Raw genomic sequence first — 56990 nt, forward strand, 5'->3', positions numbered from 1 at the left:
GAACTGGCGCACGGCGAGCGCGAGGCCGTCGGGGAGCCGCGCGACGTCGGCGCCCCGCGCCCAGCCGGCGAGCCACGGCGGCATCTGCACGGGTGCGCGCCGCGTCCCGCCGCGGACCCGGACGGCGTACGTGCCGGCGAGGATGTCGCCCACCCGCTTGCTGCGCGGGTGCACGAGCGAGCAGAGGAACGCGACCGACCCGAACGTCGCCCACAGCTCGATCACCCCGACGAGCGCGCGGACCAGCGCCTGCCGGAACACGAGCGGGCCGCCGTCGTCACGCACGATCCGGATGCCCAGCGCGAGCTTGCCGAGCGACCGGCCGCGGCTGAGCGTCTCCATCGTCGTCGGGTAGATCACCGTGACCGTCGCGAGCAGCACGATCGTCATGATCCGGCCCGCCTCGTCCGACATCACGGCGGGCATGGTGGTGCTCAGCACGATCATGAGCACGATCAGCGCCACCGCGAGCGCCGCGAGGTCGATGAGCGCCGCCACGAGGCGCGTCAGCGCCGACGCCGCGCGGGTGTCGAGCAGCACGCCCTCGCCGATGAGGATCTCGTCCTCGACCATCGATGTCCCTCCTCCGCCGAGGGAACACTAACCGGAGACGGGCCCCGGAGATGGCAGGCTGTGGGCCGTGGACCTCGACGCCTTCCAGGTGGCCCGCGACGAGTCGTGGCAGCGGCTCGACGCGCTCGCGCGCAAGCGGCGCCGCACCGGTGCGGAGTCGGACGAGCTCGTCCGGCTGTACCAGTCGGCCGCGACCGACCTGTCCGTCATCCGGTCGGCCGCCCCCGACCCGGACGCCGTGAGCAAGCTCTCGCAGCTCGTCGCGCGCGCGCGGTCCGCGATCGTCGGCGCGCACGAGCCGAGCTGGCGCGACGTCGCGGTGTTCGTGGGGGAGTCGCTGCCCGCGGCTCTCTACCGGATCCGCTGGTGGACGGTCGGCGTCATGGTCGGCTTCCTGGCCCTCGCGATCGCCGCGGGCTGGTGGGTGGCCACGCAGCCCGACGCGCTCGCCGCGATGGGGACGCCCGCCGAGCGGCAGGAGTACGTCGACCACGCGTTCGCCGAGTACTACGACCCCGGCGCCGGGTTCGCCGCGATGGTGTGGACGAACAACGCGTGGATCACCGCCGTGTGCGTCGCGTCGGGCATCACCGGGGTGATCCCCGCCTGGCTCATGATCCAGAACGCCGTGAGCGTCGGGGCCGTCGGCGGGATGATGGCCGCGCACGGCGAGCTCGCGCTGTTCCTGCAGCTCATCGCGCCGCACGGGCTGCTCGAGCTGACCGCGGTTTTCGTGGCCGGCGGCGCCGGGCTGCGGATCTTCTGGACGTGGATCGACCCCGGCCCGCGCACCCGCGGGCGCGCGCTCGCGGAGGAGGGACGCGCGTTGTTCACGGTCGCGCTCGGGCTCGTCGGGGTGCTCGCCGTGTCGGGGGTCGTCGAGGGGTTCGTCACGGGCTCCGGGATGGCGTGGTGGCTCAAGATCGTCGTCGGAGCCGTCGTGCTCGCCGCGTTCTGGGTCTACACGCTCGTGCTCGGCGGCCGTGCCGCCCGGGCGGGTGCGACGGGCGACCTGGAGCCCGACAGGGCCGGCTACGCGGTGCCGCTCGCGGGCTGAGCGGATCGCCGCGGGGTCAGCGGACCTCGACGTCGTGACGGGCCGCGTCGTCGGCGAAGAAGGCCACGAAGCGCTCCGCCTCCACGACGACGTCGCGCCGGACGCGCGCCGGGAGGTCCCGGAACGGTTCCACGACGAGCGTCGCGCGCTCACGCCGTCGCCGGTCGCCGGTGCCGTCCAGACGCGCGCGCTCGACGCGCCAGGTCGCCGAGACGACCCCGTCGACGAGCACGGTGCCCGGCACGACGCCGTTCGGCCGCTGCAGCGCCCGGCGGTGCTCCTCCGCGACGACGCGCGTGCGGTCGGCGTGGCTCAGGAGCACGTTGTCGAGGTCGGGCAGGAACCGCACCGGCGCGGGGACGTCCGCGGGCGGGCGGGGCGCGTCGGGCAGGTCCAGCACCTCGCGCGGGCGGACGCGGCCCGGTGACGGCTCCGCGGTGAAGCGCACGAGCCGGTCGCCCAGGCGGTCGACCACCGCGCCCAGCCCCGTGAGGCCCGACCACGTCTGCACGTCGGCGACGCTCGCGGGCCCGAACGCCGCGAGGTACCGCTCGACGAGCCGCTCCTGCGCGGCGGCCAGGACGTCGGGGTCCGTCAGGTCCGGTGCCGCGGCGGCCGCCTCGGCGCCGAACCACGCGGTCGTCGTGGTCCACGTCGTCGCGCCCGACCGCCCCCAGACGCCGCGCGGCGGGACCTGCACGAGCGGGAGCGTGCCGCGCGCGGCGTGCGCGAGCGTGGCCGGGGGGACGTGCGGCCACCGCTCCGTGAGGAGCTTCCCGAGCGTCGTGCTCGGGCGGGGCTCCGACTCGACGAGCTCGCGTGCGTACGCCGTGACGGCGGCGAGGTCGACCGTGCGCAGCGGCGCCGCGTGCAGTGTGTTCACCTCGAGGTCCCGCGCGTAGAGCGGTGCGACCAGGCCCGGCAGCAGGAGCGCGTCGGGCGCGGCGACCAGATGGATCGTGCCCCGCATGACGGCGATCCGCGCCAGTCGGCGGTCCACCAGCGCGTCGCCCAGGTCGGCGTGCGTGAAGCCGTCCACGCGGCTCCACAGCCCCACGTACGGCGACCACGCGTTCTGCGCCTGCATGCCCACGAGGTGCCCGACGACGTCGACGGCCGGCGCGTCCGTCCGCGCGAGGAGGTGCTGGCGCGCCAGGAGCGCCCGGTTGAGCGCGCGACGGGTCAGCAGGGGCGGCTCGGCCATGCCCCGGACGCTATCGAAGGGCACCGACGGGCGGGCCGACGTCCGGCGCGCACCGTCGGGGGCGGGTCAGAGCCGGCCGGCCGCCTTGAGCGCGAGGTAGGTGTCCGCGAGGCGGGGGGCCAGGTCGTCGGGCAGCGCGTCGACGACCTCGACGCCTCGCCGCCGCAGCCGCACGGCGACCGCGGAGCGCTCCAGGGCGGCGCGCTCGGCCGCGGCGGCGTCGAACACCTCGCGCGCGTCCGCGCGGCCGGTGCGCAACGCGTCCGTCTCCGGGTCGGCGACCGACGCCAGCACGACCTGGTGCCGCGACGTGAGCTGCTGCGCGACCCCGAGGAGTCCGCGCTCGACCGCGGACGCGTCGAGGGCCGTGAGGAGCACGACGAGCGCGCGCTGGCTGAGCCGCTCCCGCACCTGCGTGACGACGCCCGGCCAGTCCGTCTCGACGAGCTGCGACGACGTCGTGGCGAGCGCGTCGGCGAGCGCGGGCATGAGCCGCGGACCGGCCGTGCCCGCGACGCGGGCGCGCACGCGGCGGTCGAACGCGAGCAGCTCCACGCGGTCGCCCGCATGCGTCGCGAGCGCCCCGAGCAGCAGCGCCGCCTCGATCGACGCGTCGAGCCGCGGGGCGTCCTGCACGCGGACCGCGGACGTGCGGCCCGTGTCGAGGACGATCAGCACGCGACGGTCCCGCTCCGGGCGCCACGTGCGCACGACGACGTCGGCCCGGCGGGCGCTCGCGCGCCAGTCGATCGCCCGCACGTCGTCGCCGATCACGTACTCGCGCAGCGAGTCGAACTCGGTACCCGGACCGCGCACCTGCACCGCCGCCCGCCCGTCCATCTCGCGCAGCCGCGCGAGCCGGCTCGGCAGGTGCCGCCGCGACGCGAACTCCGGCAGGACGCGCAGCCGGCCCGGGACCGTGAGCGACGCCTGCCGCCCCGCGAGGCCCAGCGGGCCCGCCGCGCGGATCGTCACCCGGTCCGCGACCGCGTCCCCGCGGCGCGTCGGGTGCAGCACCGTCCGCACGCGCGCGCCGTCACCCGGCGCGACGACGACCGTGTGCCGGTCCTGCTCGGCGGACGCCGACGGCGGCCACGCGTCGCGCACCAGGCCGCGCAGGCGCCGGTTGCCGACGTGGGTGAGCGTCAGCGTCGACGTCGCGGGCTCCGTGAGACGCACCGACGGCGGCAGGTCCCGCTGGACCGCGACCTGCCGCGGCGACGCCGCGAGCGACGCGTCGAGCACGCACAGCGCCACGCACACCAGCGCCCAGACCAGCACCGTCCCGGTCGACGGGAGCAGCAGCACGAGGGGCACGCCGACGGCCGCGAGGACCACCGCCCGCCACGTGAGCGTCATGCCGGTCTCAGCGGGGGACCGGCACGGACGCGAGCACCGTGTCGAGCACGCTTTCCGTGGTGACGCCCTCGAGCTCGGCCTCCGCGCGCAGCTGCACGCGGTGCCGCAGCGTCGGGTGGGCGAGCGCCTTGACGTCGTCGGGCGTGACGTAGCCGCGGCCGGACAGCCACGCCCACGCGCGTGCCGTCGCGAGCAGCGCGGTCGCCCCACGCGGCGAGACGCCGAGCGCGAGCGACGGCGACCGCCGGGTCGCCCGGCACACGTCGACGACGTACCCGAGCACCTCGCGCGCGACCTGCACGCGCGCGACCTCCGCACGGGCGGCCGCGAGCAGCGCGGTGTCCGCGACCGGGCGCACGCCCGCCGCCCTCAGGTCCCGCGGGTCGAAGCCGCCCGCGTGCCGGGCGAGCACCTCGACCTCGTCCTCGCGCTCGGGCAGCGGCAGCGTCAGCTTGAGCAGGAACCGGTCCAGCTGGGCCTCGGGCAGGGGGTACGTGCCCTCGTACTCGACGGGGTTCTGCGTCGCGATGACGAGGAACGGGTCCGGCAGCGGGCGCGGCGTGCCGTCGACCGACACCTGACGCTCCTCCATGGCCTCCAGGAGCGACGCCTGCGTCTTCGGCGGCGTGCGGTTGATCTCGTCCGCGAGCAGCAGGTTCGTGAAGACGGGTCCCTCGCGGAACGAGAACTCGGCGGTCCGCGCGTCGTAGACCAGCGAGCCGGTCACGTCACCGGGCATGAGGTCCGGCGTGAACTGCACGCGCTTCGTCGACAGGTCGAGCGCCGCCGACAGCGAGCGGACGAGCAGCGTCTTCGCGACACCGGGCACGCCCTCGAGCAGCACGTGGCCGCGGCACAGCAGCGCGATCACGAGGCCGCTGACGGCCGCGTCCTGCCCGACGACCGCCTTGGCGACCTCGAGCCGCACGTCGGCCAGCGCGGACCGCAGCGCGACGCTCGGGGCGGGCGGCGCCGACGCGGTCGCGGGCGGGGCGACGGGCGCCTGGGGGGCGACCGGAGCGGCCTGGGGGGCGGTCGGAGCGGGCGGCTCGGACTTCGCCCAGCTCGGAGGGCCGTCGGACGCCGCAGGCGCCGGGGGACCGGCGTGTGCCGCGGGCGCGGCGTACGCCGGTGCGGCGGCAGCCGGCGGAGCGGCAGCCGGTGGTGCCGCGTGCGCGGGTGCGGCCGGCGCGGGCGGAGCGGCGAACGCCGGTGTCGCGGGAGCGGGCGGGTCCTCGTGCACGGGCGGCGCGGGCGGAGCCGCGTACGCCGGGGGCGCGCTCGGCGCCGGGGCCGGCGCCGGGGCCGGGGGCGCGTCGTGCGCGGGCGGGCCGGCGTAGGGCGCCGCCTGCTCGGGGGCGGGCGGCGTGGGCGCGCGATGCGCCGGGTCCGGGCCGCCCGCGGGGGTCGGCGCCTGCGGCGGCTGCGCTGCGCCGGTCGTCTCGTCGGTCACGGTCGGTGAACCTCGCTCTCCAGGTGGTCCAGCGCCTGCGCGAGCCGCGCCAGGCCGTGGTCGTCGTGCGGTGGTGGTCCGTACAGGAGCGCCTCGACGGTCGCCGCGGGGCGTCCGGTCGCCCGGGCGACGGCGTCGACGAGCGCGTGGGGCTCCGCGGAGCGCGGCAGCCCGAGCCGGGCCGCGCAGCGGGAGGCGGTCCCGGCCCGCAGCGCGGCGGCGGCGTGGCCGTGCGACCGCGACCGACGGTAGAGGCGTCCGCGACCGCGTGTGGTCTCCGCGGCGGGGACGACGACGGGCAGCGGCTCGGCGACGACGCGTCCGAGCCGGCGGCCGCGCCAGATCGCGGCGGCGAGCACGACGAGCAGGAGCTGGAGCCCCAGCACGGGCACCCACGGCGGCAGGATGTCGCCCGTCCCGGGTCCGCTCGCCTCGCCGTACGTCTCGAACGCCGACGGCAGGTACCAGACGAGCCGCTCGTGCCGGCCCAGGGCGCGCAGCACGAGCGCGGCGTTGCCCTGCTCCGCGAGGTGCTCGTTCGCGAGCACGCGACCGTCGGAGAGCGCGGTCACACGGCGCTCGCCGTCCACCACGGCGTACGCGCCGACGGTCGGGTCGTCGGCGGCGGTGAAGCACACCACCGCGTCGTCGTCCAGGGCGCGCAGGCCCGGCGCGGCGGTGATCGTGCCGGCGGCCGTGGCGTCGGGGTCGTCGCACGCGGCGGGCAGGTCGCCCTCGGGCCACCAGCCGGCGCCGCCCGTGACGGCGTCCGTCGCGGACTCGAGCAGCCACGGCGAGTCGACGAGCACGAGGTCGGCCTCGGTCCCGACGACCGCGTCGACGGCGGTCTGGTCGAGCAGCAGGTCGCCGTTGACGACCAGCAGCGTCGTGCCCTCCTCGGCCTGCGCGACGGCGTCCGCGAGCCGCGTCACGTACCGGATCTCGACGCCCTGACGCTGCAGGATCTGGGCCGCGGCGCGCGCGCCGCTCGGCGCGGGGTTGTCGGGCGCGAACGGGTCGTTCGACGTGCGGGGCGTCGGCAGGGCGGCGAGCAGGCCCACGAGGACCAGCAGCCCGAGGATGCCGAGCGGCAGCCGCCAGCGCCGCCAGCGGCTCGTGGCGCGCGAGCGGGCGGTCGTACCGTCGCCGAGGACGGCGGCGGGCGCGGTCACGACGGGACCACGAGACGGTCGGCGGCGGCCGCCGCGGCGGTCGTCGGCCGCGTGCCCCGGACGCGCTGGTCGAGCTCGCGCAGGCGGCGGTCGTCGTCGGCGCCGGCCCGCACGTCCCCGTACGCGACGTCGTCGAACAGGTCGCCGGCGGTACGCAGGTCGGCACCCAGCCCGGGGAGCCGCAGCGCGGCGGCACCGACGGCCTCGTGCGCGGTGCGGCCGGGGCGCTCGTCGAGGACGGTCCGTTCCTCCAGGCCGCGCACGATCGCGCGGAAGCGCTCGAGGACCGCGAGGTGCCAGTCGCCGGCGGCGGCCGCGGCGTCGGCCGCGGCGCGGAGCTGGTCGGCCGTGCGTCGGTCGTCCGCGGCCAGCACGACCGTGCCCGACCGCGACCGCGCCCGGGAACGCCGCACGGGACCGACGAACCACAGGATGCCGAGCACCAGGGCCACGCCCGCGACCACCGCGATCAGCAGCGCGACACCGTCCGGCAGCCCGAGCGACGGCACCGAGCCGAGCTGCTCCTGCAGCCACTCGAGGACCCGCTGCAGGAGCGACGGCTGCCGGTGGTACTCGGGGCGTGCGAGCTCGTCGCGCGCCCACTCGCGGGCGGTCTCCGCGTCCGGCTGGACGGGCACGTCGCGCGCGAGCGCGGCGACGAGCGACGTCAGCGCGGTCATCCGGCCTGCGCGGCCCGGGCGAGCTCGAGGTCGAGCCCCTCCCGGCGCATCCGGACGTCGATGTAGAGCAGCGCGTAGATGGCGGCGGTGAAGGCGGTGGTCAGCGTGTAGGCGATGACGTTGCCGACGGCTGTGAGCACGATCGAGACGAACGACGTGCCGGTCGGGTCCTGCGTGACGAGCGTCCCGACGAGCTCGAACGGGAACATCACGAAGTAGCTCGCGACGCTCACCATGATCTGGACGAGCACGTAGTAGCCGAGCAGGCGCCAGAAGCTCCCGCGCGTGAGCCGCCAGGCCCGCGCGACCGTCGGCCAGAAGCCCTTGCCCTCGAGCATGAGCGCGGCCGGTGCGAGCAGCGTCCGGATCGTGAACCAGACGCCGCCGACCACGAGCGCCAGCCACCCGAGGATGCCGAGCCCGACGGCGAAGCCGGTCTGGTCCGCGACGGCGAGCGCGACGACCCCGCCCACGAGCGCCGCGGCGACCAGCAGCACGACGGCACCGGCGAGCAGCGTGAACCCGACGACCCACCAGACGCGGCCCGAGCGCAGCACCTCGCCGATCGTGATCGTGCGGCCCAGCACCGACCTGCTGACGGACACGATGAGCAGACCCGTGAGGACGGTCGTGGCGAGCCAGATGATCGGCGCGGTCAGGAGCGTGCCGACGGCCCAGCCCAGCATCGCGTCGAGGCCGCTGGCGCCGGAGGGGTCGAGCTCGAGCAGCGCGTCGCTGATCGCGCCCGAGACCAGGCCCTGGACGTACCAGGTGAGGATCGTCGACAGGAGGACGGCCGCGCCGACGACGAGCGCGGACAGCCCGAACATGACGCGCGGGTTGGCGCGGATCGCCTTGAACGCGCCGTCGAGGACCTCGCCGAGGCCGAGCGGCCGCAGCGGCACGATCCCCGGCTGCAGGGCGGGCGGCTTCCACGCGGACCCGGGCGGGGGCGGCGGCGGCACCGGTGCGCCCCAGCCGCCCTGGCCCGCGCCCCACTGCGACGGCGGTGCGGGCGGTGCGGGCGGTGCGGGCGGGGGGACGCCGGGGCCGGGGCTCGGCTGACCGCCGCCCGGTGCGGCCCACGCCGGCGGGCGGGGCGCGTCGTCCTGCGGGCTCGTCATGCGGAGCGCAGCCTCCTCGGGCTCGTGGTGCGGCTCGAGGCGGTGGCCGTCCTCGCGCGACGCCCATCGTGCCACGTCGCCGTCGGAGGTCGGTGGACGTCCGGGTGATCTGTGGGCCGTCCGGGCGGTCCCGTCCTGGATCGACAGGTGACGGTGCCACAATGGCGCGCATGAAGGGACGTGTGCTGGTGGTCGACGACGACACCGCGCTCGCCGAGATGATCGGCATCGTGCTGCGCTCCGAGGGCTTCGAGCCCGTCTTCTGCGAGGACGGGGACGAGGCGCTCGCGACGTTCCGGGCGACCCAGCCCGACCTCGTGCTGCTCGACCTCATGCTGCCCGGGCGCGACGGCAACGAGGTGTGCCGCCAGATCCGCGGCGAGTCGGGCGTACCGATCGTCATGCTCACCGCCAAGAGCGACACGGTCGACGTCGTGCTGGGCCTGGAGTCCGGCGCCGACGACTACATCTCCAAGCCGTTCAAGCCGAAGGAGCTCGTCGCGCGCGTGCGCGCCCGGCTGCGCCGCAGCGACGAGCCCGCGCCCGAGCACCTGTCGATCGGCGACGTCACCATCGACGTCCCGGGTCACCGGGTCGCGCGCGCGGGCCGCCCGATCTCGCTGACGCCGCTCGAGTTCGACCTGCTCGTCGCGCTCGCGCGCAAGCCGTGGCAGGTGTTCACCCGGGAGGTCCTGCTCGAGAAGGTGTGGGGCTACCGGCACGCCGCGGACACGCGGCTCGTCAACGTCCACGTGCAGCGGCTGCGCTCCAAGATCGAGAACGACCCCGAGCAGCCCGAGATCGTCGTGACCGTGCGGGGCGTCGGGTACAAGGCGGGCGTGACTCCCACGTGACGTCGGGCAGGGCCGCGCCGTGCCGCGCGTGAACAGCGTCTGGCGCCTCACGAGGGCCCGGGCGATGCGACGGGTGCGAGCCTGGCCGCGGGCGTGGCGCGGGTCGCTGCAGTTCCGGGTCATCGCCTCGACGCTCGTGATCGGCCTGGTCGCGCTCGCGTGCGTGGGCCTGTACGTCGGCGAGCGCATGCGGGACGGGCTGTTCGACGCGCGCCGCGACCAGGTCCTCGACGAGAGCGCGCGCAGCACCCAGCAGGCGCAGGACACCTTCGAGTCGTCCAACGCGACGCTCGGCCCGGACGTCCGGCGGCTCCTGCGCGACGTCGTCGCCGCGCAGCGGACCGGCACGTCGGGGGAGCGCGAGGTCCTGCTGCTGCGGGCACCGGGGCAGACGTCGCCCGTGACCGGCGGCGCCGCGGCGTCCGACGCGTCGCTCATCGCGATCGTCAGCGACGAGCTGCAGCTCGCGGTCGCCGAGGGCGGCCAGCACTGGCAGTCCGTGGGCATGGAGACCGACGAGGGCCGGGTCGTGCCCGCGATCATCGTGGGTCAGGAGGTCGTGGTCCCGGTCGTCGGCCGCTACCAGCTGTTCTTCCTCTACAGCCTGCAGGCGGAGCAGGACCGGCTGGACTTCCTGCAGCGCACGCTCGCGCTCGCGGGCGTCGTGCTCGTGCTGCTGCTCGGCTCGATGACGTGGCTCGTCACGCGGCAGACGGTGCACCCCGTGCGGCGGGCGGCCCGGGTGGCGGAGCGGCTCGCGGACGGGCACCTGTCGGAGCGCCTGCCCGAGCGCGGCGAGGACGAGATGGCGACGCTCGCGCACTCGTTCAACGAGATGGCCGAGAGCCTGCAGGACCAGATCCACCGGATGGAGGAGCTGTCCGCGGTGCAGCGGCGCTTCGTCTCCGACGTCTCGCACGAGCTGCGCACGCCGCTCACGACGATCCGCATGGCCGGCGAGGTCATCCACGCCTCGCGCGACGACTTCGACCCCGCGACGAAGCGCTCCGCGGAGCTCCTGCAGACGCAGCTCGACCGGTTCGAGGACCTCCTGGCCGACCTGCTCGAGATCAGCCGGTTCGACGCGGGCGCCGCGGTCCTGGACGTCGAGGGCCGCGACGTGCGGGACGTCGTCGTGCGCGCGGTCGACCTGGCCGGCCCGCTCGCCGAGCGGCGGGGCTCGTGGCTGCGCGTCGTGGTGCCCGAGGACCGGTGCGTCGCCGACATCGACCCCCGCCGCGTCGAGCGCGTCCTGCGCAACCTGCTGGTGAACGCGATCGAGCACGCCGAGGGCTCGCAGGTCGAGGTGACCGTCGCGGCCGACGCGCACGCGGTCGCGGTGACGGTCCGCGACCACGGCGTCGGCATGACCGCGGACGAGGCGGAGCACGTGTTCGACCGGTTCTGGCGCGCCGACCCCGCGCGTGCCCGCACGACGGGCGGCACCGGGCTGGGCCTGGCGATCTCGCTGGAGGACGCGCACCTGCACGGCGGGTGGCTCGAGGCGTGGGGGCGGCCCGGCCGGGGTGCGTCCTTCCGCCTCACGCTCCCGCGCCGCGCGGGGATCCGCCTCGCCTCGTCGCCGCTGCCGCTCGTGCCGGACGACGCCGTCGCACCCGACCCCGTGCTCGACGCCGGGTCGCGGCCGCGGACCGACCCCGCCGCGCTGCCCGACCTCGACGGCCCGGTCGGCACCGCGACGTCGCCCTCGGGCATCCGGGCCGTGAGCGTGCCCGTCGCCGCCGGCGACGCCGACCGGCAGGAGGTGGCCCCGTGACGCGCGCGCTCCGCCGCCGCATCGGTGCGGGCGTCGCGGCCGTCGTCACGCTGCTGCTGGCCGCCTGCACCGCGATGCCGACGTCCGGGCCCGTCCAGCAGGGCGGCGACGGGCGCATCGACGAGCCGTCGAGCATCGACGTGCTCGCGGAGGGTCCGCGTCCCGACGCCGCTCCGCTCGAGATCGTCGAGAGCTTCCTCGTCGCGGGCTCGGCGGGCTTCCGCGACGACTTCGTCGTCGCACGCCAGTACCTCGCGGGGCAGGCGCGCGCGGAGTGGCAGCCGCTCGCGGGCGTCGTCGTGTCCGGCGCGCTCGAGTTCGGCGACATGGGCAACGGGCAGGTGCAGGTCGACGTCCCGGTCGTCGCCCGCGTCGACCGCGAGGGCCGGTACGCCGAGGCGCCCACGGGCGCGGAGTCGTCCGTCACGTTCGGGCTCGTGCAGGACGACGACGACCAGTGGCGCATCTCCGAGGCCCCCGACGGCCTGGTCGTGCCGACCGACGACTTCGAGGTGTTCTTCCGGCAGACGTCGATCTACTTCCTGTCGCCCGACGAGACGTTCCTCGTGCCCGAGCAGCGCTGGCTCCCCGTCAAGAGCCGCGAGACGTCCGTCGTGAGCGCGCTGCTCGCCGGCCCGTCGCCGTGGCTGCGCGACGCGGTGCACACCGCGCTGCCCGACGGTGTCCAGCTCAAGCCCGAGGCGGTGCGCGTGGACCCCGAGGGGGTCGCGCACGTCGGGCTGTTCTCCACCCGGACGTCCGAGCTGCTGGACGCCGACCGGCCGCTGCTGCTCGCCCAGATCGAGCAGTCGCTGCTCGCGCTGCCCGGGGTCACCGCGGTCGACGTGACGGCGGGCGGCGTGAGCCTCACCGGGGCGGCGTCCCTGCGCTCGGGCGAGGGGCCGGCGGCCGCACCCGAGGTGCTGCAGGACGGTGCGCTCCTCCAGGTGGGCACGGACGGGCTCGCGCCGGTCGACGGCGTCGGGCCGCTCACCGTGCCCGACCCGCACCACCCGGCGCGCGACGAGACCGGCACCGTCCGCGTCGTGCTGTCCGGCGACCGCTCGCTGGTGACGGTGCCCACCGAGGACGACCCCGGGACGACGCTGTACGAGGGCACCGCGCTGTCGGCGCCGTCGGTCGACCGTTTCGGCTACGCGTGGACGACCGACGTCGGCGTGGGCGTCGTCGCGGCGCTCGCGGCCGGCGCGACCGGGGAGCCGCCCGCGCAGGCGGTGCACGTCGCCGCGCCGGAGCTCGACGGGCGGACCGTCCGGGCCGTGCGGGTCTCGCGGGACGGGGTCCGCGTCGCGGTCGTCTCGACCGGCGACGACGGTGTGGCCGTCGCGCTCGGCGCCATCCTCCGCGACTCGCACGGCGTCCCGCAGGCGATCGGTGAGCTCGTCCGCGTCGGCACCCCGCTCACCGTCGCGTCGGCCGTCGTGTGGCTCGACGAGGCCACGCTCGGGGTGCTCGCGACCGAGAACGGCGACAGCGTCGTGCACGTCGTGCCGCTCGCGGGGGAGACCACGGAGCTGCCGCGCGCGTCGGGCCTCGTGTCCCTGTCGGGCGGACGGACGCCGTACGCGGCGACGGCGGACGGCTCCTTGCTGCGCCTCGTCGGGACGACGTGGGTGCGGATCGCCGACGTCGCGGGCGTGCGGGACCCGTCGGTCGCCGGCTGACGCCCGCGTCGAGCCGTCCACAGACCCGGTCGGCGCGGCGGGTGTCCACCGGCGCGCGGCCGCGGCCCGCCGCGACACCGCCGGCTCGGCTGTGCTGTCGGCATGTCCCCGCTCACCGCGTCCCCGTCCCGCATCCTGCCCGGCCGCGCGCCGCTGGACGTGGCCGCCGCCCTGCACGCGCCACGGTCCGCGACGTCCCCGGCCCGCGTCACGGAGGCCCTCGGCGACCACGCCCGCCGCGTCGCCCACGACCTGCTGACGCTGGTGCTGCCCGTGACGTGCGCGGGTTGCGGGACGGTCGACGAGCGGTGGTGCCCGCCCTGCCGTGCGGCGCTCGCGGGTCCGCCGTGGCGGTGCGAGGAGCGGGCGGGCCGGCTCGACGCGCTCGACGGGCGGCCGCTGCTGCCCGTGTGGACCCTCGCGGACAACACCGGCCCGGTGCGGCACGCCGTCGTCGCGTGGAAGGACGAGGGCCGCACGGATCTCACGCGTGCGCTCGCCGCGGCGCTCGGCCGCGCCGCCGGGACCGTCGCCCCCGACGTGCCGGGGACCCGGGCGGGCCCGCTGCTCGTGGCCGCCGTCCCCTCCACCGCCGCCGCGCGGCGACGACGCGGCGGGTGGCTCGTCGACGACGTCGCGCACGGCGCCGTCACCGGGCTGCGGTCGGCGGGGGTCGACGCGCGTCGGGCGCCCGTGCTGCGTCGTCGCGGCGGGCGGGACCAGGCCGGGCTCGGCGCCCGCGCGCGGGCGCGCAACCTCGACGGCCAGGTCCACGTGGCCCGGCACGCGCGGGAACGGCTCGCGGGGCTCGATGTCCTCCTCGTCGACGACGTCCTCACCACCGGCGCGAGCGTCGCCGCGTCGGTCGCCGCGGTGCGCGCCGCGGGCGGCCGCGTGGTCGGCTGCGTCACGGTCGCCTCGACGCCGTCACCGGGGCCGCAGGACCGTGCCGCGCCGCCGAGCGCGTGACCGCAGCGCAGCGCCGCGACCCCGTCGTCAGGACCGCGGCGTCGCGTCGGGGCGCCCGGTTCGCCCCGGACGCCCGGTTCGTCGTCCGCCGGTCGGGCGGCGATTGGTCCGACGACCGACCGCGGGGTTAGCGTGGGTGCCTGAGCCGACGGCGCAGCGGAGCCCCGACCTCGAAGCAGTCGAGGTCGACCCGCAGCGCGGGAGGAGGTGACGCCGCCGGACTGTCCCCCGGGGCAGGAAGAAGCATGTCGCCGGGCGGCGCGAGCCGCCCCAGACCTCGCAGGAGGCTCACATGGAGATCGTGGTTGCAGGCCGGCACACCGAGGTGCTCCCGAAGTACCGGGCGCATCTCGAGCAGAAGCTCGCGAAGGTCGAGCAGCTGGCCCCCCGCGCACAGCGGATCGACGTCCTCGTCTCGCACGAGGCCAACCCTCGTCAGGCCGGCAGCTGTGAGCGCGTCGAGCTCACCGTCGTCGACAAGGGTCCCGTCATCCGTGCCGAGGCGTGCGCAGACGACCGTTACGCGGCCCTGGACCTGGCGCTCGGGAAGCTCCTCGAACGCCTCCGCCGCACGCGCGACCGTCGCAAGGACCACCGCAACCACACTCCGCTGACCCCCGTCGACGTCCGCCCCCTCGAGCAGGTCCCCGAGCCCGCCGAGGCACCCGCCCCCGTCGACGGCGCGGTGGAGACGACGCTCGGCGACTCGCCGGTCGTCATCCGCGAGAAGGTCCACGAGGCGCTGCCGATGACCGTCGACGACGCGCTCTACGAGATGGAGCTCGTCGGCCACGACTTCTACCTCTTCATCGACGCCGAGACCGCCCAGCCGGCCGTCGCCTACCGTCGCCGCGGCTGGAGCTACGGCGTCATCAAGCTCGACACCGCCGTCCGCAACGACGCCCCCGCGTCCGCCGCCGTCAGCGGCTGACCCACCCGTCCGACGACGCCCGGCCCTCCCCGTGGGGGCCGGGCGTCGTCGCGTGCGTGCGGGTCAGCCACGGGCGTCGGTGGTCGCCGCCATGATGGGGCGGTGCCTCCCGCCGGTCTGCCCGCCCCCACCGAGTCGCTCTCGCTCGCGCAGGCGCGCCGCGTCGCGCTGCGCGCCCAGGGTCTCGACGTCCCGCGCCCCGCACGGACCGGTCCCGCGACGGCGCGCCACCTCCAGCAGGTCGTCGACCGGCTCGGCCTCCTGCAGATCGACTCCGTGAACGTGCTGGCGCGCGCGCACCTCATGCCGACGTTCACGCGGGTCGGCCCGTACGACCCGGCGCTGCTCGACCGCGCGTCCGGCCGGGCGCCCCGGCGTCTCGTCGAGGCGTGGGCGCACCAGGCGTCGTACGTCCCGCCCGAGACGTTCCGGCGGCTCGGCTGGCGGCAGCGCGCGTACGCGACGCAGGCGTGGGGGACGATCGCGCAGGTGCCGTTGCAGCACGCGCCCGCGCTCGCCGAGGTCCGCGCGCTGCTCGCAGCGTCCGGGCCGATGACCGCGAGCGAGGTCCAGGTCCACTTCGAGGCCGACCACCCGACGTCGCGTGACGAGTGGGGGTGGAACTGGTCGGTCGCGAAGCGCGTGCTGGAGTTCCTGTTCTTCACCGGCGAGGTGACGTCGGCCGGGCGCAACGCGGCCTTCGAGCGGCGGTACGACCTCACCGAGAGGGTGCTGCCGCCGGACGTGCTCGCCCGGCCCGAGCCCGACGACGCGACCGCGGTCCGCGAGCTCGTCGAGATCTCCGCCCGTGCGCACGGCGTCGCGACCCTCGGCTGCCTCGCCGACTACTTCCGCATCGGGCAGCGCCAGGCCGCGACCGCCGCTGCCGAGCTCGTCGAGGACGGCGTCCTCGTGCCCGTGCGCGTCGCCGGCTGGGACGCGCGGCCGGTCTACCGCCACCGCGACGCGACGCTGCCGCGCACGGCCCGCGGCGCGGCGCTGCTCAGCCCGTTCGACCCGCTGGTGTTCGAGCGACGTCGCCTCGAGGAGCTGTTCGGGCTGCGGTACCGGATCGAGATCTACGTCCCGGAGCCGAAGCGCGTGTGGGGGTACTACGTGCTGCCGTTCCTGCTGGGCGACCAGCTGCCCGCGCTCGTCGACCTCAAGGCGGACCGCGCCGCGCGCGCGTTGCGGGTGGTCGCGGCCCACGTCAGCCCCGGGACCGGGCGGCTCCCGGCGGACACGGTCGAGGCGCTCGCGGCGGAGCTCCGCCTCGTCGCGACGTGGCTCGGGCTCGACGACGTGGTCGTCGGCGCCCCGGACGGCACGCTGCGCGGCGACCTCGCGGACCCGCTGCGGCACGCGACGGCCGACGCGGCGTGATGCGCCGGTCGGACTTCGCGCTCGTCGCGCTCGCGGGGCTGCTGTGGGGCACCGGCGGGCTCGCGGGCGTCGCGGCGGGGGACGTCGGCCACCTGGAGTCGGTCGCCGTCGCCGCGTACCGGCTGCTGGGCGGCGGGCTCGTGCTGCTCGTCGGCGCAGTCCTCGTCGGGGCGTTCCGCGGCGTCCGGGCCGGCCGCGCGCTCGTCGGGCACGTCGTCGCGACCGCGGTGCTCGCGGCGACGTACCAGGCCGCGTACTTCGCGGCGGTCGAGCGCGCGGGGGTCGCCACGTCGACGCTCGTCGCCCTCGGCGCCGCCCCCGTGATCGTCGCGGTCGGCACGGCCGTCGTGACCCGCCGCGCGCCGTCACGGACGACGGTCGTCGCGACCGTCCTGGCGCTCACCGGGCTGGTCGCGCTCGTCGGGACGAGCGGCGGCACCGGGAGCGCGCCGCTCGCGGGTGTCGCGCTCGCGCTCGTGTCGGCGACGTCGTTCGCCGCGATGACGGGGCTGGGGCGTCGCGCGGTGCCCGACGCCGGCCCCGTGCCGACGACGGCGCTCGCGTTCACGCTCGGCGGAATCCTCCTCGCGGTCGTCGCACCGGTCCTCGGCGACGCCGTCGACGTGCCCGACGCGGCGACCGGCTGGTGGCTGCTCGCGTTCCTCGCGGTCGTGCCCACGGCCACCGCCTACGGCGCCTACTTCTCCGGCCTGCGCACCGTCCCGGCGACCACGGCGAGCCTCCTGGCCCTGCTCGAGCCGCTGACCGCGACGGTGGGCGCCGTGCTGCTGCTCGACGAGCGGCTGGGTGTCGGCGGGATCGTCGGCGCGGTGCTCCTGGCGAGCGCGGTCGTCGTCCTTCGGCCCCGGACCGCGACAGGGCCGACTAGCATGGTCGGGCCCGGCCACGCGGCCGGTCAGCCAGCCGCTCCGACGCCGCGCGTGCCAGGGGCGAGAACACGTCGGGAGTAGTGCGCGTGCCCACGATCGTCGACAAGGTCCTCCGGCTCGGTGAGGGCCGCGTCCTCAAGAAGCTGTCCGGCATCGCCCAGCAGGTCAACGCCCTGGAGGACAGCTTCACGTCGCTGTCCGACGCGGAGCTCCGCGAGGAGACCGACCGCTTCCGCGCCCGTCTCGCCGACGGCGAGTCGCTCGACGACCTCCTCGCCGAGGCGTTCGCAGCGGTGCGCGAGGCCGCCCGTCGCACGCTGGGGCAGCGCCACTTCGACGTCCAGCTCATGGGCGGCGCGGCGCTGCACCTCGGCAACATCGCCGAGATGAAGACCGGTGAGGGCAAGACGCTCGTCGCGACCGCGCCCGCGTACCTCAACGCGCTGTCCGGCAAGGGCGTGCACGTCGTCACCGTCAACGACTACCTCGCCGAGTACCAGTCCGAGCTCATGGGGCGCGTCTACCGGTTCCTCGGCCTGACGACCGGCGTCATCCTGTCGTCGCAGCAGCCCGCGCAGCGTCGCGAGCAGTACGCCGCCGACATCACCTACGGCACGAACAACGAGTTCGGCTTCGACTACCTGCGCGACAACATGGCGTGGAGCGTCGACGAGCTCGTGCAGCGCGGCCACAACTTCGCGATCGTCGACGAGGTCGACTCGATCCTCATCGACGAGGCCCGCACGCCGCTCATCATCTCCGGCCCCGCGTCGGGCGACGCGAACCGCTGGTACGGCGAGTTCGCCAAGGTCGTGCGTCGCCTGCAGCCCGAGCGTGACTACGAGGTCGACGAGAAGAAGCGCACCGTCGGCGTCCTCGAGCCCGGCATCGCACGCGTCGAGGACTACCTCGGCATCGACAACCTCTACGAGTCGCTCAACACCCCGCTCATCGGCTTCCTCAACAACGCCATCAAGGCGAAGGAGCTGTTCAAGCGCGACAAGGACTACGTCGTGATGAACGGCGAGGTCCTCATCGTCGACGAGCACACGGGCCGCATCCTCCCGGGCCGCCGCTACAACGAGGGCATGCACCAGGCCATCGAGGCCAAGGAGGGCGTGACGATCAAGGCGGAGAACCAGACGCTCGCCACGATCACGCTGCAGAACTACTTCCGCCTGTACGCCAAGCTCTCGGGCATGACCGGTACGGCCGAGACCGAGGCCGCCGAGTTCCAGGGCACGTACAAGCTCGGCGTCGTGCCGATCCCGACGAACCGTCCGATGCAGCGCATCGACCAGAAGGACTTCGTCTACAAGAGCGAGGACGGCAAGTTCGACGCCGTCGTCGCGGACATCGTCGAGCGGCACGCGAAGGGCCAGCCGGTCCTCGTCGGCACGACGAGCGTCGAGAAGAGCGAGCTGCTGTCGTCCAAGCTGCGCAAGCAGGGCGTCCCGCACGAGGTCCTCAACGCCAAGCAGCACGCGCGCGAGGCCGCGATCGTCGCGCAGGCGGGCCGCAAGGGCGCCGTGACGGTCGCGACCAACATGGCCGGCCGAGGCACCGACATCATGCTCGGCGGCAACGCGGAGTTCATGGCCGTCGCCGACCTCGCCGCGCGCGGGCTCGACCCCGCAGAGAACGCGGAGGAGTACGAGGCCGCGTGGCCGGGCGCGCTCGAGAAGGCGAAGAGCGCGGTCGCGGCGGAGCACGACGAGGTCGTCGAGCTCGGCGGCCTGTACGTGCTCGGCACCGAGCGCCACGAGTCGCGCCGCATCGACAACCAGCTGCGCGGACGTTCCGGCCGGCAGGGCGACCCGGGGGAGTCCCGGTTCTACCTGTCGATGCAGGACGACCTCATGCGCCTGTTCAACTCGGGCCTCGCCGAGTCGATGATGACGCGCGCCGGCTTCCCCGAGGACATGCCGCTCGAGTCGAAGATGGTCACGCGCGGCATCCAGTCCGCGCAGGCCCAGGTCGAGTCGCGCAACTTCGAGATCCGCAAGAACGTCCTCAAGTACGACGACGTCATGTCCCGCCAGCGCGAGGTCATCTACGACCAGCGTCGCCGCGTGCTCGAGGGCGAGGACCTGCACGAGCAGGTCAAGCACTTCCGCAACGACGTGCTGTCGGCGTACATCGGCGGTGCGACCGCCGAGGGGCGCCCGGAGGACTGGGACCTCGAGGCGCTGTGGACCGCGCTCAAGGCGGTCTACCCGGTCACGATCACGCCCGAGGAGGTCGTCGAGGAGGCCGGCGGTGCCCAGCGCCTCACGCGGGAGCTCGTCGAGCGCGAGATCCTCTCGGACGCGGAGCACGCGTACGCCGACCGGGAGGCCACGATCGGGTCGGAGAACATGCGCCAGCTCGAGCGGCGCGTCACGCTCTCCGTCCTCGACCGCAAGTGGCGCGAGCACCTCTACGAGATGGACTACCTCAAGGAGGGCATCGGTCTGCGGGCGATGGCGCAGCGCGACCCGCTGGTCGAGTACCAGCGCGAGGGCTACCAGCTCTTCAACGCGATGACCGACGCCATCAAGGAGGAGACCGTCGGGTACCTCTTCAACCTCGAGGTGCAGGTCGCTCCCACCGAGGACGCGCCCGTCGTCACGGCGGACTCCGCCGCGCAGACCGCAGCCGCCGCCGGACCCGCGCCTGCGGTTGCTGACGGCCCGCGGAGCGTGGCCGACGGTCCGACCCCCGGCCGGCTCGTCGCGAAGGGCCTCGACGGCCCCGACCGTCGGGTCCCGCTGCAGTACTCGGCCCCGTCCGTCGACGGCGACGCCGGCACGACGACGCGCCGGGACGGAGGCTCGCCCGCCGCGGGCCGGTCCGGCGACGCGCCCGCCGCGGGGACGAACCGCGAGGCGCGCCGCAAGGCGCAGCGCCAGCAGCGCAAGGGCTGACGCACGACCGACGGGACCGGCTGACCCCCACGGGGTCGGCCGGTCCCGTCGTCTGCGGGGGCTCGACGTCGCGCCGCCGCGGCGTCAGCCGATCTCCAGCACGGTCGCGCGCCAGGCGCCCCGATGCGTCTCCAGCCGCAGGGCAACGGCCCGCACGACGGGCCCGTCCTCGACCACGACGGCCGCCTCGAGCGTGTGCTCGTCGACCGCGCACGCGCGCACGCGGCGCACCTGCGGCGCCCGGCTCGACGTCCCGCGGACCCGCAGCGTCAGCGCGGCGCGGACCTGCACCGCCTGGAGCACGCCCGGGGTCAGCCACCGCGCGAGCTGTGCGAGCGGACGACGCCCTCCGAGCGCCTCGACCGCGGCGAGCGCGATGCGGCCCGCGAGCACGCCCGGATCGTGGTCCGGGACCGCCCCGCGGTCCTCGTCGGCCGCGTCGAGGACGGGCGTGCGGTCCTGGGCCCGCAGCACGTCGAGCCGGAGCGCGAGCGTCGGGGGTGCGACGTGGTGCGGCCCTGCGGCACGGGCGGCCGCGAGGGTCTCGGCCGCACGCACGAGCCGTGCCCGCGGCCCCGCCTCCCGCGCCGGTGCGTCGGCGTCGAGCCCCGCCGTGCCCGCGGGGGTGCCGCGGCCGCCGGGCTGTGGGCGCGCCGTGCGGGGTCGGGTCGTGGCGCGCGCCCGCGCCGCCGCCGGGTCCGGCTCGGCGCGTGCGAACACACGCTCGGCGGCGGTGCCGTCCATCAGCACCGCGCTCACGGGGCCACCGTCCCGTCGGTCGGGACGACGAGCACCTGGCCGGGGACGAGCACGTCGGGGTCGTCGCCGACCACCGCCATGTTGGCCGCGTACCAGCGCGGCCACGTCCGGGCGATCGTCGCGTCGTCCGCGCCCGCGGGCAGGTGGCGCTCGGCGATGCTCCACAGGGTGTCGCCGGGCTGCACGGTCACCGTGCCGGCCCTGGCGTCCGTCGCAGCCGGAGCCGTCCCGGGGCCGTGCGCCGTCGTCGTGGACCCCGGCGAGGTGCCGCTGGCCCCCGTTCCGCCGGGGGAGGGTGACGCGGCCAGGTCGGCAGCCGGGGCGGTGCGCGCGGGCGAGGACGACCACGTCGCGGACGTGGCGCCCGTCGACGGGGCCGCCGACGGGCCGGGCGACGCCGTTCCCGCGGTCGTGCTGGCGGATCCTGCGCCAGGTGCGGCCGTGCCGGGCGACGGCTGGGCACCCGCCGAGGCGGGCGCGCCCGCCGCGGGGGTCGGGCCGACGGGCGCTGCCTCGCCCGGTCCGCGGGCTGCTCCCGACGTGGTCGCGGCGGCGTCGGGGGCGGTCGGTCCGGAGGGGACCGTGACGTCCGTTCCCGGAGCGACGGTGGTCCCCGCTCGTGCGGCCGCCCCAGGCGTCGTGGCCGGGGCGGCGGTGGCGGTCCCAGGTGCGCTGGCGGTCCCAGCCGCGGTGGTCGTCCCAGGTGCGCTGGCGGTCCCGGCCGCGGTGGTCGTCCGGGGGGCGGTGACCGGACCGGCCACGGCAGTCGGCGAGGCGACCGACGTCCCCGTGGCCGCGGGAGTCGTGGGCGCCCAGCCGAGGTCCGACGGCGCGCTGCGCACCGCGACCGGCCCGTCGGGGGCGACCGGTGCGGCAGCCGTCGCACCCGTGGCGCCCGCCAGGCCGACACCCGCGCCGATCGCGAGGACGAGCACGCGGCGGACCGCGGCGGGTGCCCAGCGCTGCACGAGATGCTCGCCGGTCCGCCAGGTGGCGCCGGCGAGCCTGGCGGTCGAGCACACGAGCGCGACGCCCGCCGACGCGGCGAGCCACGCGGCGACCAGGGCGCCGACCGCGGTGACCCCCAGCTCGACGGCGGCGTCGACGCGCCACGTCCCCGCGTGGGCGAGCTCGGTGGTGCGGAGCGCGAGCAGGGTCGCCGTCGCGCCGGCCACGACGCTCGCCACGGCGAGCCCGAGGAGCGCCACGACGGCCGCTCCGTGCCGACGCCGGGCGACCTCCGTGCCGCGCTCCGTTGCTGTCCGTGCGCTCTTGACCACGCTGAGCCCCCTGGATGTCGTTTGATGCGGTTTGATGACGACTGATGGCTGAAGGTGTAGCCGAGTGGCGCGTGCTTCGTCCAGCTCTGTCCGCGATGCGGTCCCCGGACCCGACGGCCGCCCGCGTCGGCCCTACCGTGGTCGCCGTGCGGTGGGAGGCGCTGTTCGACGACATGGAGGCGCAGCTCGCCGCCGTGCACGGCGCCGCGACGCGGCTCGACGTCGCCGAGCTCACGCGCGCCGAGCGTGCGACCGTCGGCCTCGTCGACCGGCTCCGTGCGGCACGCGACACGACCGTCACCGTGCGGACGGCCCACGGGGAGCCTCTGCGCGGGCCGCTCGTCGACTCGGCACCCGAGTGGCTGCTGCTCGCGCTCGGCCCGGTGCAGCGCGCCCTCGTCCCGACCGCGGCCGTCGTCGTGGTCGGCGACCTCACGCTCCACGCCGCACCGGCGCCCGGCGTCGTCGAGCGGCGGCTGGGGCTCGGGCACGCGCTCCGTGCGCTCGCGCGCGACCGTGCCGTCGTCCGCGTGCGGTCAGCGGGCGTCGAGCTGGTCGGTCGGGTCGACCGCGTCGGTGCCGATCACCTCGACCTCACCGAGACCGTCCGCCCGGCGGTCGACGCCACGACGTGGGCCGTCCCGTTCGCCACGCTCGAGGTCGTCCGCTCGGGCTGATCCGCGACGCGCGGGAGCGGGCCCGCGAGCCGCGGTGGTCGAGGTGAGCGGCGGGGTGGGGGGCGGCGTCAGCCGGCGGTGTCGGCCGCCGCCTCGGCGGCGTTGCGCGCGCGGGTCTGCTCGTACATGCGCTGGATGTAGCCCTCGAGCTCGGTCGCCTCGACACGCCAGACGCCCCGCCCACCGATCTGGATCGCGGGCAGCTCGCCGGACCGCACCAGCGCGTAGGCCTGCGGGGCGGAGATGTTGAGGATCTCCGTGACGTCGGCGAGCGTGAGGAACCTCGAGGCCATGCTCGCAGTCTGGCACGCGCTGGCGCTCCGACCGGTTTGTCCACAACCATGCCTCCGCGTCTCCGGCCGTCTCGGCAGGATGGGGCGCCTGCTGGACCGACGACGACCGGGGAGTGCCATGGAGACGACCGTGCTGGACCTGCCTGCGCCGGTGGCGCCACGACTGCGCAGGCCGGGCTGGCGGGACCCGCGGCTGCTCGCGGGCGTCGCGATGGTGGCCGGCTCCGTCGCGCTCGGGTCGTGGGCCGTGCGGTCCGCGCAGTCGACCGTGCCCGTGTACGTCGCGCGCACGGCGCTCGTCCCCGGCGACCGGGTGGAGCCCGGCGCGCTCCTGGTCCAGGACGTGCAGCTCGGTGCCGTGGACCTCGGTGGGTACCTGCGGGCCGACCGCGCGCTGCCCGAGGAGGTCACGGTGCTCCGCGTCGTGGGCGCGGGTGAGCTCGTGCCCCGCGCGGCGCTCGGCGACGCCACCGAGGCCGACGTCCGGCCGGTCGCGGTGCCGCTGGAGCACGCGCCCTCCCGCGCGCTCGTCGTGGGCGCGCGGGTCGACCTCTGGTTCGTGCCCGAGCCGACCGGCGACGCGTCGTCGGACGGGTCCGCCGGTACGGGCGACGCTGCGGCGTCGGCAGGGCCGCGCCCGCTCGCGGTCGGCCTCACGGTCGCGGAGGTCGACACGCCCGACGGGGCGTTCAGCGTCGGCGGTGCGAGCACGGTCCAGGTGCTCGTGCCGTCGGACGCGCTGGCCGACGTGCTCGGCGCGCTCGCGGGCCCCGGGTCCGTGGACGTCGTGCCCGTGCCGGGCTCGGGGGGCTGAGACGTGTCGGTCGGTGTGCTGTGCGCGGTCCGGGGGACCGCGGAGTCGATCATCGTCCAGGCCGTCGAGGGGACCGGCGGGCGCCTCAGCGTGACGCGCCGGTGCGCCGACCTGACCGAGCTGCTCGCGGCGGCGGAGGCCGGTCTGGGCCGGATCGCCGTCGTGTCGGTCGACCTCGACCTGCTCGACCGGGAGTCGGTCGACGTGCTGCACCGCGCGGGCGTGACGGTCGTGGGTGTCGGCGACCCGTCGAGGCCGTGGCTCGCGGACCGCATGCGCGCGTACGGCGTGGACGTGCTCACCGACGCCCCGGCCGACGAGGCCGGTGCGGACGAGCTCGTCCTCGGGGCGCTGGCCGCGCTCGAGCGCCCCGCGTCGACCGGTCCCCGACCGGAGGGGCCCGCGCCCGAGCAGCCGGTCGTCGCACCGCGGGAGGTCGACGGTGCCGTGGTCGCGGTCTGGGGACCGACGGGCGCGCCGGGTCGCACCACGGTGGCCGTCAACCTCGCGGCCGAGCTCGCCGCGGCCAGCGGCACGACGCTGCTGGTGGACGCGGACACCTACGGCGGCAGCGTCGCGCAGGTCGTCGGGCTGCTCGACGAGGCTCCGGGTCTCGCGGCGGCCGCGCGCGCCGCGGCGCAGGGCACGCTGGACCTGCACCACCTCGCGCGGCTGGCTCCCGTCCTCGCGCCCGACCTGCGCGTCCTGTCGGGCGTCTCGCGCGCGGACCGCTGGCCCGAGCTGCCGGCGTCGTCGCTCGACGCTGTCTGGTCGGTCGCGCGTGGCCTCGCCCGGTGGACGGTCGTGGACTGCGGGTTCTGCCTCGAGTCCGACGAGGTGCTGACGTTCGACACGCGCGCCCCGCAGCGCAACGGCGCGACGATCAGCGCGCTCGAGGCCGCCGACGTCGTCGTGGTCGTGGGGGCCGCCGACCCCGTCGGGATCCAGCGCCTGGTGCGCGGGCTCGGTGAGCTCACGGACCTCGGGCTCGGCACGACGCGCGTCGTCGTCGTCAACCGCGTCCGTGCGTCGGTCGCGGGGCCGCGACCGGGGGAGGCCGTGGCCGGCGCGCTCGCGCGGTACGCGGGCGTGACGGACGCCCACCTCGTGCCGGACGACCGTCCCGCGCTCGACGCGGCGCTGCTGGACGCCCGGACGCTGCGCGAGGCCGTGCCCGGTTCACCCGCGCGGCGGGCGCTGGCGGGGGTGGCCGCCCGCGTCGACGCGATCGTCCGGTCGGCCGTCGACGTCGCGGCGCTCGCCGCGCGGTGAGCGGGGCGTCGGCGGACGCCGCCGTGGAGCCTCGGGCAGACTGACCCCGTGCGCGTCTACGTCCCCGCGACCCTCGACGAGATCCCCGGCCCGCTGACGGCGAGGCCGGCCCACGCCGTGACCCGCGAGCTGCGGGCCGCGCTGCCCGACGAGGACGACGAGACGGTCGAGTTCGTCGCGCAGCTCACCGCGGCCGACGACGCGCTCGAGCTCCTCGCCGCGCACCCGGGCGCCCCGCGCCTGCGGCTCGTCGTGTCGGTCGACGTCCCCGACGCCGCGGTCGCGCCCGTCGCCGACGACGGCGCGTCGCCGAGCGCCGTCCGGCTCGTCGCGGACGTCGAGGTCGCCGACGTCGCGTGCGTCCACGTCGACGAGCCCGAGGCGCGTGCGGACGTCGTGGCGGCCCTCGCCGGAGACGCCGATGCCCGTGAGCGGCTCGAGGAGCGCGACCTGCTCTGGTACGACGCGTCCGAGCTCGGCGAGATCCCGCGCTGACGGCTCCGCCCCGCCCACGTGGTGTTCGTCACGAACGCCGCCCCGAGCAGGGGCCGGTTGGACCGGCACGCCAGGGCTCGGGTAGTGTTCACCGCCGGTACGACGTCCGGAAGACGCCGTGGCGGCCTACGGGCGGCCCGTGCGGAAGCCCGGAGGTTATACCCCATGGGGTATGGTGTAATTGGCAGCACGACTGATTCTGGTTCAGTTAGTCTAGGTTCGAGTCCTGGTACCCCAGCGCGAGCACCGCTGATCCGGTGGTCCGAGTCCCTCGGATGATCGGGTAAAGTGTTCACTCGGTAAGCGAGGCCCACGGGTCTCGTGCGCTGATAGGCCCCCGTTGTGTAGCGGCCTAGCACGCCGCCCTCTCACGGCGGTAGCGCCGGTTCGAATCCGGTCGGGGGTACGTCAAGGCCCGGTCACCTCGGTGGCCGGGCCTTCGTCGTCCCCGGTGTCGCGCATGTCCGTGGCCGCCCACGCACCCCCCTGTCGCGCGTCCCCGTCGTGACCGGCCCGCGCCCGCAGACGCGAGGACCCCCTCGCGGCCGGCTCGCGAGGGGGTCCGTGGACGGGGGAGCGGGTGTCACTCGGCGGTGCGGCGCAGGACCTCGGTGAGGCGGTTCGCGGCGGAGACGACGGCGGCGGCGTGCAGCCGTCCGGGCTGGCGCGAGAGGCGCTCGAGCGGCCCGGAGACGGACACCGCGGCGACGACGCGGCCCGACGGCCCGCGCACGGGGGCGGACACGGACGCGACGCCGACCTCGCGCTCGGACACCGACTGCGCCCAGCCGCGGCGGCGGACGCCGGACAGGATCGTCGCGGTGAACTTGGCGCCCTGCAGGCCGCGGTGGAGCCGGTCGGGCTCCTCCCACGCGAGCAGGATCTGCGCGGCAGAGCCGGCCTGCATCGTCAGGGTCGCGCCGACCGGGATGGAGTCGCGCAGGCCGATCGGGCGCTCGGCCGCGGCGACGCAGATCCGCATGTCGCCCTGGCGGCGGTAGAGCTGCGCGGACTCGCCCGTGTGGTCGCGCAGCGCGGCCAGCACGGGGCTGGCGGCGGCCAGCAGGCGGTCCTCGCCGGCCGCGGTCGCGAGCTCGGACAGGCGCGGTCCGAGCACGAAGCGGCCCTGCATGTCGCGCGCGACGAGCCGGTGGTGCTCGAGGGCGACGGCCAGGCGGTGTGCCGTGGGGCGGGCAAGATGGGTGGCGGTCACGAGCTGTGCGAGGGTCGCCGGACCCGCCTCGAGAGCGCTGAGAACCGACGCGGCCTTGTCCAGGACGCCGACTCCGCTAGAGTTGTCCATAGGTCGATATTGGCGTCTCGGAGGCTGAGACGCAAGCAGGCAGGCAACAGGAACCGGGAACACCCCCCACCCGGACGAACTAGAAGAGGACCGAGAACATGGCCGGCACGTTGGCGGAGAAGGTCTGGGACGCGCACGTCGTGCGACGTGGCACGGAAGGCGCGCCCGACCTGCTCTACATCGACCTGCACCTGGTGCACGAGGTCACCAGCCCGCAGGCGTTCGAGGGGCTGCGGCTGGCCGGGCGCCAGGTCCGCCGCCCCGACCTCACGCTCGCGACGGAGGACCACAACACCCCGACGCTCGACATCGACCGGCCGATCGCCGACACGACGAGCCGCACCCAGATCGAGACGCTGCGCCGCAACGCCGCGGAGTTCGGCGTCCGCATCCACTCGCTCGGCGACGCCGACCAGGGCATCGTCCACCAGGTCGGTCCGCAGCTCGGGCTCACCCAGCCCGGCCTGACCGTCGTCTGCGGCGACTCGCACACGTCCACGCACGGCGCGTTCGGCGCGCTCGCGTTCGGCATCGGCACGAGCGAGGTCGAGCACGTGCTCGCGACCCAGACCCTCCCGCTCGCGCCGTTCAAGACCATGGCGATCACGGTCAACGGTCAGCTGCCGCCCGGCGCGACCAGCAAGGACATCATCCTCGCGATCATCGCCAAGATCGGGACCGGCGGCGGCCAGGGCTACGTCCTGGAGTACCGCGGCGAGGCGATCCGGTCGCTGTCGATGGAAGCCCGCATGACGATCTGCAACATGTCGATCGAGGCGGGCGCGCGCGCGGGCATGATCGCGCCCGACGAGACCACGTTCGAGTACCTCAAGGGCCGCCCGCACGCGCCCGAGGGCGCCGACTGGGACGCGGCCGTGGAGTACTGGCGCACGCTGCGCACCGACGACGACGCGACCTTCGACGAGGAGGTCGTGCTCGAGGCGGCCGACCTCGAGCCGTTCGTCACGTGGGGCACCAACCCGGGCCAGGGCCTGCCGCTGTCGGCGGCCGTCCCGGTGCCCGAGGAGATCGCCGACGCCAACGAGCGCGTCGCCGCCGAGCGCGCGATCGAGTACATGGGCCTCACGCCCGGTCAGCCGCTGCGCGAGATCAAGGTCGACACGGTCTTCATCGGCTCGTGCACCAACGGCCGCATCGAGGACCTGCGCTCGGTCGCCAAGGTCGTCCAGGGCAAGCACAAGGCCGACGACGTGCGTGTCCTCGTCGTCCCGGCGTCTGCCCGCGTCCGGCTCCAGGCCGAGGCCGAGGGGCTCGACAAGATCTTCCTCGACTTCGGTGCGGAGTGGCGCAACGCCGGCTGCTCGATGTGCCTGGGCATGAACCCCGACCAGCTCGCCCCGGGGGAGCGCTCGGCGTCCACGTCGAACCGCAACTTCGAGGGCCGGCAGGGCAAGGGCGGGCGCACGCACCTCGTGTCGCCGCTCGTCGCCGCCGCCACCGCCATCCGCGGCACGCTGTCGTCGATCTCGGACCTCGGCGAGGACCCGAGGGCCTTCGACGGCAGCCCGCTCACGGACCTCCAGTCGGTCTGACCCGACCCGCGATCGCAGAAGGAAGCACCGTCATGGAGAAGTTCACCCAGCACACCGGCGTCGGGGTCCCGCTGCGCCGCAGCAACGTCGACACCGACCAGATCATCCCGGCCGTCTACCTCAAGCGCGTGACGCGCACGGGCTTCGAGGACGCGCTGTTCGCCGCCTGGCGGGGCGACCCGGAGTTCCTGCTCAACCAGGACGCGTACAAGAACGGCTCGGTCCTCGTGGCCGGTCCGGACTTCGGCACCGGATCGTCGCGCGAGCACGCCGTGTGGGCGCTCAAGGACTACGGGTTCCGGGTCGTCATCTCGGCGCGGTTCGCCGACATCTTCCGCGGCAACTCGGGCAAGCAGGGGCTCCTCGCCGCGCAGGTCGCGCAGGAGGACATCGAGCTCATCTGGAAGATCCTCGAGACCCGCCCGGGCACCGAGGTGACCGTGGACCTCGAGTCGCGCACCGTCACGTGCGACGACGTCGTGGTGCCGTTCCAGGTCGACGACTACACCCGCTGGCGCCTGCTGGAGGGCCTCGACGACATCGGCCTGACCCTGCAGCACGCCGACGAGATCAGCGCCTTCGAGGAGACCCGCGAGCCGTGGCGCCCGCGCACGCTCCCGGCGAAGCACCTGCCGCCCGTCGAGATCAAGGCCGCGCGCCCCGTGCCGGTCACGATCGGCCGGCCGGACTGACCCGGACTGACCCGACCCGGAGGCCGGTGGGACCCGTCGACGACGGCCCACCGGCCTCTGCGCATCCCCGGGCCGGACCGTCGCGGGACCCGTGGCGGGGACGGCCGGGCGCCACCCGTCCGTGCGGCGAGGACCCGGCATCCGGGGGCGAACGGGACGAACGTCACGCATCCTCGCCCTGGGGTGGCTACCGTGAGCCTCAGGCCTCGGGAAGAAGGGGCGCACCGCCGCGGTTCTCCCCTCGGGCCGGGTCCACCCTGTGCTCGCGGGCGTCGCCCGCGCGCGGTGGGCCGGTTGTGAAGGTTTGGGGCCGGGAGGCGCGACGCGCCCGCGTCCGGTCAGGAGCACGCCTCGGCGTGGGAGACGATGAGGACCATGAGCGATCTGCTGTACGTCAACGGGGGCAACCCCCTGTCGGGCGAGATCACCGTCCGCGGTGCGAAGAACTTCGTCTCCAAGGCGATGGTGGCGGCGCTGCTGGGCGAGACGCCGAGCGTGCTGCGCAACGTCCCGCAGATCCGCGACGTCGCGGTGGTGACCGGCCTGCTCGAGCTGCACGGCGTGAAGGTCGACGCCGACGCCGACGCGGGCGTCCTGCACCTCGACCCGACCGACGTCGAGAGCGCCCACGTCGCCGACATCGACGCGCACGCCGGCTCGAGCCGCATCCCGATCCTGTTCTGCGGCCCGCTGCTGCACCGCCTGGGGGAGGCGTTCATCCCCGACCTGGGCGGCTGCCGCATCGGCGACCGGCCCATCAACTTCCACCTCGACATCCTGCGGCAGTTCGGCGCGGTCGTGGACAAGCAGGACAACGGCATCCACATCCGTGCACCGCGCCGCCTGCAGGGCACCAAGATCGCGCTCCCGTACCCGAGCGTGGGCGCGACCGAGCAGCTGCTGCTGACGGCGGTGCGCGCCGAGGGCATCACCGAGCTGTCGGGCGCGGCGATCGAGCCCGAGATCATGGACCTCATCAACGTCCTGCAGAAGATGGGCGCGATCATCTCGGTCGACACCGACCGCGTGATCCGCATCGAGGGCGTCGACCGGCTCGTCGGCTTCCAGCACACCGCGCTCGCGGACCGCATCGAGGCGGCGTCGTGGGCGTCGGCCGCGCTCGCGACGGGCGGCGACGTGTACGTCCGCGGCGCGACGCAGCCCGAGATGACGACGTTCCTCAACACGTTCCGCAAGGTCGGCGGCGAGTTCCACGTCGACGACGACGGCATCCGGTTCTTCCATCCGGGCGGCGACCTGCGGTCGATCACGCTCGAGACGGACGTCCACCCCGGCTTCATGACGGACTGGCAGCAGCCGCTCGTGGTCGCGCTCACGCAGGCGAAGGGCCTGTCGATCGTGCACGAGACGGTGTACGAGAACCGGTTCGGCTTCGTCGACGCGCTCGTCGGCATGGGTGCGACGATCCAGGTCTACAAGGAGTGCCTGGGCGGCCGGCCGTGCCGGTTCGGTCAGCGCAACTTCTTCCACTCGGCGGTCATCAGCGGCCCGACGCCGCTCGCCGCGGCCGACATCGAGGTGCCGGACCTCCGCGGCGGGTTCAGCCACCTCATCGCGGCGCTCACCGCGAAGGGCACGTCGGCCGTCCGGGGCATCAGCCTCATCGACCGCGGCTACGAGCGCTTCACGCAGAAGCTCGAGGCGCTGGGCGCCGAGTTCAGCCGCGACTGAGTCCCGGTAGCATCCCCTCCCGTGCCGCCGCCGCCGAACTCGCCCCGCGCCTTCCGCGTCGTCGCCTTCATCCTGCGCCCGCCGCTGCTCGCGATGACGAAGCGCGACTGGCGCGGTGTGGAGCACATGCCGCGTGACCGCGGGTTCATCGTCGCGTCGAACCACATGACGAACATCGACCCGCTGACGTTCGCGCACTTCCTGTGGGACAACGGCTTCGTCCCGAAGATCCTCGCGAAGGCGTCGCTGTTCCGGGTCCCGGTCGTCGGCAAGGTGCTGCTCGCGACGGGCCAGATCCCGGTGCACCGCAACACCGCCGCGGCGGGGGAGTCGCTGCAGTCGGCGATCACGGCCATCGACGACGGCGCGTGCGTCGCGGTCTTCCCGGAGGGGACGCTCACGCGCGACCCCGAGCTCTGGCCGATGGTCGGCAAGACGGGCGTGGCCCGCCTGGCGCTGACGACGCGCGCACCCGTGATCCCCGTCGCGCAGTGGGGTCCGCAGGACCTGCTCGGCCGGTACAAGAAGCTGCTCAAGCCGATCCCGCCGAAGAAGGTCACGATCGTCGCGGGTCCGCCCGTCGACCTCGACGACCTCTACGACCGGCCGCAGGACAACGCCACGCTGCGCGAGGCCACCGAGCGGGTCATGGCCGCCATCACAGCGCTCCTGGAGGACGTGCGCGGCGAGCAGGCGCCCGCCGTGCGGTACGACATGCGGCGCCCGAACGCGCAGCGTGACGCCGCCGCGTCCGGCGACACGACGACGCCGGAGGCCCCGTGACGGCCGACCTGCTGCCGCCGGACGAGCCCGCCGCCCCCCGGCTGCGCGCGACCGTCCTCGGCGCGGGGAGCTGGGGCACGACGTTCGCCGCCGTCATGGCCGACGCCGGCTGCGACGTGACCGTCTGGGGCCGCGACGAGAAGACGTGCCGCCAGATCGCCGACGAGCACCGCAACGAGGCGTACCTGCCGGGCGTCGAGCTGCCGTGGCGCGTCACGGCGACGACCGACGTGCGCGCCGCGGTCCGCGGGGCCGACGTCGTCGCCGTCGCGGTGCCGTCGCAGCAGGCGCGCGCCGTGCTCGAGCCGCTGCGCGAGGTCGTGGGCCCGCGCACGGTCGTGGTGTCGCTCATGAAGGGCGTCGAGCTGTCGACCGACCAGCGGATGAGCGAGGTCGTCGCCGAGGCCCTCGCGATCGACGCGTCGCGCGTCGCGGTCGTGTCGGGCCCGAACCTCGCACGCGAGATCGCCCGCCGCCAGCCGACGGCGACCGTGATCGCGTCGACGAGCGACGAGACGGCGCGGCTGGTCGCACGTGCCTGCGCGTCGTCGTACTTCCGGCCCTACACGAACCCCGACGTGGTCGGCGTCGAGCTGTGCGGCGCGGTCAAGAACGTCATCGCGCTCGCCGTCGGGATCTCGCAGGGCCGCGGGCTCGGCTACAACACGATGGCGACCGTCATCACGCGCGGGCTCGTCGAGATCACGCGCCTCGGGCTCGCGCTCGGCGCGGACGCCGACACCTTCCCCGGCCTCGCGGGCATGGGCGACCTCATGGCGACGTGCGCGTCGCCGGACTCGCGCAACCACACGCTCGGCGGGCACATCGGCCGCGGCATGACGCTCGACGAGGCGATCGCCGCGACCGGCGGGACCGCGGAGGGCGTGAAGTCGTGCCGGTCGGTCCTGGAGCTCGCGACGTCGCTCGGCGTCGAGATGCCCATCACGCACGCGGTCGTGCGCGTGCTCCACGAGGGGCTGCCCGTCGACCAGCTGGCCCCCCTGCTGCTCGCACGTCCGCACAAGGCCGAGGGCGCCTGACCGACCTCACGTGCGCGCGCGAGCGTGTCTCGCCGCCCCTGGACGGGTCCCGGGCGTCTCGCCACCGACGAGCGTGCCCCGCGGCCTCTCAGGGACGCGGGGCACCGCCCGGGCGCGGTCCCGTCAGCCGGCCGTCGCCGCGTCCAGCGCCTGCGCGAGGTCCCGCCACAGGTCCTCGACGTCCTCGATGCCCACGGACAGCCGCAGCAGGTCCTCGGGCACGGTGACCGTCTCGAGCGGGAACCGGCGCCGCCGCTCCAGGCTCGACTCGACCCCACCGAGGCTCGTCGCCGGGACCCACAGCCGCACCGCCGCGACGACGGCCTCCGCGGCCGCCAGACCGCCGCGCGGGCGCAGGCCGATGATCGAGCCGAAGCCGTCCATCTGCGCCGCGGCGCGCGCGTGCCCGGGGTCGTCCGGGAGGCTCGGGTGCCGGACCTGCGCGACCCCCGGGTGCGCGGCCAGCCGCCGCGCGATCTCCGCCGCATTGGCCTGGGAGCGCTCGACGCGCAGCGCGAGGGTCCGCAGGCCGCGCAGCGCGAGCCACGCCTCGGTGGGCCCCGCGATCGCGCCGTGGACCGTGCGGTGCCGTCGGAGCGCGGCGTGCACCGTGGGGTCGTCGGCGAGCGCGGCGCCGAGCACGACGTCGGAGTGCCCGGCGAGGTACTTCGTCACGGAGTGCACGACGACGTCCGCGCCGAGCGTGAGCGGGCGCTGGCCGAGCGGCGTCGCGAACGTGTTGTCGACCGCCACGAGCGCGCCCACGGCGTGCGCGGCCTCGACGAGCGCGGGCACGTCGGCGACCTCGAGCATCGGGTTGGTGGGCGACTCGACCCACAGCATCGCCGCGGGCGTCCCGTCGCCGTGGACGGCCGCGACCACCGCGTCGGTGTCGTCGATGTCGACCGGGACGACCTCGAGGCCCGAGCGGGCGGCGAGGTCCTGCGCGTGCACCAGCGTCACGTTGTACGCGTGCCGGGGCGCGACGACCCGCCCGCCGGGCGGCACGAGGGACAGTGCGGCCGCGATGGCCGCCATGCCCGACCCGAACAGCAGCGCCGGCCGCGTCGAGCGCTCCAGCGCCCCGAGCGTCTGCTCGAACGGGTGCCACGTCTCGGTGTCCGCGCGCGCGTAGAACAGCTCACCGTCGGGCACCTCGCCCTGCGAGACGTACGTCGACGACAGGACGATCGGCGGGTTCACCGGGGCCGCCTGCGTGCGGGCCGGACGGCCGGAGCTGACGACGAGCGTGGCGGGCGACAGGGGGAGGGCCTCGGGCATGGCGCCACGGTACGCGCCCGCCCGGCGACCCGACCGGACCGTCCGGAGCGGCCGTCCGCGCCCGGTAGGGTCGGGCGCGATGAACGACACCGCGCCCCCGTCGCCCACCCCCTCCGCCGGCTCCGCGCAGGACGGCACGAGCGTGCGCCCGCGCGTCATGGTGCTGTTCGGCGGCCGCTCGGGCGAGCACGCGATCAGCTGCGCGACCGCGGGCGGCGTGCTGCGGGCGCTCGACCGGGACCGGTACGACGTCGTCGCCGTGGGCATCACGCCGACCGGCCGGTGGGTGCTCGCCGAGGACGACCCGGACCGCTGGGCCATCCGCGACGGCCGGCTCCCGCAGGTCGAGGACACCGCCGCGCACGTGCTGCTGCCGCAGGCGACCGACGACCGTGACGTCCAGGTGCTCGAGGCCGGGGCGCTGCCGCGTCCGCTCGGCTCGGTCGACGTCGTGTTCCCCCTGCTGCACGGTCCGTTCGGCGAGGACGGGACCCTCCAGGGCATGCTCGAGCTCGCCGACGTGCGGTACGTCGGCGCGGGCGTGCTCGCGTCCGCCGTCGGCATGGACAAGCACATGATGAAGCTCGTCCTCGCCGGGCACGGGCTGCCCGTCGGGCCGTTCACCGTCGTCCTGCCGGGCGAGCAGGAGCGCGACCCCGAGGGCGTCGCGCGCCGCGTCGAGGCGCTCGGCCTGCCGCTGTTCGTCAAGCCCGCCCGGGCCGGGTCCTCGCTGGGCATCACGCGCGTCGACGACCTCGCCGACCTGCCGGCCGCGCTCGCGACCGCACGGCAGCACGACCCGAAGATCGTCGTGGAGGCCGGCATCGTCGGCCGCGAGATCGAGTGCGGGGTCCTCGGTGGCCGAGACGGGGAGCGGGCGCGTGCGTCCCTGCCGGGCGAGATCGTCGTGACGGACCCGCGGCACACGTTCTACGACTTCGAGGCGAAGTACCTCGACGAGGACGGCGTCACGCTGTCGTGCCCGGCCGACCTGCCCGAGGACGTCGTCGCGGAGGTCCGGGACGTCGCCGTGCGGACGTTCGAGGCCATCGGGTGCGAGGGCATCGCGCGCGTCGACGTGTTCGTGACGCCCGACGGCGGAGTCGTCGTCAACGAGATCAACACCATGCCCGGCTTCACGCCGTACTCGATGTACCCACGCATGTGGGAGGCGTCGGGCGTGACGTACCCGGAGCTGGTCGACCAGCTCGTGCAGCTCGCGCTCGCGCGGCCCACCGGGCTGCGCTGACCCGCACCGCCGCGGCGCGCGTCAGCCCGTGAGGCCGACGCAGGACCGCTCGGCGGGCGCGTGCGCGACCGCGGGGCCGAGCGCGTCGACGAACGACGTGCTGCTGTGCGACGTCGCGACCTCGGCCGGCACCCGGACCTCGACGGCGGGCACCCGGCCGTAGGTCATGAACGTCCAGTCGGACCCCTGCTCGTCCTGCGGGTCGTCGGCCACGACCACCCAGTCGACGGACGTGCCGTCGGGCGCCTCGACCGTCACACAGCGCTCCGTCGTCGGCGGCAGCGGCTCGACGCCGCACCGCAGCACGACGGCCGCGCGCGGGTCGCCCCACGCGGTCGTGGCCTGGCTGGTCGTGTCGACGCGGTCGAGGTCGTCGCCGAGCGTGTCCGGGGTCGTGAGCACGACGTCCGCGCACACCGGGTCGGTCGCGTACGGCGCGACCGTCACCGGGACGGCCTGCGCGCAGCCCCCGAGAGCGAGCACACCTGCGACGGCCGCGACGGCCGTGGCGGCGCGCAGGCGGGATCGGGACGCGGGCACACGTCACCGTAACCCGCCCGGCGGCGGCGTCGGGCCGCCCGACCGGCCGGGGCTCGTGACGTCGCCCACGGTCCGGGCCGGGGCGGCGACGTCGTCGTCCGCGTGACGTCCGCCACGGCGGGCACGGTGCGCGCCCACCGTCGGGGGGCGTCTAGCGTGGCGGCGTGACCGACCAGCCCGGCCCGCGCGTCGCCGACCTGTCCGAGGAGGCGATCCTCGCCCGGATCTTCCCCCACCTGCCGCAGGGTGCTCGCACGCTCGTCGGCCCCGGCGACGACGCGGCGGTCGTCGCGGCCCCCGACGGGCGCGTCGTCGTGACCACGGACGTCCTCGTCGAGGACCGGCACTTCCGGCGCGCGTGGTCGACGGGCGAGGACGTGGGTCACCGCGCGGCCGTGCAGAACCTCGCCGACGTGGCGTCGATGGGCGCGGTGCCGACCAGCCTCGTGGTCGCGCTCGTCGTCCCGGGCGACCTGCCCGCGGACTGGGTCGAGGGGCTGGCGCGCGGCTTCGGCGCGGCGTGCCGACCGCACGGCGCCGACGTCGTGGGCGGCGACCTGTCGGGCGGGCCGCTGGTCGTCGTCGCGGTGACCGCGCACGGGGACCTCGAGGGTCGCGCTCCCGTGCTGCGCTCGGGCGCCCGCCCGGGCGACGTCGTGGCACACGCCGGCGTGTGCGGGACGTCGGCGGCCGGCTGGGCGGCCCTGGCCGCCGGATCGCCCGAGGTCGACCCGGACGCCGTCACGTCGTTCCGGCGCCCGTCGTCGCCGCTGGACGCCGGGCCGCTCGCGGCCGCCGCGGGCGCGACGGCGATGCTCGACGTGTCCGACGGGCTGCTGCGCGACGCGGGCCGCCTGGCCCGGGCGAGCGGGGTCGTGATCGACCTGGACGAGCCCTCGAGGGGCGGGCCGGACGGGCTCGCGCGCGACGTGGCGCGTGTGCGGCCGACCGCCGAGCGCCTCGGCGTCGACCCGCTCGCGTGGGTGCTCGGCGGCGGCGAGGACCACGGGCTGCTCGCGACGTTCCCGCCCGGCGTGACGCCACCCGCGCCGTTCCGCCGGATCGGCGTCGCGCGGGCGACGGGCGACCGGGGCGCGACGGTGCTGGTCGACGGGCGTGCGCCGGGCGTCGCGCCCGGCTGGGACCACTTCGCCGGCTGACACGACGAGCCGGGTCGGTGCGTCGTCGCCCGGGACGACGCGCGCCCGCCCGGTCTCGGGTCAGTTGCGGCGGTAGCGGACCTCGAGCAGCTCGGCCCCGCCGACGTCGTCGTACCGCTCGACGCCGTCGGCCTGGAACCCGTGCCGCCGGTAGAAGTGCCGGGCCCGCTCGTTCGCGGCGAGCACCCACAGCGAGACGCGGGTGCGGTCGCCGACCTCGGAGAGGACCGTGCGCATGAGGTCGCGGGCGACGCCGTGCCCCCACGTGCCGGGGTCGAGGTAGATGGAGTAGATCTCGCGGTCGCCGCGGTTCGCGTCCTCGTCGCGGCTCGGACCCACGGAGATGAAGCCGATGATCTGGCCCCCTGCCTCGGCGACCCACGTCCGGACGCGATCCTCCGCGCCGTGCGCGAGGTAGCCCTGCCAGTCCCGTGTGCGGTCGGCGACGTCGAGGCTCGCGAGGTAGTCGGCGGGGACGATGCCCGCGTAGGCCTCCTGCCAGGACCGGACGTGCACGGCGGCGATGGCGGCGGCGTCGGCGGCTGCGGCGGCGCGGACGGTCACCTCGTCGAGCTGCTCGATCATGACGTCACCCTGCCACATGGTCCGGGCATGGCGAAGGCCCGCGAGGCGATTGCCTCACGGGCCTTGCGACCGGTGGTGCGGCGGCGTCAGACGGCGCGCTGGACCTTGCCGGCCTTGAGGCACGAGGTGCACACGTTGAGGCGCTTCGGGGTGCCCGCGACGACGGCGCGGACGCGCTGGATGTTCGGGTTCCAGCGGCGCTTGGTGCGCACGTGCGAGTGCGAGATGCTGTGCCCGAAGCTCGGGCCCTTGGCGCAGACGTCGCAGTTGGCAGCCACGGTCTTCTCCTGTGTTCTTGCGGTCGGTCCCGGCCCCGACGGATCGGGACCGATGCGGGCACGTCGCGGGGACCGCGACGAAGTCGGTTGTCGGGACGCGTCCCTCACCCGCCCCGGGGGGACGAACGGATCGGGTCGACGGGCCGCTACAGCCCGCGCGTCACCTGTGCCCGAGTCGTCGGGCAACCGGTCAAGACTAGCCCATCGCCCGCAGGCGACCCAAATGTCGGCGGGATGCGGCAGGGTGGGGGACGAGCAGCGGGACCTCGGGCCGCCCGCCGCGGGCGTCGACGCGCGCCACGAGCCGACGCCCGGGCGGTGACCGGAAGGGATGGACGTGCTCGACGCCGACGTGCTGCGCGCCTGGGCCGGCGGTGCCCGGACCGCGCTCGCGCTCGCCCGGCCGGCCGTCGACGCGGTCAACGTCTTCCCGGTCGCCGACGCCGACACCGGCACGAACGCCCTCCTCACGGTGACCGGCGGTACCGACGCCGTCGCGGCCCTCCCCGCCGGGACCGACGCGCCCGCCGTCGCCCGGGCCTTCGCGCAGGGCGCGCTGCTCGCCGCGCGCGGCAACTCGGGCGTGATCCTCAGCCAGTACCTCGCGGGCTTCGCCGACGGCCTGGCCGACGGCGTCCCGCAGGACGGGGCCGCTGCCGTCGTCCGGGCCCTGGCGTCCGCCGCGCGCGCGGCGCGGGCCGCGGTCGCGGAACCCTCCGAGGGGACCGTCCTCACGCTCGCCGACGTCGTCGCGGCCCGCGCGGCCTCGCTCGGGCCGGGTCTCGCGCCCGGCGCGCTGCTCGGGAGCGTCCTCGACGACGCGCTCGGCGCGCTCGACCCGATCAGCGCCGAGCACCCCGTCCTGGCCCGCGAGCACGTCCCCGACGCGGGCGCGTGCGCCCTGCTGGTCGTGCTCGACGCGCTGCACCGCGCGGTCACCGGGGTACCCGAGCCCACGACGCCCGCGCCGTGGCTGCCGCCCGTCGCGCACCACGCGCACGGCGGGCACGAGGGGAGCGGGGCGTTCGAGGTGATGCTCGTCGTCCGGTCGGCCGCGGGCGAGGACCTGACGGGCGCGCTGCAGACGAGGCTGTCCGCGGTCGGCGACTCCGTCGCCGTCGTGGGCGGCGACGGCGTGTGGCACGTCCACGTGCACACCGACCACCCGGACGCGGCGGTCGACGCGGCGGCGCTCGGCGCACGCGAGCAGGTCGTCGTGCGGCTCGTCGACGCCCCGCACGGGCAGTCCGTCGACGCCGGCGACGTGCAGCCCCGCGACGCCGACCCGGCCGCGCGCTGGGGCCTCGTCGCGTGCACCGCCGCCCCCGGGCTCGCCGCCTGGTACGCGGCCGCCGGTGCGGTCGTGCTCGTGGTCCCGCCCGACGCGCCCGTGACCGCGACCCACGTCGCGCGGGCCGTCGCGGACACGGGCGCCGCCGACGTCGCGCTGCTGCCCGGGGGCCTCGTGCCTGCCGAGGCGCTCGGCGAGCGGCCGGGTCCGGTCGTCGAGGTGCTCGACGCGGACGACGAGCTGCGCGTCGTCGTCGCCACGCTCGCGTTCGCCTCGTCGGCATCGGCGTCGGCGTCCGCGTCCGGGACGGCCGCCGCCGTGCACGACGCCGTCCGGGCGCTGGGGCGGCTGCGGGTCGTCCGCGTCGACGACGCGACGGCGCTGCCGGCGGCGCTCGACGACGTGCTCACCGGGGCGCACGGCGAGAGCCTCACGGTGCTGCACCGGGACCCGCTGGACGACGCGACGGCCGGGCGGCTCGAGGCCGGTGCGGCGGCGTCGGGGCTGGAGACCGTGCTCGTCGGGCCGACCGGGGACGGCGCGGCGTTCTGGCTGGGGGTGGACTGAGATGGCACGGCGGGCGAGCGGCCAGGGCGGTGTGCGGTACGTCGACGGCGTCGAGCCGCGCGGCGGCTACCTGGAGTCGCCGGTGACGTCCGTCGCGCCGCGCGCCGGGAAGCCGTTCGCGGCGCTCGGGATGCGGACGGTCGGCGACCTGCTGCGCCACTACCCGTTCCGGTACGCCGACCCGGGCACGCTCACCGACATCGCGAGCCTGCGCGTGGGCGACACCGTCACGGTCGTCGCGGACGTGCGGCAGGCGGTCGTGCGGCGCGCGCGCTCGACCAACGCGGCCCGGCTCGAGGTGCGGATCACGGACGGCCGCAGCGAGCTCCAGCTCATCTTCTTCGGGGGCGCGCGGCACCACGAGCGTCTCCTCGTCCCCGGCCGGCGGGGGCTGTTCACCGGGCAGATCTCCGCGTTCGGCGGGCACCTGCAGCTCGCGCACCCGACGTACGAGATGTTCGACGACGACGGCGAGGGGGAGCGGGTCGCCGTCGAGCGCGCGTCGTGGCCGCGCCCGGTGTACCGCGCGGGTGCGGGGCTCGACACGACGAAGATCGCCGCCGCCGTGCGGACCGTCCTCGGCACCCTGCGCGACGAGGACGTCGTCGACCCGGTGCCGCCGGAGCTGCGCGAGCAGCACGGGCTCGCCGACCTGCACCGCACGCTGCGCGACCTGCACGAGCCGCACACGACCGCCGACTGGCAGGCCGCGCGCGACCGCCTCCGGTACGAGGAGGCGTTCGTCCTGCAGGCCGAGCTCGCGCGCCGGCGCGCCCGGGCCGCCGCCGAACCCGCGACCGCGCGACCGCCGGTCGAGGACGGGCTGCTCGCCGCGTTCGACGCGCGGCTGCCGTTCACGCTCACCTCCGGGCAGCGCGAGGTCGGCGAGACGATCGCCGCGGAGCTCGCCCGCCCGGTGCCGATGCAGCGCCTGCTCCAGGGCGAGGTCGGGTCCGGCAAGACGCTCGTCGCGCTGCGCGCGATGCTCCAGGTCGTCGACGCGGGCGGCCAGGCCGCGCTGCTGGCCCCGACCGAGGTGCTCGCCGCGCAGCACGCCCGGTCGCTGCGCGGCCTGCTCGGCGACCTCGCCGAGGGCGGCATGCTCGGCGGTGCGGACGCCGCGACGCGTGTCGTGCTCCTCACCGGCTCGCAGTCGACCGCCGCGCGCAGGACCGCGCTGCTCGACGCCGCGAGCGGCGCCGCGGGGATCGTCGTCGGGACGCACGCGCTGCTGTCCGCGACCGTGCAGTTCGCCGACCTCGGGCTCGTCGTGGTCGACGAGCAGCACAAGTTCGGCGTCGAGCAGCGCGACACGCTGCGCGCGAAGGCGTCGGCGAGCCCGCACCTGCTCGTCATGACGGCGACCCCGATCCCGCGCACCGTCGCGATGACCGTCTTCGGCGACCTGGAGACCTCGGTGCTGCGCGAGGTGCCCGCGGGGCGCAGCGGCGTCGTCACGCACGTCGTCCCCGCCGACAACCCCGTCTGGATGACGCGGACGTGGGCGCGCGTGCGGGAGGAGGTCGACAAGGGGGGCCGCGCGTACGTCGTGTGCCCGCGCATCGACGGCGACGACGACGAGGGCGCCGACGACGCCGACCTTGTCCGCGAGGACGCGCCCGACGACGACAGCGGGCCGGCCACGCCCCGGCGGCCGCTGCGCGCGGTGCTCGACGTGGCCGCCGAGCTCGCCGCGGAACCCGTCCTGACGGGGGTCGCGGTCGGCATCCTGCACGGGCGCCTGGCGCCCGACGAGAAGGACCGTGCGCTCGCGGACTTCGCGTCGGGGCGCGTGCCCGTGCTCGTGTCGACGACGGTCGTCGAGGTCGGCGTCGACGTGCCCGAGGCGACCGCGATGGTGATCCTCGACGCCGACCGGTTCGGCGTGTCCCAGCTGCACCAGCTGCGCGGGCGGATCGGGCGCGGCAGCGCGCCCGGTGTCTGCCTGCTCGTGTCGACCGCCGAGCCCGGCACGCCCGCGGCGGAGCGCGTCGACACGCTCGCGCGTACGTCGGACGGCTTCGCGCTCGCGAGCTTCGACCTCGAGCAGCGCGGTGAGGGCGACGTGCTGGGCGCGTCGCAGTGGGGCGGGTCGTCGTCCCTGCGGCTGCTGCGCGTGACGCGCGACGGCGACGTGATCGAGCGCGCGCGCCAGGACGCACGGGCGCTCGTCGAGCGTGACCCCGAGCTCGCGTCGTGGCCGCCGCTGGACGACGCCATCCGCGCGCTGCTCGCCGGCGACCGTGAGGAGTTCCTCGACCGCACGTGACGGCCGGGACGTCGACCCTGCCGGTGCGGGAGCGCACGGGCGGGCGGTCTACCCTGGCGGGCGTGTCGAAGCCCGTCGTGCGCGCCCAGGACCTGGTAGTCGGCTACGGCGGGGCACCGGTGTGCGCCCCGGTGAGCTTCACGCTCGCCCCGGGCAAGGCGGTCGCGCTGGTCGGCGCGAACGGCTCGGGCAAGTCGACCGTGCTCAAGACCGTCCTCGGGCTGCTCACGCCCGAGCAGGGCACCCTGCGCGTGTTCGGCGAACCCGTCGACGAGCGGGACGTGCTGTTCCGCACCCGTGTCGCGTCCGTGCTCGACGACGACGCGTACTTCCCGGCGCTGACCGTCGCGGAGCACCTGTACCTCACGGCCCGCGGGCACGGCGTCCTCGGCGCGGACGGGGTCGTCGACACGCTGCTCGACGAGTTCGGGCTCGCCGACCACCGACGCGCGCTGCCCGTCGCGCTCTCGTCCGGCCAGCGGCGCCGCCTGCTGCTCGCGGCCGGCTTCGCGCGTCCGCGGTCGCTGCTGGTGCTCGACGAGCCCGAGCAGCGCCTCGACCGTGCGATGCGCGACCGGCTCGCCGAGCGGCTGAACGTCGAGAAGCGTGACGGCGGTGCGGTGCTGCTCGCGACGCACGACCCCGAGCTGGTGCGCGCGGTCGCCGACCGGGCGGTCGTGGTCGCCGACGACGTCAGCCGGGTGGTCGACCCCGTCGAGGCCGCGCGCGTGATCAGCCGGGAGAACCCGTGAGCGACGAGGCGGCGGTCGCACCGTCGGACGTCGGCGAGGTCCCGTCCGCCCGGGCCATCCGCCGGTACACCGCGCACGCCGCCAACGCGCGCGGCGGCGCGAGCCTCGGCTCGGTCCTCTCGGACGTCTACTACGCGGTGATCTCGGTGGGCGTGAGCGTGCTCGTCGCGCTCGGCGCCGCGCGCACCCTCCGGCTCGAGGTGCACCCCGCGTCGCACGTCGCGACCGGGTGGGCGCTCGACCTGTCGACGCTCGTCGCCGTGGTCCTCGTCGCGGGGGCCGGGGCGCTGCTCTCGGTGGCCGGACGTCTGGGACCGGTCGGCGCGGGCGGTGCGGAGGCGGCGTGGTGGCTCGGCCTGCCCGTCGACCGCCGGGGGCTGCTGCGGCCCGCGTCGCTGCGCCTGCCGGTCGTGGCGGGCGTGGTCGGCGGGGTCGTGGTCGCGATCCTCGACGCCGGGCTGCTCGCGGAGCCGGGCGCCACGGTCAGCCGGGTGGCGGTCGGCGCCGCGGTCGTCGCGGCCGCCGTCGTGCTCGCCGCCGCCGCCGCCCAGACGACGGGCACGTCCCGACGCGCGCTCGCGCTCACGGGCGATCTCGTCGCGGTGGCCGCCCTCGCGACCGCCGTCGTGCTGCTCGTCACGGACGTCCAGGTGCCCGCGCCCGCACCCGCGTGGGGGGTCGTGGCCGGCCTCGTGGTGCTCGTCGGCGGGCTCGGCGTGCTGGTCGACCGCCGGCTCGCGCACATCCCGGAGCGCTCGCTGCGCGAGAGCGGCTCGGTCGCCGCGCAGGCCGTCGGTGCCGTGGTGTCGCTCGACTCGCGCGAGCTGGGCCGGGCGCTCACCGACGGCGCGCTGCCGGCCGCCCGTCGGCGCGTCAGCCGGCTGCGCACGGTCCGGGGCGCGGCGTCCGCGCTCGTCACCGCCGACCTCGTCGTCGTGCGCCGGTCGACGCGGCACCTCGTGCAGCTCGTCGTCGCGGCGCTCGTGCCGGCGATCGTCGTGGTCGTGCCGCAGCTGGCGTCGCCGTTCGGCGTGCTCATGGCCGTGCTGCTGTCGGGCTACGTCGCCGCGAGCGCGACGGGGGAGGGCGCCCGACGCGCCGAGATGGCCCCGGTGCTCGACCGGCTCCTGCCGCTCGACGCGAAGACCGTCCGGCGGCTGCGGATGGTGGTCCCGGGGATCGCGATGCTCGCCTGGTCGCTCGTGGCGTTCGCGGCGGTCGGCCTGTGGGCCGACCGGCTCGTCGGGTGGCTCGCGCTCGCGGTCGCCGCGACGCCCGTGTGGGCCGCGGCCGCGGTCCGTGCCGCGTACCGGTCGGCACCCGACTGGTCAGGACCGCTCGTGTCGACGCCCATGGGCGCCCTGCCGAGCGGTGTCGCCGCCGTGCTGGCGCGCGGGCCCGACGTCGTGGTGCTCGGGCTGCTGCCGGTGTGGATCGCGATCCTCGTCGGCCGCACCGGGCCGGTGTTCCTGGCCGCGCAGGCGCTGTGCGCGGTGGTGGCGGTGCTCGTCGCCTCGTCGATCGAGACGCGCCCCCTCATGGAGCGGCTCATGAACGCGCAGGAGAACCCGCCCGCGACACCCGGGGCACGCCGGTGACGCGCATCGTGGCCGGGACCGCCGGCGGGCGGACGCTCCAGGTCCCCCGGCGGGGTACGCGGCCCACGAGCGAGCGCGTCCGCGAGGCGCTGTTCTCGCGGCTCGAGCACCTCGGCGTCGTGTCGGGCGCGCGCGTGCTCGACCTGTACGCCGGTTCGGGGGCGCTCGGGCTGGAGGCCGCGAGCCGCGGTGCGCTCGCGGTGACGCTCGTGGAGTCGTCGCGCGACGCCGCCGACGTGTGCCGCCGCAACGTCGCGGCGCTCGGTCTGCGCGGGGTCGTCGTCGTCGCGGAGCGGGCCGAGAGGTTCGTGCAGCGCCGCCCCGCCGCGCCGTGGGACCTCGTCCTGGTCGACCCGCCCTACGACGTCGCGGAGGCCGACCTCGGCACGGTGCTCGCCGACGTGGCGCCCGACGTCGCCGACGACGGCGTGCTGGTGGTCGAGCGGTCGAGCCGGTCGCCCGAGCCGACGTGGCCGCCCGGCTGGGAGGGCGTCGAGCGGCGCGCGTACGGCGAGACGGTCGTCTGGTTCGGCGAGCGGACGCCGCCCGAGGCCGGGCCCGCCGCGGGCGACGCGTCGCGCGGCACCGACGCGCGCTGACCCGGCCGCGTCCGACGGGCGCGCGCGGGTCGTTCGCCTACCCTGGCCGGGTGACCACAGCCGTCTGCCCGGGATCCTTCGACCCCCTCACCCTCGGCCACGTGGACGTGGTGCGGCGTGCGCGGACGATGTTCGACGAGGTCGTCGTCGCCGTGGCGCGCAACTCCTCGAAGACCCCGCTGCTGACCGCGGACGAGCGCGTCGCGCTCGCCCGTGCGGCGCTCGCGGGGCTCGACGGCGTGCGGGTCGAGGCCGTCGACGGGCTGCTCGCCGACTTCGTGCGCGCACAGGGGGCGTCGGCGGTCGTCAAGGGCCTGCGCAGCGGCGCGGACTTCGACGCCGAGCTGCCGATGGCGCTCATGAACCGGCACCTGTCGGGCGTCGAGACGGTGTTCGTGGTCGGCGACCCGGCGCTCGCGCACGTCGCGTCGTCGCTGGTCAAGGACGTGGCGCGGTACGGCGGTGCGATCGACGACCTGGTGCCGGACGGCGTCGGTGAGGCGGTGCGGGCGGCGCTCGCGCGGACGGGAGGGAGTGCACGATGACCGACGAGGACGCGACGACCCGGCCCGAGGGCCTCACGGGCGTGCTGGACGCCATCGCGGCGGCCGTGACGAACGCGCGGGCGATGCCCATGTCGTCCTCCGTGCTGGTGAACCGCGCGGAGCTGCTGGACCTGCTGGACCAGGCGCGCGACGTGCTGCCGACGCAGCTCACGCGGGCCGACCAGGTGCTCGCGGACGCCGACACGGCGCGTGCGGAGGCGCGCGCGCAGGCGGACCGCATCATCGCGGAGGCGCGGCAACGTGCGGACGCCCTGGTCGACGCCGAGGCCGTGGTGGTCGCCGCCCGCGAGCGGGCGCAGCAGATCGTGCAGGAGGCGGAGGAGTCGGCGGCGGTGCTGCGCCGGGACGCCGACGACTACTGCGACCGACGCCTGGCGGACTTCGAGATCGACCTGGGGAAGGTGCTGAGCCAGGTGCAGGCGGGCCGGGCGAAGCTCGCCGACCGCCTCGACGGCGGCGTGGACGACCGGGCGGAGGGCCCCGTCCTCTGACGGGCGGGTCTCGGAGGGGAACCCGTCGACGGACCAGCCGACGGACGACCCTCCGGACGACTCGGCGGACCTCCCGACGGCCGACCGTCGGGCGAGGTCCGGCTGATTTGGGAGCCCCCGGTCCGGTGTCGTAGAGTTGGCGGTTGGTCCTGCCGGTCGTGGCGTGGACCGAGATCCAAGACGAGGGGACCTTCGGCCGTGCAGCGCCCTGTTCACCTCGATCCCCGCTCGCCGTTCGTGCTCGACACGCATGAGCTCGGCCGACGTCCGGGATCGACGCGGACCGTGCAGCTCACGGTCGGTGCCCCGGAGGATCTCGGGACCGACGTGATCGGCATCCGTCCTGGTACCGACATCGAGCTGGATCTCCGGCTCGAGGCGGTCATGGAGGGAGTCCTGGTCTCCGGATCCGTCCGTGGCCGGGCGGTCGGGGAGTGCGTGCGCTGCCTGGAAGAGGTCGTCGAGGACGTCGACGTCTCGCTCCAGGAGCTCTACGTCTACCCCGAGCGCGCCGCCGCTGCGGTCGAGGAGGGCGACGAGGACGAGGACGTGCGTGAGCTGGAGGGCGATCTGATCGACCTCGAGCCCGCGCTGCGGGACGTGGTGGTGCCGGCTCTGCCGTTCCAGCCGCTGTGCCGCCCCGACTGCCCGGGTCTGTGCTCCGAGTGCGGAGCACGCCTGGCGGACGACCCTGACCATTCGCATGAGACGCTTGACCCTCGCTGGTCCGCCCTGAGCGGACTGTCGAGCAAGGTCGACGAGACGAAAGAGAGCTAGCCGTGGCGGTTCCGAAGCGCAAGATGTCGCGCAGCAACACCCGTGCGCGTCGGTCGCAGTGGAAGACCACTGCCGCGACGCTGACCTCGTGCCCCGTCTGCAAGGCGGACAAGCTGTCGCACGCCGCGTGCCCGTCGTGCGGTGCGTACAACGGCCGTCGCTACGCCGAGGCCGTGCGCAGCGAGCACGAGGCCCGCTGACACCCTCGCTCGTCGCCGTGACGCACCTGACCGCCCTGTGACCGGGATGAGTGCCGCGGCCGACAGGCTCCTCGAGAAGCTCGGGGTCCATCTGGACCCCGAGCTTCTCGTGCTGGCGCTGACCCACCGCTCGTTCGCGCACGAGGCCGGCGGCATCCCGACGAACGAGCGGCTCGAGTTCCTCGGTGACACCGTCCTCGGTCTCGTCGTGACCGAGTCGCTCTACCGCCGCCACCCCGACCAGCCCGAGGGTGCGCTCGCGAAGATGCGGGCGGCGACCGTCTCGCAGCGCGCGCTCGCGGGTGTCGCGCGTGACCTCGACCTCGGCGCGTTCGTGCTGCTGGGCAAGGGCGAGCTCGCGACCGGCGGCGCGGACAAGGACTCGATCCTGTCCGACACGCTCGAGGCGATCTTCGGCGCGGTCTACCTGTCGCACGGGCTCGAGACGGCCCGCACGGTCGTCGACCGGTTCGTCGGGCCGACGCTCGACGCCGCCGCGGGTCTCGGTGCCGGGCTCGACTGGAAGACGTCGCTGCAGGAGCTGTCCGCCGCGCTGGGTCTCGGCGCGCCGTCGTACGAGGTCGTCGGCGAGGGCCCCGACCACGCCCGCACGTTCACGGCACGCGCCGTGATCGCGGGCGAGGCGCGCGGCAGCGGCAGCGGCCCCGCGAAGAAGCTCGCCGAGCAGCACGCCGCCGAGGACGCCTACCGCGCGCTCGAGGCGCTCGCGGCGCTCGGGCCGGCCGCCGACGGTGGCCCCGACGGTGCGGCGGGCGACGTGCCCGCCCCGGCCGGGACGTCCACCGTGGCCGCGGCCGCGGACGCCGCCGTCGAGGGCTGAGCCCCGGGTGCCGGAGCTCCCCGAGGTCGAGACCGTCCGGGACGGGCTCGCACGGCACGTGCTCGGTCGCACGGTCACGGGCGTCGCGGTGCACCGCGACTACAGCGTGCGGCGCCACGTCGCCGGTCCGCTCGACTTCGGTGGCCGGCTCACGGGGCGGCGGCTCGACGCGGCCGTGCGCCGCGGCAAGTTCCTGTGGCTGCTGCTCGACGGCGAGGACGACGCGCTGCTCGCCCACCTCGGCATGAGCGGACAGCTCCTCGTCCGGGACGCCGCGAGCCTCGACGAGGCGGCGAGGCACCCGCACCTGCGCGCCCGCCTCACCTTCGACGACGGCTCGGCCCTGGACTTCGTCGACCAGCGCACGTTCGGCCACCTCAGCGTCCCCGACCTCGTCCCGACGCCCGACGGGGCGCCCGGCGGCCTGGGGTCCGACCGCGCCGCGGTGCCCGAGCCCGTCGCGCACATCGCGCGCGACCTGCTGGACCCCGCGCTCGACCGGACGCGGCTCGTCGAGGCCGTCCGGGCGCGCCGCACCGGCATCAAGCGCGCCCTGCTCGACCAGACGCTCGTGTCGGGCGTCGGCAACATCTACGCCGACGAGGGCCTGTGGCGGGCGCGGCTGCACTACGCCCGGGCCACGGACACGCTCCGGCGGCCGGAGGTGGCGCGCGCGCTCGACGGTGCGCACGAGGTGATGACGCAGGCGCTCGCGCAGGGCGGCACGAGCTTCGACGCGCTGTACGTCAACGTGAACGGCGCGTCGGGCTACTTCGACCGGTCGCTCGCCGTGTACGGGCAGGAGGGGCGGCCCTGCCCACGGTGCGGCACGCCTGTGCGCCGCGACGAGTTCATGAACCGGTCGTCGTACACGTGCCCGCGCTGCCAGCCCCGGCCGCGGAACGGTCGCTGGTGACTCAGCGCGCCACGACGTTGCGCAGCGGGCGCCCCGCGGCGAAGGCCGCGTAGTTCTCGGCCACGAGCGCGGCGGCGCCGACCGGTCGCCCGCCCGCGGCGTGCGGGCTCACCAGGACCCGCGGCTCGTCCCACAACGGTGACGTCACGGGCAGCGGCTCCTCCTCGAACACGTCGAGCGCCGCGCCGGCGAGCCGCCCGGACCGGACGGCGTCGAGCAGCGCGTCCTCGTCGAGCGTCGCACCCCGGCCGACGTTGACGACCCACGCGTGCGCCGGGAGCAGAGCGAGCACGCGCGCGTCCACGGCGTGCCGGGTCGCGTCGGTCGCCGGCAGCAGGCTCACGAGCAGGTCGGTGCGGGGGAGCAGGTCCGGCAGGGCGTCGGCGGTCACCACGGGGTAGCCGTGGCGGTCGCCCGCGTGTGTCGCGACGCCCGTGACGTCCGCGCCGAGCGCGGTGAGCAGCGGCGCGAGGCGGGCCGCGATGGAGCCGAACCCCCAGACGGCGACGCGGGCGCCGGCGAGGGTGCGCAGCGTGTCGGTCGGGCGCACGGGCTGCAGGCCGCCGAGGTCGGCGGCCCACCGGCGCTCGGCCTGCGCGCGCACGAGGTCCGGCAGGCGCCGGACGACCGCCAGCACGAGCGCGAGCGTGTGCTCCGCGACCGGACCGTCGTGCAGGCCGCGCCCGGACGTGACGACCACGTCGGGGCCGAACCCCGCGGCGAGCACGGCGTCGGGCCCGGCGGCGAGCGTCTGCACCCAGCGCAGGTCCGTCAGGCGCTCGGCGCACGCCCGCAGGCTCTCGGGGGTGTTGCCCCACACGACCAGCACCTGGGCGTCGAGCGCGTCGGCGGGCGGTGGGGCGTCGGGCGCGTACCGGACGACGCGGACGTCCTGCGGAAACGCGGGCGCCTCCTCCAGCGTGGTGGGCAGCAGAACGGTGATCACACCTGGATACGATGCCATCGTGCCGTCCATCAGCCAGCCGGCAAGGTCCGGACCCATCACCGTCATGATCGTCGACGACCACGAGGTCGTCCGTCGCGGGATCGCCGAGGTCGTCGAGCGGACCGACGGGATGACCGTCGTCGCCGAGGCCGGGTCGGTGGCCGACGGCGTCCGTCGTGCGGGCCTCGTCCGCCCGCAGGTCATGCTCGTCGACCTGCAGCTGCCCGACGGGACCGGCATCGACCTCATGCGCGCGGTGCGCGACGCGCAGCCCGACGCGCGCGCGATCGTCCTCACGTCGTTCGACGACGACGACGCGCTCGCGGCGGCCCTCGAGGCCGGCGCCGCCGCGTACCTGCTGAAGTCCGTGCGCGGCGCCGAGATCACCGACGTGATCCGCGCCGTCGCGGCGGGCCGGACGCTGCTCGACGAGCGGACCGTCACGCGGCGCAAGGCCGGCCACGAGGACCCCACGGAGAACCTCACGCCGAGCGAGCTGCGCGTGCTCGACCTCATCGGCGAGGGCCTGTCGAACCGCGAGATCGCGGAGCGCCTGGGCGTCGCCGAGAAGACCGTCAAGAACCACATCACGTCGCTGCTCGCGAAGATGGGGCTGCAGCGCCGCACGCAGGTCGCGGCGTGGGTCGCGTCGCGCAAGCACGCGGGGTGGCGCGCCGAGCCCGGTCACTGACCGGGGGCCGACGCAGACGTCGGCCCGCCGTCAGGCGAGCGGGGCCTGCCAGGTCAGCAGCGTGCCGCGGCCGTCGGGCGACGCGCCGAGCGTGAACGAGCCGCCGTGCTGGCGCGCGCGCGACGCGAGGTTGCCCGTGCCCGAGCGGCGGTCGCGGCGCTCCGGCAGGCCGGTGCCGTCGTCCTGGACCTCGACCAGCACGCGCCCCAGCGGGCCGGTGCCGTTGACCGTGATGCGCACCGTGACCGACGACGCGTGCGCGTGCCGGGCGGCGTTCGCGAGCCCCTCGCGCACGACCGCCACGACGTCGTCGGTGAGCTGCTGGCCGACGCGGTCGTCGAACCGGTCCTCCTCGAACGGGTCGTCGGACAGGCCGCCGCCGTCGAGCGACAGGATCACCGACGGCGCGAAGCCGAGGCCGGTGCGCGCGAGCGACGCCTCGCGCCGCAGCCGCTCGACGAGCCCCGTCGCGGCGTCCGGGTCGCGCAGCGCGTAGACGATCTCGCGGATCTGCCGGACGGACGAGTCGACGTTGTCGAGCGCGTCGTCGACGATGCTCAGCAGCTCGCTCGGGTCGACGCCGCGTGCCGCGCGCCGCTTGACGGTCTCGAGCTGCATGCCGGTCGCGAAGAGCTGCTGGATCGCGAGGTCGTGCAGGTCGCGCGCGATCCGCTCGCGCTCGTCGAGCAGGGCCGCGACGTCCTGCGCGTGCCGGGCCTCCGCGAGCACGTACGCGAGGGCCGCCTGCGCGGCGAACGACTCGGCGGTCGCGAGGTCGCCGTCCTCGAAGGGCGGCTCGCCGATGCGGCGCAGCAGGATGAGCACGCCCACACCACGTCCCGACGTCTGCATCGGCGCGTACATCGCGGACCCGAACGCGCGCATCGCGGGCACCTTGACGCTGCGCGACTGCGACAGCGACGGCGTGAGCAACCCCTTGCCCTCGGTCATGACGGTCCACGCGCGGCCGCCCTCGGGCATGACCGTGCCCATGAGCTTGTCCGCGTCGTGCCCGTCGGCCAGCTCGATGAGCAGCCGGCCGCCGAGGCCGGGGAGCGCGAGCGCGGCGGTGTCGGCGTGCGCGACCTCGCGTGCGGTCGCGGCGATGTGCTCGAGCGCCTCCTCCTCGTCGATGCCCTCGAGCAGCATCGTCGTGATGTCCTGCCCGGCCCGCAGCCAGTGCTCGCGGCGAGACGACTCGGCGTAGAGCTGGGCGTTCGCGACGGCGACACCCGCGGCCGCGGCGAGCGAGATGACCGTGCTCTCGTCCTCCTCCGTGAAGCCGCCCGCCTTCTCGGACAGGTAGAGCTGGCCGTAGATGCGCTCGCCCGTGCGCACCGACGCGCCGAGGAACGACCCCATCGGCGGGTGGTCCTTCGGGAACCCGCGGAACGCCGGGTGGTCCGTGAGGTCGTCGAGGCGCAGCGCCCCCTCGAGAGGGATCTGCCCCAGCACGCCGAGCGCGTGCGGGGCCGTGCCGAGCATGCGGGCGACGGCTGTCGGCACGCCCGCGTAGACGAACGTCGTCGACGTGCCGGTGCCGTCGAGCACGTTGATCGCGGCGTACCGCGCTCCCGTGAGCTCGGCGCTGACCTGCACGAACCGGTTGAGCACCGACGGGAGGTCGAGCTGCGCGGCGACCGACAGGATCGCACCCAGCAGGTCCGCGACGCCGTCGCCGGTGAGGTCGACGACGGGTTCGGAGTCGACCTCGCTCAGCACCCCACGGGCGAACGGGGTCCCGACGACGGGACGCTCCACGGGCTCGCGCTCAGCCATGCGTCGCGCCGCCGACCTGCCCCACGCGGGATCGCGCACCGTCGCCCTCCCCGGCGTCGCCCTGCTCGCTGTCCAGGGCCACACGGTAGCCCGGGACGCGCGCGAGCAGGCCGTCGTGGGTGCCGCGCGCCGCGACCGCGCCGTCCTCGAGCCACAGCACCTCGTCGGCCGCGGCGAGCGCGGACACGCGGTGCGTCACGAGCAGCACGCCGCGTCGGCCGCCGCGCGCCTCGTCGAGCAGCGTCCCGACGAGCCGGTCCGCGGTGGCCGCGTCGAGGTGCTCGGCGGGCTCGTCCACGAGGAGCAGGGGAGCGGGCGCGAGCAGCGCACGCGCGAGCAGGAGCCGGCGGCGCTCGCCGCCCGAGACGTTGCGCGCGTCGGGGCCCACGAGCGTGTCGAGCCCGTCGGGCAGGCTCGTGAGCCACGCGCCGAGGCCGACGCGGTCGAGCGTCGCGCGGGCCTCGTCGGGCGTCACGTCGCCGCGTGCCACGCGCAGGTTCTCCAGCACGGTCGTGCCGAACACGTGCGCGTCCTCGGTCACGGCGACCACGGCCGCGGCGACGTCCTCCCGCGCGAGCGCGGCGACGTCGGCGCCGTCGAGCCGGACGGCCCCCGCGGCCGGCGGCAGCAGCCCGGCGAGCGTGAGCAGCGTCGTGGTCTTGCCCGCCCCGCTCGGTCCGACGACCGCGACCGACCGGCCCGCGCGCAGCTCGAGGTCCAGGCCGCGGACGACCGCTGCACCGTGAGGCCACGCGCACGAGACGGCGTCGGCGCGCAGCACCGCGCGGCGCGCGGCGGCGCGGTCCGGGGTCCCGTCGGCGGACGCGGTCCGGGCCGGCGCGTGCGGTCGCGGTGCGACGTCGTCCCGCGGGGCTGCGTCCGACGCACGCACCGGGTCGGCGGACGCGTCGTCCAGCAGCGCGAGGATGCGCGCGGCGGCCGCCCGCGAGCGCTGCACCTGGATCGCGGCGGCCGGCAGCAGCGACGTCGCCTCGAACGCGGCGAGCGGGGTCAGGACGACGACCGCGAGCTCGACGGGCGCGAGCAGGCCGGCGCCCACCGCGGGGACCCCCGTCACGAGCGCCGTCAGCACGGCGAGACCGACGGCGAGCTGACCGAGCGCGGCAGCGGCGGCGGCGGGACGGGCCCCGGCGTCCGCAGCGGCCGTGACCCGCGCGTGGGCCGCGATGAGCGCCGCGCGCTCGGCGGCGACGCGGCCGGCGACGGTCAGCGGTCCGGCGTCGTCGAGCAGCCCCAGCGCGGTCGCGGACAGGTCGGCGCGCGCGGCGGCGGCGCGCCGCTCGGTCGTGCGGGAGGCGCGTGCGGCCAGCGCGGGGGCGCCGACGCCCGCGACGAGCAGGCACGCGGCGAGCGCCAGGCCCGCCGGCAGCCAGAAGGCGCACATCGCGACGACCGTCCCGAGGCCCAGGCAGACCGCGACGGCGGCGGGCAGCAGCCCGCGGACCACGACGTCCCCGACGGTGTCCACGTCGGCGCCGACGCGCGCGAGCAGGTCGCCGCGACGCACCCCGGCGAGCGCAGCGGTCCGGCCCGCGGCGAGCCGCTCGTACAGCGTGGTGCGGACGTTCGTCATGCCGCGCAGCGCGACGTCGTGCGAGACCAGCCGCTCGAGGTAGCGCAGCACGCCGCGGCCGATGCCGAACGCCCGCACGCCGACGGTCGCGACGGACAGCTGGAGGACGGGCGGCATCTGCGACGCGCGGGCGATGAGCCACGCCGACACGGCGGCGAGCGCGACCGCGCAGCCGAGCGCGAGCGTGCCGAGCAGGGTCGCGAGCGCGACGCGGCGCAGGTCGACGTCGAGCAGGCGGACGGCGCGGCGCAGGGTGCCGCGCGGGACGGGGGTGCTCACGCGGCCACCTGTCCGGCCGTGGACCGCACGGGCACGACGACGTCGGCGCACGCCGCGAGGGACGCCCGGTGCGCGACGAGCAGGACCGTCCGGCCCTCGTCGCGCAGCGCCCGGACGGTGTCGAGCACGACCCGCTCGCCGGACGCGTCGAGGTGAGCGGTCGGCTCGTCGAGCACGACGAGGGGTGCGGGGGACAGGAGCGCGCGCGTGAGCGCGACCCGCTGGCGCTGCCCGACGCTCAGCCCGACGCCGCCGCGCCCGAGGGTCGTGCCCCAGCCGCCGGGGAGCGTCGCGACGACGGCGTCCAGCCCGGTGAGCGCCGCGGCGCGTGCGCGGGACGCGTCGTCGCCGCCCACGACCTCGGCGAGCGTGCCGGGCTCGAGGACGGGGCGCTGCGGGAGCCACGTGACCTGCGACCAGAAGGTGTCGCGGTCGATGTCGGCGAGGTCGAGCACGCCGCCGGGCGCGTCGAGCAGGACGCGGCCCTCGTCGGGCGGCACGAGGCCCAGCAGGACGTCGACGGCGGTGGACTTGCCCGCGCCGCTCGGGCCGGTGAGCGCGACGACCGTGCCGGGGCGCACCACGAGGTCCAGGCCCGCGGGTGCGAGCCCGTCGGCCGTGGCGACGCCGACGGCGTCGAGCCGCAGCGTCGCGGTCGCGAGATCGGGCGCGGGGAGCGACCCACGCGCGGGGCGGGGCTCGTCCAGCAGCGCGAACGCCTGCTCGGCGGCCGCGACGCCGTCGACGGCCGCGTGGTACTGCGCGCCGACCTGCCGCAGCGGCAGGAACACCTCGGGCGCCAGCACCAGCACCGCGAGACCCGTCACGAGGTCGAGGTGCCCCTCGACGAGCCGCAGGCCGATCCCGACGGCGACGAGCGCGACCGACAGCGTCGTGAGCAGCTCGAGCACCATGCCCGAGAGGAACGCGATGCGCAGCGTGCCCATCGTGGCGCGGCGGTGCGCGTCGCCGAGCGCCCGGACGCGGGCCGCGGGGCCGCGCTCGCGACCGAGCGCCTGCAGCGTCGGCAGGCCCGCCAGCAGGTCGAGCACCTGCGCGCCGAGCCGCTGCATCGTGGCCAGCCCGCGCTCGGAGCGGCCCTGCGTGAGTCGCCCGACGAGCACCATGAAGATCGGGACCAGCGGGATCGTGCCGACGAGGATCGCGGCCGAGATCCAGTCGAGGCCGAGGACGACGAGCAGCGTGCCGGGCGTGACCGTCGTGGCGAGCACGAGCTGCGGCAGGTACCGCACGAAGTACGGCTCGAGCGCGTCGAGCCCGCGCGTGACCAGCGTGACGAGCGCCGGTCCGTGCCCGGCGGCGAGGTGGCGCGGGCCGAGGTCGACGGCGCGCTCGACGACCGCGTCGCGCAGCTCGCCGACGGCCCGGCTCGCGGCGCGGTGCGCGTACCGCTCCTGCAGCCCGGTGACGAGCACACGTGCGGCGACGACGGCCGCGAGGCCGGCGACGAGCGGGGCGATCGTGTCGAGGTCGGCACCGTCGTGCACCGCCCGTCCGAGCGCCCGCGCGAGCAGCAGCGCCTGCGCGACGACGAGCGCCGCGGTGAGGACCCCGAGGCCCGCGGTCAGCGCGACGTAGCCGCGTGCGCTGCGCGCGTACCGCAGCAGCCGGGGGTCGAGCGGGCGCACGTCAGCGCGGCTCCGCGTCGCCGGCCGGCACGTCGTCCTCGCGCCCGGCGCCGACCGACGCCGGGACCTGCTCGCGGCTCCTCGTGAACGTCAGGCCCGTGTGTGCGGGGATGTGCTGGCCGCTGATGCGCTTGCGGAACACCCAGTACGTCCAGCCCTGGTAGAGCAGCACGAGCGGCGTGAGGAACACGGCGACCCACGTCATCACGGTGAGCGTGTAGTCGGTGGACGACGCGTTGTCGACGGTGAGCGAGTTCGCCGGGTCGAGCGCGGGCATCACGTCGGGGTACATCGACCCGAAGATCAGCACGACGACCGCGACGATCGCGACGGCGGACGCGACGAATGCCTGCCCCTCGCGCCGCGCCCGGGTGGCGAGCACCAGCGCGACGAGCGCGAGCGCGGCGACGGCCACCGCGACCCACGTCCACGCGACCGAGTGGGCGAGCTGCGCCCAGATCGCCCACACGGCCCCGACGGCGAGCGTCGCGACGGACGACCGCGCGGCGAACGCGCCGGCCCGGGCCCGGACGTCGCCGTCGGACTTGAGCGCGAGGAACACGGCGCCGTGCGTGAGGAAGACGAGCGCGGTGAGCGCGCCGCCGAGCAGCGCGAACGGGTTGAGCAGCGCGAAGAACCCGCCGACGTACTGGTGGTCGGCGTCGAGCTCGACGCCGCGCACGAGGTTGGCGAACGCGACGCCCCACAGCACGGCCGGGACCCAGGACCCGACGATGAGCGCGCGGTCGGCCCAGGCGCGCCACCGGTCGTCGTCGATCTTGCCGCGCCACTCGAACGCGACGACGCGCACGATGAGCGCGAGCAGGATGAGCAGCAGCGGCAGGTAGAAGCCCGAGAACAGCGTCGCGTACCACTCGGGGAACGCCGCGAAGGTCGCGCCGCCCGCGGTGAGCAGCCACACCTCGTTGCCGTCCCAGACGGGGCCGATGGTGTTGATCATGACGCGGCGGTCGCGGTCCTTCGCCGCACGGTCGCCCCGGTTCAGGATGCCCAGCAGCATCCCGACGCCGAAGTCGAACCCCTCGAGCACGAGGTAGCCGGTCCAGAGCACGGCGATGAGCAGGAACCAGACGGTCGACAGCTCCATGGTCGTGGGCTCCCGTTCTCAGTACGCGAAGGACAGCGGACGGTCGGTCGACTCGTCGTCCGGGTCCGGTCGGTTGGCGGGGTTGTCGGGGCTCGGGTCCTTCTCGCTCGCGGCGACGCCCTCGATCGCGTACCGGTGCATGAGCCTGAACCAGATCACGGCGAGCACGCCGTAGAGCGCCGTGAACGCGAGCAGCGAGGTGAGGATCGTGCCGGGGCCGGTGACGGTCGAGACACCGCGCGCGGTGAGCAGCCACACGCCGTCGACCCCCGACGGGTTCGGGTTGGGCGCGACGACCCACGGCTGGCGGCCCA

The 56990-nt window shown here is 75.9% G+C and carries 53 protein-coding genes and 2 tRNA genes (2 of these 55 only partly in view); 34 read left to right on the forward strand and 21 right to left on the reverse strand.

The features are described 5' to 3' along the window. A protein-coding gene (locus OOT42_RS07090; protein WP_273654180.1) for an RDD family protein crosses the window boundary here: on the reverse strand, positions 1-573 show its 5' portion. 249 nt of this gene lie to the left of the window's left edge; 573 of the gene's 822 nt are visible here — the first part of the coding sequence; the start codon lies at positions 571-573; the stop codon falls past the left edge of the window. Positions 574-640: 67 nt separating this feature from the next. On the opposite strand from OOT42_RS07090, the gene OOT42_RS07095 reads away from it, so the two are divergent. After that, positions 641-1630, forward strand: coding sequence for a stage II sporulation protein M (locus tag OOT42_RS07095; protein WP_273654181.1), 990 nt, complete (start codon positions 641-643; stop codon positions 1628-1630). Positions 1631-1646: 16 nt separating this feature from the next. Here OOT42_RS07095 and OOT42_RS07100 read toward each other — a convergent pair whose 3' ends face one another. From OOT42_RS07100 to OOT42_RS07125, 6 genes are all read right to left on the reverse strand, one after another. Continuing rightward, positions 1647-2834 carry a winged helix DNA-binding domain-containing protein gene (locus tag OOT42_RS07100; protein ID WP_273654182.1) on the reverse strand — a complete coding sequence of 396 codons (1188 nt, stop codon included), beginning with the start codon at positions 2832-2834 and terminating at the stop codon, positions 1647-1649. Between the two features lie 66 nt (positions 2835-2900). Continuing rightward, positions 2901-4193 (reverse strand): DUF58 domain-containing protein, encoded by a 1293-nt coding sequence (locus tag OOT42_RS07105; protein ID WP_273654183.1) that lies wholly within the window; start codon positions 4191-4193, stop codon positions 2901-2903. 7 nt (positions 4194-4200) lie between these two features. Next, a complete protein-coding gene (locus OOT42_RS07110) occupies positions 4201-5142 on the reverse strand; it encodes an AAA family ATPase (protein ID WP_423776005.1) in 942 nt (313 codons plus the stop codon). A gap of 500 nt (positions 5143-5642) precedes the next feature. Further along, positions 5643-6818 (reverse strand): DUF4350 domain-containing protein, encoded by a 1176-nt coding sequence (locus tag OOT42_RS07115; RefSeq protein WP_273654184.1) that lies wholly within the window; start codon positions 6816-6818, stop codon positions 5643-5645. Continuing rightward, entirely contained in the window at positions 6815-7498 is a 684-nt protein-coding gene (locus OOT42_RS07120) for a DUF4129 domain-containing protein (protein ID WP_273654185.1), read from the reverse strand. The genes OOT42_RS07115 and OOT42_RS07120 overlap by 4 nt, the downstream gene beginning before the upstream one ends. Beyond that, the gene (locus tag OOT42_RS07125) at positions 7495-8697 is read right to left on the reverse strand and encodes a glycerophosphoryl diester phosphodiesterase membrane domain-containing protein (protein ID WP_273654186.1); all 1203 of its coding nucleotides are present in this window, start codon (positions 8695-8697) and stop codon (positions 7495-7497) included. Before OOT42_RS07125 ends, OOT42_RS07120 begins: the two co-directional genes overlap by 4 nt. Before the next feature lie 95 nt (positions 8698-8792). On the opposite strand from OOT42_RS07125, the gene mtrA reads away from it, so the two are divergent. The 8 genes from mtrA to secA all read left to right on the forward strand — a co-directional run bounded on the left by mtrA (position 8793) and on the right by secA (position 20017). Next, positions 8793-9476 (forward strand): MtrAB system response regulator MtrA, encoded by a 684-nt coding sequence (gene mtrA, locus OOT42_RS07130; protein WP_273654187.1) that lies wholly within the window; start codon positions 8793-8795, stop codon positions 9474-9476. Between the two features lie 64 nt (positions 9477-9540). After that, complete coding sequence (gene mtrB / locus OOT42_RS07135; protein WP_273654188.1) at positions 9541-11253, forward strand: MtrAB system histidine kinase MtrB; 1713 nt, start codon at positions 9541-9543, stop codon at positions 11251-11253. Continuing rightward, positions 11250-12938 (forward strand): LpqB family beta-propeller domain-containing protein, encoded by a 1689-nt coding sequence (locus OOT42_RS07140; RefSeq protein ID WP_273654190.1) that lies wholly within the window; start codon positions 11250-11252, stop codon positions 12936-12938. Before mtrB ends, OOT42_RS07140 begins: the two co-directional genes overlap by 4 nt. Before the next feature lie 102 nt (positions 12939-13040). Next, a complete protein-coding gene (locus OOT42_RS07145; protein WP_273654191.1) occupies positions 13041-13907 on the forward strand; it encodes a ComF family protein in 867 nt (288 codons plus the stop codon). Positions 13908-14199: 292 nt separating this feature from the next. Continuing rightward, entirely contained in the window at positions 14200-14838 is a 639-nt protein-coding gene (gene hpf / locus OOT42_RS07150; RefSeq protein ID WP_273654192.1) for a ribosome hibernation-promoting factor, HPF/YfiA family, read from the forward strand. 102 nt (positions 14839-14940) lie between these two features. Further along, entirely contained in the window at positions 14941-16221 is a 1281-nt protein-coding gene (locus OOT42_RS07155; protein WP_273654193.1) for a winged helix-turn-helix domain-containing protein, read from the forward strand. Next, positions 16221-17192 (forward strand): DMT family transporter, encoded by a 972-nt coding sequence (locus OOT42_RS07160; RefSeq protein WP_273654194.1) that lies wholly within the window; start codon positions 16221-16223, stop codon positions 17190-17192. The genes OOT42_RS07155 and OOT42_RS07160 overlap by 1 nt, the downstream gene beginning before the upstream one ends. 5 nt (positions 17193-17197) lie before the next feature. Then, positions 17198-20017 (forward strand): preprotein translocase subunit SecA, encoded by a 2820-nt coding sequence (secA, locus tag OOT42_RS07165; protein ID WP_273654195.1) that lies wholly within the window; start codon positions 17198-17200, stop codon positions 20015-20017. 84 nt (positions 20018-20101) lie between these two features. Here secA and OOT42_RS07170 read toward each other — a convergent pair whose 3' ends face one another. Together OOT42_RS07170 and OOT42_RS07175 are read right to left on the reverse strand one after the other, a co-directional pair. Beyond that, entirely contained in the window at positions 20102-20776 is a 675-nt protein-coding gene (locus OOT42_RS07170; protein WP_273654196.1) for an Rv3235 family protein, read from the reverse strand. Then, the gene (locus OOT42_RS07175; protein ID WP_273654197.1) at positions 20773-21984 is read right to left on the reverse strand and encodes a LysM peptidoglycan-binding domain-containing protein; all 1212 of its coding nucleotides are present in this window, start codon (positions 21982-21984) and stop codon (positions 20773-20775) included. Before OOT42_RS07175 ends, OOT42_RS07170 begins: the two co-directional genes overlap by 4 nt. A 218-nt stretch (positions 21985-22202) precedes the next feature. Here OOT42_RS07175 and OOT42_RS07180 point away from each other — a divergent pair, with 218 nt between their 5' ends. Then, positions 22203-22733, forward strand: a complete 531-nt coding sequence (locus OOT42_RS07180; protein ID WP_273654198.1) for a hypothetical protein — start codon at positions 22203-22205, stop codon at positions 22731-22733. Between the two features lie 68 nt (positions 22734-22801). Here OOT42_RS07180 and OOT42_RS07185 read toward each other — a convergent pair whose 3' ends face one another. Next, positions 22802-23026: a helix-turn-helix domain-containing protein gene (locus OOT42_RS07185; protein ID WP_273654199.1), complete on the reverse strand. Its 225-nt coding sequence runs from the start codon at positions 23024-23026 to the stop codon at positions 22802-22804. 118 nt (positions 23027-23144) lie between these two features. On the opposite strand from OOT42_RS07185, the gene OOT42_RS07190 reads away from it, so the two are divergent. The 5 genes from OOT42_RS07190 (at position 23145) to OOT42_RS07210 (ending at position 26013) form a co-directional block, all read left to right on the forward strand. Then, entirely contained in the window at positions 23145-23840 is a 696-nt protein-coding gene (locus tag OOT42_RS07190) for a hypothetical protein (protein ID WP_273654200.1), read from the forward strand. 3 nt (positions 23841-23843) lie between these two features. Continuing rightward, positions 23844-25112: an AAA family ATPase gene (locus OOT42_RS07195; RefSeq protein WP_273654201.1), complete on the forward strand. Its 1269-nt coding sequence runs from the start codon at positions 23844-23846 to the stop codon at positions 25110-25112. A gap of 48 nt (positions 25113-25160) precedes the next feature. After that, the gene (locus OOT42_RS07200) at positions 25161-25607 is read left to right on the forward strand and encodes a DUF6912 family protein (protein ID WP_273654202.1); all 447 of its coding nucleotides are present in this window, start codon (positions 25161-25163) and stop codon (positions 25605-25607) included. 166 nt (positions 25608-25773) lie between these two features. Next, a tRNA-Gln gene (locus OOT42_RS07205) sits at positions 25774-25845 on the forward strand. Between the two features lie 95 nt (positions 25846-25940). Further along, positions 25941-26013, forward strand: a tRNA-Glu gene (locus tag OOT42_RS07210). A gap of 177 nt (positions 26014-26190) precedes the next feature. Here the strand turns inward: OOT42_RS07210 and OOT42_RS07215 are convergent. Next, positions 26191-26910, reverse strand: a complete 720-nt coding sequence (locus OOT42_RS07215; RefSeq protein WP_124342436.1) for an IclR family transcriptional regulator — start codon at positions 26908-26910, stop codon at positions 26191-26193. Between the two features lie 98 nt (positions 26911-27008). Here OOT42_RS07215 and leuC point away from each other — a divergent pair, with 98 nt between their 5' ends. The 5 genes from leuC (at position 27009) to OOT42_RS07240 (ending at position 32670) form a co-directional block, all read left to right on the forward strand. Continuing rightward, positions 27009-28463, forward strand: a complete 1455-nt coding sequence (gene leuC / locus OOT42_RS07220; protein ID WP_273654203.1) for a 3-isopropylmalate dehydratase large subunit — start codon at positions 27009-27011, stop codon at positions 28461-28463. Positions 28464-28495: 32 nt separating this feature from the next. Next, positions 28496-29155, forward strand: coding sequence for a 3-isopropylmalate dehydratase small subunit (gene leuD, locus OOT42_RS07225; RefSeq protein WP_273654204.1), 660 nt, complete (start codon positions 28496-28498; stop codon positions 29153-29155). A gap of 375 nt (positions 29156-29530) precedes the next feature. Further along, entirely contained in the window at positions 29531-30847 is a 1317-nt protein-coding gene (murA, locus tag OOT42_RS07230) for a UDP-N-acetylglucosamine 1-carboxyvinyltransferase (protein WP_168678439.1), read from the forward strand. Positions 30848-30868: 21 nt separating this feature from the next. Further along, positions 30869-31630, forward strand: a complete 762-nt coding sequence (locus tag OOT42_RS07235; RefSeq protein WP_273654205.1) for a lysophospholipid acyltransferase family protein — start codon at positions 30869-30871, stop codon at positions 31628-31630. Further along, positions 31627-32670: an NAD(P)H-dependent glycerol-3-phosphate dehydrogenase gene (locus OOT42_RS07240; RefSeq protein ID WP_273654206.1), complete on the forward strand. Its 1044-nt coding sequence runs from the start codon at positions 31627-31629 to the stop codon at positions 32668-32670. The genes OOT42_RS07235 and OOT42_RS07240 overlap by 4 nt, the downstream gene beginning before the upstream one ends. Before the next feature lie 123 nt (positions 32671-32793). On the opposite strand, the gene OOT42_RS07245 is transcribed toward OOT42_RS07240, so the two are convergent. Further along, positions 32794-33951, reverse strand: coding sequence for a trans-sulfuration enzyme family protein (locus OOT42_RS07245; RefSeq protein WP_273654207.1), 1158 nt, complete (start codon positions 33949-33951; stop codon positions 32794-32796). Between the two features lie 79 nt (positions 33952-34030). Between OOT42_RS07245 and OOT42_RS07250 the strand changes: the two genes are divergently transcribed. Further along, positions 34031-35200 (forward strand): D-alanine--D-alanine ligase family protein, encoded by a 1170-nt coding sequence (locus OOT42_RS07250; RefSeq protein ID WP_273654208.1) that lies wholly within the window; start codon positions 34031-34033, stop codon positions 35198-35200. A 21-nt stretch (positions 35201-35221) separates the two neighbouring features. Here the strand turns inward: OOT42_RS07250 and OOT42_RS07255 are convergent, their stop codons facing one another. Beyond that, positions 35222-35740 (reverse strand): DUF3515 family protein, encoded by a 519-nt coding sequence (locus OOT42_RS07255; RefSeq protein WP_273654209.1) that lies wholly within the window; start codon positions 35738-35740, stop codon positions 35222-35224. Between the two features lie 164 nt (positions 35741-35904). On the opposite strand from OOT42_RS07255, the gene OOT42_RS07260 reads away from it, so the two are divergent. Then, positions 35905-36900: a thiamine-phosphate kinase gene (locus OOT42_RS07260; protein ID WP_273654210.1), complete on the forward strand. Its 996-nt coding sequence runs from the start codon at positions 35905-35907 to the stop codon at positions 36898-36900. Positions 36901-36960: 60 nt separating this feature from the next. Here the strand turns inward: OOT42_RS07260 and OOT42_RS07265 are convergent, their stop codons facing one another. Together OOT42_RS07265 and rpmB are read right to left on the reverse strand one after the other, a co-directional pair. After that, positions 36961-37485: a GNAT family N-acetyltransferase gene (locus OOT42_RS07265; RefSeq protein ID WP_273654211.1), complete on the reverse strand. Its 525-nt coding sequence runs from the start codon at positions 37483-37485 to the stop codon at positions 36961-36963. 86 nt (positions 37486-37571) lie between these two features. Beyond that, on the reverse strand, positions 37572-37763 hold the full coding sequence (rpmB, locus tag OOT42_RS07270) for a 50S ribosomal protein L28 (RefSeq protein WP_029289091.1): 192 nt from the start codon (positions 37761-37763) through the stop codon (positions 37572-37574). A gap of 331 nt (positions 37764-38094) precedes the next feature. On the opposite strand from rpmB, the gene OOT42_RS07275 reads away from it, so the two are divergent. The 11 genes from OOT42_RS07275 (at position 38095) to mutM (ending at position 48630) form a co-directional block, all read left to right on the forward strand. Beyond that, positions 38095-39621 carry a DAK2 domain-containing protein gene (locus OOT42_RS07275; RefSeq protein WP_273654212.1) on the forward strand — a complete coding sequence of 509 codons (1527 nt, stop codon included), beginning with the start codon at positions 38095-38097 and terminating at the stop codon, positions 39619-39621. A 1-nt stretch (position 39622) separates the two neighbouring features. Further along, complete coding sequence (locus OOT42_RS07280) at positions 39623-41890, forward strand: ATP-dependent DNA helicase RecG (protein WP_273654213.1); 2268 nt, start codon at positions 39623-39625, stop codon at positions 41888-41890. Positions 41891-41952: 62 nt separating this feature from the next. Next, a complete protein-coding gene (locus tag OOT42_RS07285; protein WP_273654214.1) occupies positions 41953-42642 on the forward strand; it encodes an ABC transporter ATP-binding protein in 690 nt (229 codons plus the stop codon). Then, positions 42639-44240, forward strand: a complete 1602-nt coding sequence (locus tag OOT42_RS07290; protein ID WP_273654215.1) for a DUF6297 family protein — start codon at positions 42639-42641, stop codon at positions 44238-44240. Before OOT42_RS07285 ends, OOT42_RS07290 begins: the two co-directional genes overlap by 4 nt. After that, positions 44237-44839, forward strand: a complete 603-nt coding sequence (rsmD, locus tag OOT42_RS07295) for a 16S rRNA (guanine(966)-N(2))-methyltransferase RsmD (protein WP_273654216.1) — start codon at positions 44237-44239, stop codon at positions 44837-44839. The genes OOT42_RS07290 and rsmD overlap by 4 nt, the downstream gene beginning before the upstream one ends. A gap of 50 nt (positions 44840-44889) precedes the next feature. Then, a complete protein-coding gene (coaD, locus tag OOT42_RS07300; RefSeq protein WP_273654217.1) occupies positions 44890-45384 on the forward strand; it encodes a pantetheine-phosphate adenylyltransferase in 495 nt (164 codons plus the stop codon). Continuing rightward, positions 45381-45896 carry a hypothetical protein gene (locus OOT42_RS07305; protein ID WP_273654218.1) on the forward strand — a complete coding sequence of 172 codons (516 nt, stop codon included), beginning with the start codon at positions 45381-45383 and terminating at the stop codon, positions 45894-45896. The genes coaD and OOT42_RS07305 overlap by 4 nt, the downstream gene beginning before the upstream one ends. 198 nt (positions 45897-46094) lie before the next feature. Beyond that, positions 46095-46673, forward strand: coding sequence for a YceD family protein (locus OOT42_RS07310; RefSeq protein WP_162354280.1), 579 nt, complete (start codon positions 46095-46097; stop codon positions 46671-46673). A 2-nt stretch (positions 46674-46675) separates the two neighbouring features. Beyond that, on the forward strand, positions 46676-46873 hold the full coding sequence (rpmF, locus tag OOT42_RS07315) for a 50S ribosomal protein L32 (protein WP_162352438.1): 198 nt from the start codon (positions 46676-46678) through the stop codon (positions 46871-46873). A gap of 46 nt (positions 46874-46919) precedes the next feature. Further along, on the forward strand, positions 46920-47714 hold the full coding sequence (gene rnc, locus OOT42_RS07320; RefSeq protein WP_273654219.1) for a ribonuclease III: 795 nt from the start codon (positions 46920-46922) through the stop codon (positions 47712-47714). A gap of 7 nt (positions 47715-47721) precedes the next feature. Continuing rightward, the gene (mutM, locus tag OOT42_RS07325; protein WP_273654220.1) at positions 47722-48630 is read left to right on the forward strand and encodes a bifunctional DNA-formamidopyrimidine glycosylase/DNA-(apurinic or apyrimidinic site) lyase; all 909 of its coding nucleotides are present in this window, start codon (positions 47722-47724) and stop codon (positions 48628-48630) included. A 1-nt stretch (position 48631) separates the two neighbouring features. Here the strand turns inward: mutM and OOT42_RS07330 are convergent, their stop codons facing one another. Continuing rightward, positions 48632-49606 (reverse strand): NAD(P)-dependent oxidoreductase, encoded by a 975-nt coding sequence (locus OOT42_RS07330; protein WP_273654221.1) that lies wholly within the window; start codon positions 49604-49606, stop codon positions 48632-48634. Between the two features lie 34 nt (positions 49607-49640). On the opposite strand from OOT42_RS07330, the gene OOT42_RS07335 reads away from it, so the two are divergent. Further along, a complete protein-coding gene (locus tag OOT42_RS07335; RefSeq protein ID WP_273654801.1) occupies positions 49641-50267 on the forward strand; it encodes a response regulator in 627 nt (208 codons plus the stop codon). Between the two features lie 30 nt (positions 50268-50297). Here the strand turns inward: OOT42_RS07335 and OOT42_RS07340 are convergent, their stop codons facing one another. The 5 genes in view from OOT42_RS07340 to OOT42_RS07360 are tightly spaced (at most 18 nt apart) and all read right to left on the reverse strand, a layout consistent with a single transcriptional unit that may run on beyond the window. Further along, on the reverse strand, positions 50298-52046 hold the full coding sequence (locus OOT42_RS07340; protein WP_273654222.1) for a GAF domain-containing protein: 1749 nt from the start codon (positions 52044-52046) through the stop codon (positions 50298-50300). Then, positions 52039-53919 carry a thiol reductant ABC exporter subunit CydC gene (gene cydC, locus OOT42_RS07345; RefSeq protein ID WP_273654223.1) on the reverse strand — a complete coding sequence of 627 codons (1881 nt, stop codon included), beginning with the start codon at positions 53917-53919 and terminating at the stop codon, positions 52039-52041. Before cydC ends, OOT42_RS07340 begins: the two co-directional genes overlap by 8 nt. Beyond that, a complete protein-coding gene (cydD, locus tag OOT42_RS07350; protein WP_273654224.1) occupies positions 53916-55568 on the reverse strand; it encodes a thiol reductant ABC exporter subunit CydD in 1653 nt (550 codons plus the stop codon). The genes cydC and cydD overlap by 4 nt, the downstream gene beginning before the upstream one ends. Position 55569: 1 nt before the next feature. Then, a complete protein-coding gene (gene cydB / locus OOT42_RS07355) occupies positions 55570-56676 on the reverse strand; it encodes a cytochrome d ubiquinol oxidase subunit II (RefSeq protein ID WP_273654225.1) in 1107 nt (368 codons plus the stop codon). Positions 56677-56694: 18 nt separating this feature from the next. After that, positions 56695-56990, reverse strand: the 3' end of a protein-coding gene (locus OOT42_RS07360) for a cytochrome ubiquinol oxidase subunit I (RefSeq protein WP_273654226.1). It continues 1213 nt past the right edge of the window; only the last 296 of its 1509 coding nucleotides appear in the window; its start codon lies beyond the right edge, outside the window — the gene reads right to left on this strand; its stop codon occupies positions 56695-56697.

The organism is Cellulomonas fimi, assembly GCF_028583725.1.
Taxonomy (GTDB): Bacteria; Actinomycetota; Actinomycetes; order Actinomycetales; family Cellulomonadaceae; genus Cellulomonas; species Cellulomonas fimi_B.

Bases quoted from the DNA above. Each gene is read 5' to 3' on its own strand.
- OOT42_RS07305 (WP_273654218.1), top strand. From the start codon at position 45,381: ATGACCGACGAGGACGCGACGACCCGGCCCGAGGGCCTCACGGGCGTG.
- OOT42_RS07275 (WP_273654212.1), top strand. From the start codon at position 38,095: ATGGACGTGCTCGACGCCGACGTGCTGCGCGCCTGGGCCGGCGGTGCC.
- OOT42_RS07185 (WP_273654199.1), bottom strand. From the start codon at position 23,026: ATGGCCTCGAGGTTCCTCACGCTCGCCGACGTCACGGAGATCCTCAAC.
- OOT42_RS07335 (WP_273654801.1), top strand. From the start codon at position 49,641: ATGATCGTCGACGACCACGAGGTCGTCCGTCGCGGGATCGCCGAGGTC.
- leuC (WP_273654203.1), top strand. From the start codon at position 27,009: ATGGCCGGCACGTTGGCGGAGAAGGTCTGGGACGCGCACGTCGTGCGA.
- OOT42_RS07120 (WP_273654185.1), bottom strand. From the start codon at position 7,498: ATGACCGCGCTGACGTCGCTCGTCGCCGCGCTCGCGCGCGACGTGCCC.
- OOT42_RS07245 (WP_273654207.1), bottom strand. From the start codon at position 33,951: ATGCCCGAGGCCCTCCCCCTGTCGCCCGCCACGCTCGTCGTCAGCTCC.
- leuD (WP_273654204.1), top strand. From the start codon at position 28,496: ATGGAGAAGTTCACCCAGCACACCGGCGTCGGGGTCCCGCTGCGCCGC.
- OOT42_RS07145 (WP_273654191.1), top strand. From the start codon at position 13,041: ATGTCCCCGCTCACCGCGTCCCCGTCCCGCATCCTGCCCGGCCGCGCG.
- OOT42_RS07100 (WP_273654182.1), bottom strand. From the start codon at position 2,834: ATGGCCGAGCCGCCCCTGCTGACCCGTCGCGCGCTCAACCGGGCGCTC.
- OOT42_RS07215 (WP_124342436.1), bottom strand. From the start codon at position 26,910: ATGGACAACTCTAGCGGAGTCGGCGTCCTGGACAAGGCCGCGTCGGTT.
- murA (WP_168678439.1), top strand. From the start codon at position 29,531: ATGAGCGATCTGCTGTACGTCAACGGGGGCAACCCCCTGTCGGGCGAG.
- hpf (WP_273654192.1), top strand. From the start codon at position 14,200: ATGGAGATCGTGGTTGCAGGCCGGCACACCGAGGTGCTCCCGAAGTAC.
- OOT42_RS07330 (WP_273654221.1), bottom strand. From the start codon at position 49,606: ATGGACGGCACGATGGCATCGTATCCAGGTGTGATCACCGTTCTGCTG.
- mtrA (WP_273654187.1), top strand. From the start codon at position 8,793: ATGAAGGGACGTGTGCTGGTGGTCGACGACGACACCGCGCTCGCCGAG.
- OOT42_RS07190 (WP_273654200.1), top strand. From the start codon at position 23,145: ATGGAGACGACCGTGCTGGACCTGCCTGCGCCGGTGGCGCCACGACTG.
- mtrB (WP_273654188.1), top strand. From the start codon at position 9,541: ATGCGACGGGTGCGAGCCTGGCCGCGGGCGTGGCGCGGGTCGCTGCAG.
- OOT42_RS07265 (WP_273654211.1), bottom strand. From the start codon at position 37,485: ATGATCGAGCAGCTCGACGAGGTGACCGTCCGCGCCGCCGCAGCCGCC.
- OOT42_RS07105 (WP_273654183.1), bottom strand. From the start codon at position 4,193: ATGACGCTCACGTGGCGGGCGGTGGTCCTCGCGGCCGTCGGCGTGCCC.
- OOT42_RS07160 (WP_273654194.1), top strand. From the start codon at position 16,221: ATGCGCCGGTCGGACTTCGCGCTCGTCGCGCTCGCGGGGCTGCTGTGG.
- OOT42_RS07340 (WP_273654222.1), bottom strand. From the start codon at position 52,046: ATGGCTGAGCGCGAGCCCGTGGAGCGTCCCGTCGTCGGGACCCCGTTC.
- cydB (WP_273654225.1), bottom strand. From the start codon at position 56,676: ATGGAGCTGTCGACCGTCTGGTTCCTGCTCATCGCCGTGCTCTGGACC.
- OOT42_RS07280 (WP_273654213.1), top strand. From the start codon at position 39,623: ATGGCACGGCGGGCGAGCGGCCAGGGCGGTGTGCGGTACGTCGACGGC.
- OOT42_RS07250 (WP_273654208.1), top strand. From the start codon at position 34,031: ATGAACGACACCGCGCCCCCGTCGCCCACCCCCTCCGCCGGCTCCGCG.
- rnc (WP_273654219.1), top strand. From the start codon at position 46,920: ATGAGTGCCGCGGCCGACAGGCTCCTCGAGAAGCTCGGGGTCCATCTG.